The sequence below is a fragment of the Pseudomonas gessardii genome (assembly GCF_001983165.1).
In the GTDB taxonomy this organism is placed as follows: Bacteria; Pseudomonadota; Gammaproteobacteria; order Pseudomonadales; family Pseudomonadaceae; genus Aquipseudomonas; species Aquipseudomonas gessardii.
On record NZ_MNPU01000020.1, the window covers coordinates 1 to 54939 of the forward strand.

Sequence of the window (54939 nt, forward strand, 5' to 3'; positions counted from 1 at the left end):
GGCAAGAGCGCGAAAGTCGCGCTCATTGCCTGCATGCGGATACTGCTTATCAGACTGAATGCCATGCTGCGTGACGGCACCGAATGGAGGTGACGAATGGCATGTTGAAGACAGTTGCTCCCACATTCGAGCGCATTCCCATGCTGGAAATCGGTCGAATGTGGGAGCGGCTTGCCCGCGATAGCGGTCTGCCAAACAACCGAGATCCTATGGCAAAAAAATGGTCGACCCAGTGGTCCGCCGCCCCGACAACTCCACCTGCGCCTTCGCCGCATCCGCCAACGAAAAGCGCTGGTTGATATCAATGTGCACCTTGCCGCTTGCGATCATGCCAAACAGGTCATCGGCCATGGCCTGCAGGTTCTGCGGATTGTTGGCGTAGGTCGCCAGCGTCGGCCGGGTCACGTACAGCGAGCCTTTCGCTGCCAGAATCCCCAGGTTCACCCCGTCCACCGCGCCCGACGCATTGCCGAAACTCACCAGCAGGCCACGGGGCGCGACGCTGTCCAGCGAGGCGAGCCAGGTGTCCTTGCCGACGCCGTCGTACACCACTGGGCATTTCTTGCCGTCGGTCAGTTCCATCACCCGCTGTGGGACATTTTCCCTGCTGTAGTCGATGGTTTCCCAGGCGCCAAGGGATTTGGCCAGGGCGGCTTTTTCCGGCGAGCTGACCGTGCCGATCAGCTTCACACCCAGGGCCTTGGCCCACTGACAGGCCAGGGAACCGACGCCACCGGCAGCGGCGTGGAATAGGATGGTTTCACCGCCTTGCAACTCATAGGTCTGGCGCAGCAGGTACTGCACGGTCAGGCCCTTGAGCATGGCGCCAGCGGCTTGTTCAAAGCTGATTGCGTCCGGCAGATGCACCAGGTTGGCCGCCGGCAACACGTGCAACTCGCTGTAGGCCCCCAGAGGGCCGCTGCCGTAGGCCACGCGGTCGCCGACCTTGAATTGAGTGACTTCGCTGCCCACCGCATCGACCACGCCAGCCCCTTCCGCGCCCAGGCCCGAGGGCAGGGCCGGTGGTGCGTACAAGCCACTGCGAAAATACGTGTCGATAAAATTCAAGCCAATGGCCTTGTTCCGTACCCGAACCTGCTGTGGGCCGGGCTGCGCTGGTGTGTAGTCCACATACTCAAGTACTTCGGGGCCGCCATGGGCGCTGAACTGGATACGTTTGGCCATCTGCACTGTCCTCAAGTCTGTTTCGCGAAAGGCTCCTATCGGACTCCTATGCTTGATCTTCGTCAACTGTGGCAGCGCCCGGTGCGGTGGTATCCTGTGCGCCCCTTTGCCGCCGACGCCCAATGGCCTCGCGTAGCTTTGCCCGATTCAAGGTGATGCCATGACTACCCGCACCGAGGCTGTAAAAGCCTACCTGCTCGACCTGCAAGACCGCATTTGCAGCGCCCTGGAAACCTTCGAGGCGGACACGCGCTTTATCGAAGACGCCTGGACCCGCCCAGCCGGTGGCGGTGGCCGCACGCGGGTGATCGAGAACGGGAGCGTGATCGAAAAAGGCGGCGTCAACTTTTCCCACGTCTTCGGCAGCGGCCTGCCACCGTCCGCCAGTGCCCACCGCCCGGAACTCGCCGGTCGTGGTTTTGAAGCCCTCGGTGTGTCGTTGGTGATCCACCCGCATAACCCCCATGTGCCGACGTCCCACGCCAATGTGCGATTTTTCATCGCCGAGAAAGAAGGCGAAGAGCCGGTGTGGTGGTTTGGTGGCGGCTTTGACCTGACGCCCTACTACGCCAACGAAGAAGATTGCATCCACTGGCACCGCGTGGCCGAGCAGGCCTGCGCGCCGTTTGGCGCGGACGTCTACTCACGCTACAAGGCCTGGTGCGACAGCTACTTCCACATCAAGCATCGCAACGAGCCCCGGGGTATTGGCGGTCTGTTCTTCGATGATTTGAACGAGTGGGACTTCGACACCTGCTTTGCCTTTATCCGCGCTATTGGCGACGCCTACATCGACGCCTACCTGCCGATCGTGCAACGTCGCCAGGCCATGGCCTATACCGAGCAGCAGCGGCAGTTCCAGGAGTTCCGTCGTGGGCGCTACGTGGAATTCAACCTGGTCTACGACCGTGGCACGCTGTTCGGCCTGCAATCGGGCGGGCGTACCGAGTCGATCCTGATGTCGCTGCCCCCGCAAGTGCGCTGGAGCTATGACTGGAAGGCCGCCGCCGGCAGCGAAGAAGCGCGCCTGACCGACTATTTCCTGCAAGACCGTGACTGGCTCGGCCTTGCTGCGCCCCAGGCGGCCAGTTGATGGATCGTTATGTGGTGTTCGGCAACCCCATCGGCCACAGCAAGTCGCCGCTGATTCATCGCCTGTTTGCCGAGCAGACGGGCGAGGCGCTGGACTACAGCACTCTGCTGGCGCCACTTGAGGATTTCACCGGCTGCGCCCGGGAGTTTTTCCTGCATGGGCGCGGTGCCAATGTCACCGTGCCGTTCAAGGAAGAGGCCTATCGCCTGGCCAACGCCCTGACCGAGCGCGCGCAACGCGCAGGCGCGGTGAACACCCTGAGCAAGCTGGCCGATGGCAGCCTGCTGGGCGATAACACCGACGGCGCCGGCCTGGTGCGCGACTTGACTGTCAACGCCGGCTTGCGCCTGGCGGGCAAGCGCATCCTGCTGCTGGGTGCCGGCGGCGCGGTGCGCGGCGCACTGGAGCCACTGCTGGCGCAACAACCTGCCTCGTTGATCATCGCCAACCGCACCGTGGAAAAGGCCGAGCGGCTGGCCGAACTGTTCGATGACCTGGGGCCGGTCTCCGCCAGCGGTTTCGATTGGCTGAGTGAGCCGGTGGACCTGATCATCAACGCCACCTCCGCCAGCCTGTCAGGCGATGTACCGCCGATTGCCGGCAGCCTGGTCGAGCCGGGCAAGACCTTTTGCTACGACATGATGTACGCCAAGGAACCGACCGCCTTCTGCCGCTGGGCCACTGAACACGGCGCGGCACTGGCAATGGATGGCTTGGGCATGCTGGTGGAGCAGGCGGCGGAAGCCTTCTACCTGTGGCGCGGGGTACGGCCGGATTCGGCGCCGGTGCTGGCCGAGCTGCGTAAACAACTGGCGGCTAACTAATTCTAATGTGGGAGCTGGCTTGCCTGCGATAGCGCTGGGTCAGCGCCGGATGTGCCAACTGATACACCGCTCTCGCAGGCAAGCCAGCGCCTACAATTTTTGAGCGTGTTCAGTCTTCAAAAAGGATCGGGCACTTGTCGGCCCCTTCCAGTTTTTTCAATTCTTCGACCACCTGCGGTCGCGCCCGGCGTAACGTCAGGCTGCGTCCCAACCCCTGCAACCGCCGCGCTTCCTGATGCAGCATCTCCACCCCGGAATAGTCGATAAAGTTGATCTGCTGCGCCTCGATCACCACTCGCTGGCCTTGCAGGCGTTGCAAGCGCACCTGCAGGTAGTGGCTGGCGCCAAAGAAGATCGACCCGCCGACCCGCAACACATCGTCTTCCCCATCGCGCCATTGCTGCACCCGTGGCTGCGAGGTGCGCTTGAGGTAGAAAAACAGCGACGCCAGCACCCCGGCATAGATCGCCGTCTGCAGCTCCAGCAGCAAGGTAGCCAGGCAGGTCAGGCCCATTACCACAAATTCTGCACGGCTGACCCGCCACAGCGCGCGGATGCCGCGATGATCCACCAGGCCCCAGCAGATCAGCAGGATGCTGGCGGCCATGCTCGGGATCGGGATGTGCGCAATCAACCCCGCGCCGAACAGCGCAAATAGCGCGACCCACAGCGCAGAAAACACCCCCGCCAGCGGCGAACAGGCACCGGCCTCGTAACTCAGGCCCGAGCGGGTGAAGGAACCGGCCGACAGGTAGCCGGAGAAAAATCCGCCGACGATGTTGGATAAACCCTGGGCGCGCACTTCCTGGTTGGCATCAAGCAGTTGTTGCGAGCGTGCCGACAGCGAGCGGGCAATCGACAGGCTGGTGACCAGCCCCAACATGCCCACCGCCACGGCGCTGGGCAGCAGGCGCAGGATCATGTCCAGGTCCAGCGGCAACGGGCTGAACGGCGGCAGTTGGCCGATAAACGAGCTGACCCGCGCCACTTGCCCGAATATCGCCGGCCATGCCCATGCCATCAGGCTGCCCACGGTCAGGGCAATCAACAGGCTCGGCCAGCGCGGCACCCAGTATTTGAGCAGCGCGCCCACCAGCAAAGTGCCGAGCCCGAGGGCCAGTGACGGGCGATCCCACTCGCCGCCGTGGTCGATCAGCGCCAGCAGGCTGTTGATGGCGGTGGCCTGGCTGGGCAGGTCGAGCCCCAGCAGGTTGGGCAACTGGCCCAGGGCGATGACCACCGCTGCGCCGAGGGTGAAGCCGAGGACCACGGAATGGGAGACGAAATTGACCAGCGCGCCAAAGCGCAGCAGGCCCAACAGCCATTGGAAGACGCCGGCGAGCAAGGTCAGCAACAGGATCAGGGTGATGTAGTCCTGGGAGCCCGGCACTGCCAGCGGGCTGATGCTGGTGTAGAGCACGATGGAAATCGCCGCCGTCGGGCCGCAGATCAAATGCCAGGACGAACCCCACAGGCAGGCAATCAGCACCGGGATGATCGCCGCATACAGGCCGTATTCGGGAGGCAGGCCGGCGATCAGGGCGTAGGCGATGGATTGTGGCAACGCCAGCACCGCGCCGCTGAGGCCCACCAGTGCATCCCGGCCGACACTGGCGCGGGTCTGGCGTGGCAGCCAGCGCAGGAATGGGAAGAGTGTATGGGGCCGGGGCATTGGGCAGCTCAGGTCGAAAGGTTTGAGTCAGGGTATCAGCACAAACACAAGCCAGGTCCCACAGGGTGGCACTATTAAAGCCTGGCCTTGACCGCCGCCAACGCCTCCTGGCCATCCAGGGTTTTGACCTCCTCCAGCCACTGCTCCAGCACCGCTGGGTTGGCCCTGATCCATGCCTTCGCCGCGTCGGCATGGCTGACCTTGTTGTTCACCATCTCGGCCATGATGCTGTTCTCCATGTCCTGGGTAAATTTAAGGTTGGTCAGCAGCCTGGCCACATTCGGGCAGGCCTGTGCATAACCCTTGCGGGTCAGGGTGTACACGCTGCCGGTGTCGCCGAAGTATTTTTCGCCGCCCTTGAGGTAACGCATCTTCAACTGCACGTTCATCGGGTGCGGTGTCCAGCCGAGGAAGGTGACGAAACGCTCGCGCTTCACCGCCCTGGACACTTCGGCGAGCATCGCCTGTTCGCTGGACTCGATAAGCTTCCACTGGCCGAGGTTAAAGTCGTTCTTCTTGATGATCTCGTGCAGCGAAAGGTTGGCCGGCGCGCCGGAGCCGATGCCGTAGATTTTCTTGTCGAACTTGTCGGCAAATTTATCCAGGTCGGCAAAGTCACGCACACCGGCCTCCCACACATAGTCCGGCACCGCGAGGGTGAACTGCGTGCCTTCGAGGTTCCTGGCCAGTTGCACCACGTCGCCATTGGCCACGAACTTGTCATAGAAACCCTGCTGCGCGGGCATCCAGTTGCCCATAAACACATCCACCTGGCCGTCCTTGAGCCCGCCAAAGGTGATCGGCACCGCCAGGGTATCGACCTTGGCCTTGTAACCCATGCCGCTCAGTAGAAAACCGGTAATGGCGTTGGTGGCGGCAATGTCGCTCCAGCCGGGGTCGGCCATCTTTACCGTCTCGCAACGGGCGTCGGCATACACCTGGGTCGCACTCAACAACAGCACGGCACTCACGACTGTGGATAACGTTTGCATGGCCTTCCCCTTACTGGATTTATTGGTTTTGGCAGGGTTGTGGATAACGTGCCTTGCGCTCCAGATCGTCGAGGTCGATATGGTTGCGCATGTACTGCTGGCTGGCGTCTACCAGCGGCTGGTGATCCCAGCTCTTGAGTTTGCCCAGCGCCAGCGCCGCACCTACCAGGCGCCGGCGGCGCTGGCTGGCGAGCACTTGCTGGTGGATCGCGGGCATGTCCCATTTGCCCTGCGCCTCGGCCAGGAACGCGTCGAACAGCGTGCGGTGGGCCGGCGACTGGCTGAGTTCTTGCTGTTCACGGGGGTCGTTATGCACATCGAACAGCAGGCAGGGATCATCCTCGCTGTAGATGAATTTGTAGGCGCCCCGGCGAATCATCATCAGCGGGCCAATGGTGCCTTCGGCCATGTACTCGCCGAACACTTCGTCATGCCCGCCCTGCCCCAGCAAGTGAGGGACCAGTGAGCGGCCATCAAGGGGCAATCGGCGGTCCGGTTCGCCGCCGGCCAACTCCACCAGGGTCGGTAACAGGTCCGCGGTGGACACCGCCGCACTCACCCGCCCAGCCTGGAATTGCCCCGGCGCGCTGACCAGCAGCGGCACCCGCGCGGCCATTTCAAACCAGTGCATTTTGTACCAGAGCCCACGCTCGCCGAGCATGTCGCCGTGGTCGCCGGAGAACACGATGATGGTGTCCTCGGCCAGGCCGGTGTCCTGCAGGGTTTGCAGGAGTTTGCCGACATTGCTGTCGATGTAGCTGCACGCCCCGAAGTAGGCGCGCCGTGCATCGCGGATCTTATCCACAGGCAGTGGCTTGTCCCACAGGTCGTAGACCTTGAGCAGGCGCTGGGAATGGGGGTCCAGGTCGGCCTGGGGCGGGGTTGTAGGCATTGGGATGTCATTATCGTCGTACAGATCCCAGAACGGCTTGGGAATGGTGTACGGGTCGTGGGGGTGGGTCATGGAGACCGTGAGGCAGAACGGCTGGTCACCGTCCTCGCGAATATGGTCGAACAGGTACTGCTGGGCCTTGAACACCACCTCTTCGTCGAAATCCAGCTGGTTGGTGCGCACACACGGGCCGGCTTGCAGCACCGACGACATATTGTGATACCAGGTGGGGCGCACGTCGGGCTCGTCCCAGTTCACCGCCCAGCCATAGTCGGCGGGGTAGATATCGCTGGTGAGGCGCTCTTCATAGCCGTGCAACTGGTCCGGCCCGCAGAAATGCATTTTGCCCGACAGCGCCGTGCGGTAGCCGAGGCGGCGCAGGTAGTGGGCGTAGGTCGGTATATCGGCGGGGAAATCCGCCGCGTTGTCGTAGGCGCCGATCTTGCTCGGCAACTGGCCACTAACCAGGGTGAAACGCGACGGCGCACACAGCGGGCTGTTGCAGTACGCGGCGTCGAACACCACGCCTTGGGCGGCCAGGCGGCTGAGGTTGGGCAGTTTGATCGGCGAAGGACCGTAGAACGGAAGCAACGGTGCGGCCATTTGATCGGCCATGATGAAAAGAATGTTCTTGCGCTTCATGGTCTCTCGGCATTCCATAGTCAATATTTATGCGATTGAGCATGGGGGCCATGGAATACGTGGTAAAGCCCATAGAGAGCAATGTCTAGGATAAGTACTGCTTATGTATAAAGCCCTGGGTAACCTGTCGCTGGACCTGTTGCGCGCCTTTGAAGCCGCCGCCCGTCATCGCAGCTTCACGGCGGCGGCGATGGAGCTGGGCACCACCCAGCCGGCCGTCAGCCAGCAGATCAAGCGCCTGGAAGAGCAGCTGGCCGTACGCCTGTTCGATCGCATCTACCGCGGCATCGAATTGACTGACGCCGGTAGGTTGTTGTTCGAGCACGTCCAGGCCGGGTTGCAGAGCATGGAGGCTGGCCTGGGGCTGATCACGCAACAGGACCAGCACGAAGTGTTGCAAGTGGCGACCGACTTCGCGTTCGCCGCCTACTGGCTGATGCCGCGCCTGCATCGCTTTCATGAAGCCAACCCGCAGGTGGATGTGAGCCTGGTCACCAGTGAGCGTAACCACGCGACCCTGCGCAGTGACATCGATGTGGCCGTGCTGTTTGGCGATGGGCGTTTTCGCCAGGGCCACAGCCAGTGGTTGTTCAACGAGGAAGTGTTCCCGGTGTGCAGCCCGCAACTGCTCAAGGGCCGTACCACGCCACTGTCGCTGCAGAGCCTGCAGGCGTTGCCGTTGCTGCACCTGCGCCAGGAAAGCCACAGCCAGTGGTTCGATTGGAACGGGCTGTTTCGCGAACTGGGGATCACCGCCGCGCCGACCCCGGGGCCGCTGCGGTTTGACAACTACACCCTGCTGATCCAGGCGGCGATTGCCGGCCAGGGCGTGGCCATTGGCTGGCGTCACCTGGTGGATAACCTGCTGGAGCAGCAGTGGCTGTGCCGGCCGATTGACGGCACGGTGATCTCGCGCTTTGGCTATTACGTGGTACTGCCCCAGCGCAAACGGCGTGGGCCGTTGATCGAGCGGTTTGTCGAGTGGCTGATGGCCGAGCAGGCCGGCAGTGTGCAGTCCCTGGCCGGGCTGGCCCTGCCGTCGATTGCGGTCTAGGATCGGCCGATCAACGAGCCCGGAGCCTGTCATGCCATGTATCAAGGGCTATCACGCCCATATCTACTTCGACGCCAGCACGATCGAGCAGGCGCGCAAGCTCTGTGAGGACGCGGCGGCCATCTTCCCGCTGCACAGGGGGCGCATGCATGAGCGGCCGGTGGGGCCCCACCCGGACTGGAGCTGCCAATTGGCGTTCGACCCCCAGTACATTGGTGTGGCACTGCCGTGGCTGGCGCTCAATCGCAATGGCTTGGTGGTGTTCTTGCATCCCGAGACCGGTGATGACCTGAAGGACCACACCGACTACGCGATCTGGATGGGGGCCATGCGTCCGTTGGATCTGTCGATTTTTTAACCGGTTACAGTCAGCTGAATCCTTACGTTTGCGTGCGATAAAAAGCACGATTGCGTAGGGATTTTCTTTTTATTGTTCCAATATATGGGATTGATATTTATATATTGAGATGTTTCAAACCTTGGGTTTATATTCGGCCATCTGCTTTTTCAGCACCCACATTCCAGGTGAAGCGATGCCGGCGCAATTGATCGCGCTCGATTGGGGAACCAGTTCCCTTCGTGCTTATAAACTCGGCCCCGGTGGCCAGGTCCTCGAACAGCGCTCGCTGGCGTCGGGGATCATGCATTTGCCCAGCGAACCGCGGTTGATTGCCGGCGTTCACTGCAGCGATGGTTTTGAACTGGCGTTTGATAGCGCCTGTGGCGACTGGCTGGAGGCCCAGCCCCATCTGCCGGTGATCGCCTGCGGCATGGTCGGCAGCGCCCAGGGTTGGGGCCAGGCGCCTTACCGCAATACGCCGGTCGATGTCGCAGGCCTGGGCCAGGCGCTGCACAAGGTACGCAGCCTGCGCGGTGTCGAGGTGCATATCGTGCCCGGGGTGATCGAGCAGGTCGGCTTGCCCAATGTGATGCGCGGCGAAGAAACCCAGGTGCTCGGCGTACTGCAAAGCCTGCCTGCCGGCGGTGAATTATTGATCGGCCTGCCTGGCAGCCATTCCAAATGGGTCGAGGTGGTCGATGGCTGCATCACCCACTTCGACACCTTCATGACCGGCGAACTGTTTGCAGTGCTGAGCAAGCACAGCCTGCTCGGGCGTACGCAAAAGAGCGCCGGGCAGTTCCAGGCAGAGGCCTTTGACCGGGGCGTGCAAGTGGCACGTTCAGGGGATGGCCGGCGCGGTGTGCTGTCGACGCTGTTCAGTGCGCGCACCCTGGGACTGACCGCCGAGTTGACTGCCGAGCAGCAGCCGGACTACCTGTCCGGCCTGCTGATCGGCCATGAACTGGCCGGCTTGCCCGACCGTGCACGCACCACGCCGATCATCCTGGTGGGTGCCGCTGCCCTCTGTGCCCGCTACCAACGCGCCCTCGCCCGGTGTGGTTTCAGCCACGTCAGCCTTGCGCAAGCAGCGAGCGAACGTGGCCTGTGGCAACTGGCGCTGGCCGCCGGGCTCACTCAACCTGCCATCGAGGCCTGACATGCTCAAGCAAGCACTCACACAAAACGGTTTGATCGCCATCCTGCGCGGCCTGCGCCCGGACGAGGCCGCCGCTGTCGGCCAGGTGTTGTACCAGGCCGGGTTCCGGGTGATCGAAGTGCCGCTCAACTCGCCCGATCCCTACACCAGCATCCGCACCCTGCGTGAGACGTTGCCGGCTGATTGCCTGATCGGTGCCGGCACGGTGTTGACCGCGGCGCAGGTGCAACAGGTGAAGGCGGCCGGTGGCCAGGTCATCGTCATGCCCCACAGCGATGCCAAGGTGCTGCGCGCCGCCAAAGCCGCAGGCCTGTACCTGTCGCCCGGGGTCGCGACGCCCACCGAAGCCTTCGCCGCCCTGGCCGAAGGCGCTGATGTGCTGAAGCTGTTCCCGGCCGAGCAAATGGGCCCGGCGGTGGTCAAGGCCTGGCTGGCGGTGTTGCCGGCCGGCACGGTGTTGCTGCCGGTGGGCGGGATTACCCCGGACAACATGCAGGTGTTCGTCGACGCGGGGGTCAAGGGCTTTGGCCTGGGCTCCGGGCTGTTCAAGCCCGGTATGAGTGTCGAGCAGGTGGCGGGCCGTGCCCAGGCGTATGTCGCTGCCTGGAACGCCTTGAACTGAGTGTGCCTGGCGCCCCGGCGCTGCATCCGACAAGAGAGACAAGCAGATGAAAATCACCAAACTGACCACCTTTATCGTGCCGCCGCGCTGGTGCTTCCTCAAAGTGGAAACCGACGCCGGCGTAACCGGTTGGGGCGAGCCCGTGGTTGAAGGCCGCGCCCATACCGTGGCGGCGGCGGTCGAAGAACTGTCCGACTACTTGATCGGCAAAGACCCACGCAATATCGAAGATATCTGGACCGTGCTCTATCGCGGCGGCTTCTACCGGGGCGGCGCGATCCATATGAGCGCCCTGGCCGGTATCGACCAGGCGTTGTGGGACATCAAGGGCAAGGCCCTCGGCGTGTCGGTCAGCGACCTGCTGGGCGGCCAGGTGCGGGACAAGATCCGCGTGTATTCGTGGATCGGCGGCGACCGCCCGGCCGACACCGCCCGTGCGGCCAAGGAAGCTGTGGCCCGTGGCTTTACGGCGGTGAAGATGAACGGCACCGAGGAGCTGCAATTTCTCGACACCTTTGACAAGGTCGACCAGGCCCTGGCCAATGTCGCCGCCGTGCGCGATGCGGTCGGCCCGAATGTCGGTATCGGCGTGGACTTCCATGGCCGGGTGCACAAGCCCATGGCCAAGGTGCTGATGAAAGAGCTGGACCCGTACAAGCTGATGTTTATCGAAGAGCCGGTGCTGAGCGAAAACTACGAAGCGCTCAAGGAACTGGCGCCCCTGACCAGCACCCCGATTGCCCTGGGCGAGCGGCTGTTTTCGCGCTGGGATTTCAAGCGCGTGCTCAGTGAAGGCTATGTCGACATCATCCAGCCGGATGCGTCCCACGCCGGCGGCATCACCGAAACCCGCAAGATCGCCAACATGGCCGAAGCCTACGACGTGGCCCTGGCCCTGCACTGCCCGCTGGGGCCGATCGCCCTGGCGGCGTGCCTGCAACTGGACGCGGTTTGCTACAACGCGTTTATCCAGGAGCAAAGCCTGGGCATTCACTACAACGAGAGCAACGACCTGCTCGATTACGTGCGCGACCCGGGTGTTTTCGACTACGACCAGGGCTTTGTGAAGATCCCCAACGGGCCGGGCCTGGGGATTGAGATCAACGAGCAATACGTGATCGAGCGCGCGGCCATTGGTCACCGCTGGCGCAACCCGATCTGGCGGCATGCCGATGGCAGTTTTGCCGAGTGGTGATTTTCATCTGATGGAGCGCGGTCAGTGTGGGAGCTGGCTTGCCTGCGATAGCGATAGTGAATGTTCCACCGCCATCGCAGGCAAGCCAGCTCCCACCGTTAGCCCGGTTTCCACAGTCAGATAGCCGTTAACCGACCTCAATAAACATAATAAGAGGCTCCCCCTCATGCATCCTGAAACCCTCACCGGGCAGGCGTCCCTTGTCACGCCCAGCCGCAAGCGTTACTTCATCATGGTCCTGCTGTTTATCACGGTGGTGATCAACTACCTGGACCGCAGCAACCTGTCGATTGCCGCGCCGGCCCTGACCAGTGACCTGGGGATCGACCCGGTGCACGTCGGGCTGATTTTCTCGGCGTTCGGCTGGACCTACGCCGCCATGCAAATCCCCGGCGGCTGGCTGGTGGACCGGGTGCCGCCGCGCATTCTGTACACCGCGGCCCTGCTGCTGTGGTCGATTGCCACGGTAATGCTGGGGTTTGCCGCAAGCTTTATTGCCCTGTTCGTGTTGCGCATGGCCGTAGGCGCCCTGGAAGCGCCGGCCTATCCGATCAACAGCCGGGTGGTCACCAGTTGGTTTCCCGAGCGTGAGCGCGCCACGGCCATTGGCTTCTACACGTCCGGGCAGTTCGTCGGGCTGGCGTTCCTGACCCCGGTGCTGGCCTGGTTGCAGCACCATTATGGCTGGCACATGGTGTTTATCAGCACCGGTGCGGTGGGCATTCTCTGGGCGGTGGTCTGGTACGCGGTGTACCGCGAGCCACGGGATTTCAAAGGGGTCAACAGCGCAGAAATCGAGCTGATCCGCGCCGGCGGCGGGCTGGTAGACCTGGAGGCGCAAACCGCCAAGCGCAAGGCCCCCTTCAGTTGGGTCGACCTGGGCATCGTCTTGAGCAAACGCAAGCTGTGGGGCATCTACCTGGGCCAGTTCTGCCTGAACTCGACCCTGTGGTTTTTCCTGACATGGTTCCCGACCTACCTGGTGAAATATCGCGGCATGGACTTCATCAAGTCCGGCCTGCTCGCCTCGCTGCCGTTCCTCGCCGCCTTTGTCGGGGTGTTGTGTTCCGGGCTGTTTTCCGATTGGCTGATCCGCCGTGGCGCCTCGGTAGGCTTTGCCCGTAAGTTGCCGATCATCAGCGGCCTGCTGATCTCCACGGCGATCATCGGCGCCAACTTCGTCGACTCGACGCCGTGGGTGATTGCGTTCCTGGCCGTGGCGTTTTTCGGCAACGGCCTGGCCTCGATCACCTGGTCGCTGGTGTCGACCCTGGCCCCGGCCCGGCTGTTGGGGCTGACCGGCGGGGTGTTCAATTTCATCGGCAATTTGGCGGCGATCACCACGCCGATCGTCATCGGCTTTCTGGCCACCGGCGATTCGTTTGCGCCGGCGATCACCTATATTGCCGTTCTGGCGTTGCTCGGTGCGCTGTCCTACATATTGCTGGTGGGCAAGGTCGAGCGCATCGAACTCAAGGAGTGACGAGCGACCCGGGGTCGCCCGTTCTACCCCGGCTACGGCGTGGTCGGCACCGACATCTCGTTACGGAAGATATTCAACGGGTCCCAGCGCTTTTTGGTACGGCGCAGGCGGCTTTCGATAATGGTGTTCGGGAAAAAGATCCGGTACCACTGGGTATTTTTCCCATTGGCCGGGTTCCCGCCCAGGTAGGTCATGTCCAGGTCCGGGTAGTTGATGTAGCACCCCTCGAACTGATCATTGAGCGGCACGCCCTGGCTGTCAGCGAAGGCCTGGAAATACAGGCCTTGAATCCAGTCGGCATGGGCCTGGTCGGCCTCGGCACTGGCATCGCGCCAGTAGCATTGCGGCTGCCACTTGAGATACGACGAGCGCTGGGCCACCGAGCTTTGTGCCCGTGTGGGTCCATCGGGCTGATTGATACACCCGCCAAACGACTGGATCTGGATCAGGCTTTGGGTCAGGTATTTATCCGGGTCTGGCCGGGTGAGGGTTGCCCAGATGGCCGACAGCACCTGGGGGGTGAACACGCCCTTTTGATAGGCCGACTTGTAACGACCCCGCTGGTTATCGCCGGAACCGTTGACCGATTGACTGAACGGTAGCCAATCCATGCGCCTGGCGGCCTGGTGCGCGCTGGACAGTGAGTCGATCGTGCGCCCGGCCTGGCTGCCGCGCGGCAGGTGGACCACATAAAACGGCGGGATCGACTCGGTGGCGCGCACGGCGACGGCGGCGAGCATCGTGGCGACAAAATCCTCGAAAGGCGCCAGGTCATCGAGCAAGCCATCCTTGTCCACGTAATGAATACCCAGGGTCACGTTGCCGGTGTTCTGATGGCGCATTTCCAGTTTTGTCGCCAGGCCCCAGGTGTTGGTATTCGCCTGATTGTTCGCAAACCAGGCCTGGTAGGTCTCAAGCAGACGCTCCAGGGCCGGTTGCGTGAGGTCGGCCCAATCCCATTCCAGCACCAGCCAATACACCTCCTTTGGCGCTTGTGGCAGTGCCTTGAAGTAATAGCTGGTAATGATGCCGAACTGCCCACCCCCGCCGCCACAGCAGGCGGCGAACAGGTCCAGTTCATCGGCGTCGCTGCTTTCACGGGACACATGGGTGGCCAGCAGCCCCGTGCCCTGGGGGTTGGGCACCAGGATATCGACGCCGGACAACCAGTCGCAGGTCAGGCCGTACTTGCGTGACAGCAAGCCATAGCCGCCACCGCAGATATGCCCCCCGGCGCCCACGGAATAACAGGAGCCACCGGGCAGGGTCTTGCTGGCGGCCGTGTACAGCGCCACATAGGTGTCCCAGTTCTGGCAGCCGGCCGCCACGCGGAATTGGTAGCCATAGGGCGCCTCGGGCACCAGCACCGAGCGCAGTTGCCCGTCGGCTTGATACGCCAGGGTCTTGAGTCGGCCTATATCGAGGATCGACAGGGTTTCGTTGGGGTGGCCGGGCATTCGGTTGGAGACAAAACCTTCATAGCAATGGCCGCCGCTGCGTACCGTAATGCGCCCATCGGCGAGCGCCAGGGCCTGGGCGGCGGCGTCGATAATGTCTTGTTCGCTGTAGCAGATATAGATCCGGCTGGCGCCATTGGGCGACGACTCACCCTGCACATTGCCCAACGGCCAACGCAGGTTGAAACCCTTTTGCAGCGTGGAATGACGGCGGTCCGAGGAGGTGACGAGATCAAATGCCATGTTGTGCTCCAAAGAGACAGAATGACTTCTGATGCGGCTAACTTAACGACCGGGAAGGCAAGAACTGCAGAGTGCCGAGGCGGTTAGACGGCAATAGGCATGAAGTACGGTGAGTGAAGGCAGGTAGCCTGCCCGCTTCAGCCTAGTCCAAAAATGCAGGTGCCGGCTTGCCTGCGATGGTGTCAGATAAAAAGCCGCAGGGTGTCAGGCATCCTGCGTCATCGTTAACGACCATCGCGAGCAAGCCCGCCCACCGTTACTTACGGGCGTTACGTACACCTTCCGACAGCGCGGCACACAGGCTCAACACCCCATCGATCGCTTGCTGGTCGTGGCTGGCATTGGCGATATGGTCGATCAGCGCCGACCCCACCACCACACCGTCCGCCAGGCGGGCGATGGCGGCGGCCTGTTCCGGGGTGCGGATGCCGAAGCCGATGCTGATTGGCAGGTCGGTATGCCGGCGCAGGCGGCCGACGGCTTCTTCCACGTGTTCCAGGGTGGCGGCACCGGCACCGGTCACACCGGCCACCGACACGTAGTACACAAACCCGGAGCTGCCGTTGAGCACCGTGGGCAGGCGCACATCGTCGGTGGTGGGCGTGGTCAGGCGGATAAAATCGATGCCGGCGGCCTGGGCCGGGTCGCACAGTTCGCTGTTATGTTCCGGCGGCATATCGACCACGATCAGGCCATCGACGCCGGCCTCTTTGGCATCACTGATAAAGCGCGGCACGCCGTACATATGGATCGGGTTGAAGTAGCCCATCAACACCAGTGGCGTGTCGCTATTGCCCTGGCGGAACTCGCGCACCATCTGCAGGGTTTTCGCCAGGTTCTGCTTGGCGCCCAACGCGCGGATATTGGCCAGTTGGATCGCCGGGCCGTCGGCCATCGGATCGGTGAAGGGCATGCCCAACTCGATCACATCGGCACCGGCTGCCGGCAAGCCCTTGAGGATCGCCAGGGAGGTGTCATACCCCGGGTCGCCGGCGGTAATGAAGGTCACCAGGGCGGCGCGGTTTTGTTCCTTGAGTTGCGCAAAGCGGGTTTGCAGGCGGCTCATTTAGTGTTTCTCCTGCTGAGACTGTTCCATATGGTGCATCACGGTCTGCATGTCCTTGTCGCCACGGCCCGACAGGTTGACCACCATCAGGTGATCCTTGGGCAGGCTCGGTGCGCGCTTGAACACTTCGGCCAGGGCGTGGGCGCTTTCCAGTGCAGGAATAATCCCTTCCAGGCGGCAGCATTTGTGAAAGGCGTCGAGGGCTTCGTCGTCAGTTACCGAGGTGTATTGGACGCGGCCGATATCGTGCAACCACGCATGCTCAGGACCGATGCCGGGGTAGTCGAGGCCCGCGGAAATCGAGTGGGCGTCGATGATCTGGCCGTCGTCGTCCTGTAACAGGAAGGTGCGGTTACCGTGCAGCACGCCTGGTACGCCGCCATTGAGGCTGGCCGCGTGCTTGCCGGTCTCGATGCCGTAGCCTGCGGCTTCGACGCCAATGATCTCGACACTGGTGTCATCGAGAAACGGGTGGAACAGGCCCATGGCGTTGGAGCCACCGCCGATGCACGCCACCAGGCTGTCCGGCAGGCGGCCTTCCTGGGCTTGCAACTGGGTGCGGGTTTCCTTGCCGATCACGGCCTGGAAGTCGCGGACCATTGCCGGGTACGGGTGCGGGCCAGCCACGGTGCCGATCAGGTAGAAGGTGCTGTCGACGTTGGTCACCCAGTCGCGCAGGGCTTCGTTCATCGCGTCCTTGAGGGTGCCGGTGCCGGCCACCACCGGGATCACTTCCGCGCCCAAAAGCTTCATGCGGAACACGTTGGCCTGCTGGCGCTCGATATCGGTGGTGCCCATGTAGATCACACATTGCAGGCCAAACCGCGCGGCGACGGTGGCGGTGGCCACGCCGTGCATGCCGGCGCCGGTCTCGGCGATGATGCGTTTCTTGCCCATGCGCCGCGCCAGCAGGATCTGGCCGATGCAGTTGTTGATTTTGTGTGCGCCGGTGTGGTTCAGCTCTTCGCGCTTGAGGTAGATCTTGGCGCCGCCGCAGAACTCGGTCAGGCGTTCGGCGAAATACAGCGGGCTTGGGCGTCCGACGTAATCGCGCTGGAAGTAGGCCAGTTCTTCGTTGAAGGCCGGATCGATCTTGGCCGCTTCGTATTCGCGGGCCAGGTCGAGGATCAACGGCATCAGGGTTTCCGCCACGTAGCGGCCACCGAATGCGCCAAACAGGCCGTTGGCGTCAGGGCCGTTGCGTAAATCGGTCTGGGACTGGGTCATGGTGCGCTCCAGGAAGAAGAGAGGGGAGAGGCAATGACGGCCACTCTACCCCCTGACGCGGTACGGTGAAAACCGATAAGATCGCCGCAACCTGTCAGGAAAACTCACAGATGAGCCGAGACCTTCCCCCGCTTAACGCCTTGCGCGCATTTGAAGCCACCGCCCGCCTCAACAGCGTCAGCCAGGCTGCCGAACAATTGCACGTGACCCACGGTGCCGTCAGCCGACAACTGAAAGTGTTGGAAGAACACCTTGGCGTGAGTCTTTTCGTCAAGGATGGGCGCGGCATTAAACTCACAAATGCCGGCGTGCGGCTGCGCGATGCCAGCGTCGAGGCGTTCGAGCGCCTGCGGGATGTGTGCGGGGCGTTGACCCAGAGCAGCGCCGACGCGCCCTTTGTGCTTGGCTGTTCCGGAAGTTTGCTGGCGCGCTGGTTTATTCCACGGCTGGGGCGCCTGAATGCCGACTTGCCGGATTTGCGCCTGCATCTGTCGGCGGGCGAAGGCGACCTTGACCCCAGGCGGCCGGGCCTGGATGCACTACTGGTGTTTGCCGAACCGCCATGGCCTGCGGATATGCAGGTGTACGAACTGGCTGGCGAGCGGATCGGCCCGGTGATGAGCCCGCACTTTGCCCACTACCAGGCCCTGCGCGAGGCGCCCGCCCAGGCCCTGCTGGGCGAAGCCCTGTTGCACACCACCTCGCGTCCGCAAGCCTGGCCCAACTGGGCGCAGCACCATGGCATCGAGGCCGGCGCGTTGCAGTACGGCCAGGGTTTTGAGCATTTGTATTATTTGCTGGAGGCGGCCGTGGCTGGCCTGGGGGTGGCGATCGCCCCGCAACCGCTGGTGGCGGAGGACGTGCGCGCCGGTCGCCTGGTGGCGCCGTGGGGCTTTAGCCAAACCCCGGCGCACCTGGCGTTGTGGTTACCCAAGCGCGCCGCAGATGGGCGCGCCCGGCAGCTGGCGCAGTGGCTCAAGGCTGAGCTGGCGCGCCAGCCGGCTTAGTCACCGCGCTTGCACAGCAGGTAGGCCGCCAGCAGGCCCAGGGCGCCAACGGCAACGCCGGCGGTGGTCCAAGGGTGCTCCTGGGCATAGTCACGGGTGGCCGCCCCGGTTTCGCGGATTTTCACTTTGCCTTCTTCGTAGGCGTCGCTGATCAGGTGGCGGGAGTGCTTGAGGGCATTCTCGGCATTGCTTTTGAGGGCCTTGAGGGTTTTGCGCGACTCGTCAGACGCATCGTCCTTGAGGCTCTCAAGGGATTTGAGCAGGCTCGAAATCTCGGCTTCCATGCTTTCCAATGACGCTTTGCGTAAAGAGGTGTTGGCCATGTGGGCTCTCCTGGAGTGATTGAGTGGCATTGTTGGTTCCGACTGCGGGGGGTGCAGAAAGTGCAGTAAATCTGAACTTTCAAGTGAGAAGGGGCGCCAGAAGCAGTACGAAGAATCACTGCTAGGCTTTATTCAACGACCCAGGAGAACGCTCATGTCTGATCATCACACCTACAAGAAAGTCGAACTGGTGGGTTCGTCCCCAACCAGCATCGAGGACGCCATCAACAATGCCCTGGCCGAGGCCAGCAAGAGCATCAAGCATCTGGAGTGGTTCGAGGTGACCGAAACCCGTGGCCACATCAAGGACGGCAAGGCCGCGCACTTCCAGGTAACGCTCAAGGTGGGCTTTCGTATTGCCAATAGTTGATAGGCTTGGTTGAACTTTGCACGCTGGCTGATTGCCATAACCTGCGCGACACCCTTTGGGCGCCGATGCCCTCTGCGTCGGCGCGCACTTTTTGATCAGCGCAAGGAAAGTAACGGATGAAAAAGTTTCTGTTAGCGGTAGGTTTGTTGAGCCTGGCGGGTACGGCCCTGGCGGCGGGCAAGCCGTGTGACGAGCTGAAAAGCGAAATCGACGCCAAGATCCAGGCCAATGGCGCTTCCGGGTACACCCTGGAAATTGTCGATAAAGGCAGCGCAACCAATGGCGACGTCGTCGGCAGTTGCGAAGGTAGTACCAAGGAAATCGTCTACAACCGCGGGTGATCCCGTGCGGCAGACGTAAAAACCGACGCCAGGGCGTCGGTTTTTTTATTTGTGTGGGTCAGCCCTTCATCACCTGGGCCAGCAGCTCGTAGGAATGAATCCGATCAGCATGCTCGTACAGGTCGCAGGTAAAGATCAGCTCATCGGCACCGGTCTGCTCGATCAACACCTCCAGTTTGGCGCGAATCTTCGCCGGGCTCCCCACCATCGCCAGGCCCAGGAAATTGCCGACCGCTTCTTTTTCATGGGGCTGCCACAAGCCGTCCATGCTGTCGACCGGCGGGCGCTGTACCAGGCTCTGCCCGCGCATCAGCGCGAGGATTCGTTGGTAGACCGAGGTGGCCAGGTAATCGGCCTGCTCATCGGTATCCGCGGCCACCAGCGGCACGCCGAGCATCACGTAGGGCTTGTCGAGCACGGCTGAAGGCTTGAAGTGATTGCGATAGACGCGAATCGCCTCATGCATCATGCGCGGTGCGAAATGAGAGGCGAAGGCGTAGGGCAACCCGCGTTCACCGGCCAATTGGGCGCTGAACAGGCTGGAGCCCAGCAGCCACACCGGGACGTTGGTGTCGGTGCCCGGGACGGCGATCACCCGTTGCTCGGGCGTGCGTGGGCCCAGGTAGGCCATCAACTCGGCCACATCCTCGGGGAAGTCGTCGGCACTGCCGGAGCGCTCGCGGCGCAGGGCGCGGGCGGTCATCTGGTCGGAGCCGGGCGCACGGCCCAGGCCCAGGTCGATCCGGCCGGGGTACAGGCTTTCCAGGGTGCCGAACTGCTCGGCGATCACCAGTGGCGCGTGGTTGGGCAGCATCACACCGCCGGATCCGACGCGGATGCTCGAGGTGCCACCGGCCAGGTAGCCCAGCAGCACCGAGGTTGCGGAGCTGGCGATGCCATCCATATTGTGGTGCTCGGCCACCCAGAAACGGGTGTAGCCGAATTTTTCCACATGCTGGGCCAGGTCCAGGGAATTACGCAGCGACTGCGCGGGGCTGCCATTGGCGCGCACCGGCACCAGGTCGAGGGTCGAGAACTTCACATCGGACAGTGGTTTCATAAGCCTGCTTCTCCATAGGGGCGCAGGCTTGTGACGAACCAATACCTGCCGCTGCATGTGCATGTCCTATGCAATGAGGGCATATACCCGAGATTCAATAGCCGCTGTGAAATTTCCTACTTGGTTGCTTGGTTTTTCCAGTGGGGATGAACTTTGCCAGAGCTTCTATCCTCAGAACCTTACTGATGCACCACCACTGCTTGGGAGATTGCCATGAGTATCGTGAAAAAAGCCTCCGCCCACTGGGAAGGCGACCTGAAAACCGGCCTGGGTTCTATCTCGACCGAAACCGGCGTGCTGCGCGAAGCCCCCTACGGCTTCAAGGCACGTTTTGAAGGTGGCAAGGGCACCAACCCTGAAGAACTGATCGGCGCGGCCCATGCCGGCTGTTTCTCCATGGCCTTTTCGATGATCCTGGGCGAGGCCGGGCTCAAGGCCGACAGCATCGACACCCAGGCCGAAGTGACCCTGGATCAGGTGGACGGTGGTTTTGCGATCACCGCAGTCCACCTGATCCTCAAGGCCAAGATCCCCGGCGCGAGCCAGGCGCAGTTCGATGAGCTGAGCAAAAAGGCCAAGGAAGGATGCCCGGTATCCAAGGTCCTGAATGCCACCATCACGCTGGACGGTACGCTGCTGTCTGTTTGATTCCGGGTGAGGTGATGAGGGGGGACTCTCATCACCCTCTTCTTATATGCCCTGCTGTTTAGACTGAAAATGGTTGCGAGATTTGAATTGCTCAATTGTCTTGGAACCGTATTGCCGGTGACGCCACGTATATTATCAAGTCAACTATAACTGCGTACTTTGCGTAAGCATTAACGAATGCGCCAGGTTGGTAGTGATGAGATTAAAGTGAGTCAGAGGCATTATTATGAAATTAACCGATAGATCGCCTGCCAGTTTTTCTCCTGCTGCACAATATTCGGAATCATCCGCTAACGGTTTGTTTGATGAACCTGGAAAGCAGCGTCGGGACTTTTCCAATACGATAACCGTATCTGAAATAAAGAAGCCGGACGCTTCACTGCTTTCTGCCGAAGATGGGTTGTCAAAAAAGTACTCCCTTTTGAGTGATTGCAATGTAACGGTTTCCCGCGAGCTGAAGTGGGTCGAAAAGGAAGATGGGGTTGAAGTCGCAAAAGATAGCTTGGTGATAGAAACTACAAGCCAGGCGGATACTGTTCATGTTAAGCGCGCAAAAAATGGCGGTCTTGATATTGTCGTCAATGATCGGGCTTACCATATAGACAGCCATCAACCTGAGCAGAAAATTCCGCAGATCCATATTAAAACCCTCGGCGGTGACGACCGCGTATGGGTCGATCCTGATGTCGGCGAGCACATGCTGATTGAGACCGGGGACGGTGCGGACCATGTGAGGGCTGGGGCCGGCAATACGCGGGTGTTTGCTGGTGCCGGCAACGATACCGTGGCGCTGGGAAGCGGTTTTGGTTATGTCGAGGGCGGTGAAGGCGATGACGTACTGATTGGCGGCAGCGGTATGAGTGCGATGTACGGTAATAATGGCAACGATAAAATGTTTGCAGGCTACTTTGCCAATACTCAAAAAACCTACATGGATGGCGGCCGTGGTGATGATGAGATGTACGCAATAAGCGGGCGCACTATCATGCACGGCGGTATGGGTGATAATGCGATGACAAGTTATGGCGGTAGCCATATTTATACCGGCAAAGGCAATAATAGGGTTGTCTCACTCAATGATGCAGATACTATATTTGCCAAGAAAGAGGATGTTGTACTGCGCGACCCTGGGTCTAAGTTGGTAGACGTCAGCTATTCCGATGTAGGGCATGAGGGGTTGAAGGTTACGGGGCGCCCTGAATTCAGACAGCGGGTCGAAGATGATCTTGAGTTGCTCCGGCTTTCACCGACCGGGCAACAACTGTTAGCGGAATTGGATGCGGCTTTCCAACGTAACACCATGCCCAAGCTCGATTCGGAGGGGGTTGAAACCAAAAAAGAGAAAAACAGGCGGCAGCCGGAAAATCAGATCATTAAGATCAAGGAGCTAGAGACGGATAACGGGAACTTCTTTTCCCGGGAACTGGGCTTTAATCCTTCCTTTATAGATACCGTGCATCAGTCATTTCCAATCAGTGTTTTACAGCATGAACTGTCGCACGGTTTTAATTGGGTAAACAAAAGTAAGTTAGAAGGCCAAACCAGGGTAAATGATAGCGCCACTGGCCTGGAGGACAATATGGAGCGTCAAGCCGTCGGGTTACAGACAAACGAGTCATTCGATTTCGACAGAGACCCATCTACGCCGCCTACATTCACCAATCCAAAGCCTTTCACGGAGAACGGCCTTCGTGAGGAGATGGGCGAACCCTTGCGTACGGCCTACAAAATCGAAAATGTTGTATGAAAGGCCAATGAGCCTGCACAGGGAAGTCGTGAGCCAAGGGCATTAAATCAGAACTCGCCTTGTGCAAATGTGGTCGAATAGTCGATTGCAACGTGAGCGCACACCCGTGCGCGATGCATTTAGGGAGCGTCACCCATGAAACGTTTTGCCTTGGCGATTATTTGCAGTGCTTTGGCCACATCGGCCCTGGCCGCGCCGAAAGACTGTGAAGAGCTCAGGAAAGAGATTGAAGTCGGCCTGCAGGCCAAGGCAATCCCCTCCTACACCCTGGAAATCATCACCGCCGAAGAAGCCAAGAATCATGACGAAGCCATGATCGTCGGCTCTTGCGAAAACGGCACCAAGCGCATCATCTACCAGCGCAACGATGACTGATCAGGGAATGCAGTTGACGCTGCGTTCCTCGGCCAGCAACTGACGCTGGGCGTTATACAGGCGGATATTAGGGGTGAAGCCCAGCGAGCGCCCTTCCAGGCGGTAGCGCTGGCCGGCCTGGAACTGGTCGTATTGCAGGGTGATAAAACAGGTGCGCTCCTGGGGCTGGTTCAGCCCGCCACCCAGGCCGGCGCCGGCATACACTTCAAAGTCAAAACGCACCATCAACTCATGGCTGCCTGATGGCACCTGGAAGTAGCGCCCATCGTCGAGGGCCTTACCGTCCAGGCGCTGCGCCATGACCAGTTTGGCGCCCGGCGTCGGGGTGGCGAAATCGACCCAGGCCTGTTGCGGGTCTGCCGGCGGGATCGGTGTGGAGGCGCAGGCGCTGAGAAATATCGCCGCGAGGGGAAGCAGGAGCTGACGCATAACGGGTACTCAACCGTAGGAATGGTATGAGCATAACCCCTGCCAGGCAGTTAGTCTGGCAGGCCGATGACGGTGGAGCGGTTTGAAATGATGTGGCGTTTATTGGCGGGGCTGACGTGCCTGTTGCTCGGCGGTTGCTCCAGTGTCAGCTATTACAGCCAACTGGCCAGCGGCCAATGGCAGTTGCTGCGAGCGCGGGAACCGGTGGCCGCAGTGATTGCCGATCCGGCGCGGCCGCAAGTGTTGCGCGATCACCTGGCGCAATCCCAGAAAGCGCGCACCTTCGCCAGTCAACAACTGCACCTGCCCGACAACCAGAGCTATCGCCTGTACGCCGATATTGGCCGGCCATACGTCGTCTGGAATGTCTTCGCTACATCGGAATTTTCCTTGCTGCCCCAGAACCATTGCTTTCCGATCGCCGGGTGCGTGGCCTACCGCGGTTATTACACTCAGGGTGCGGCACGGGGCGAGGCCGCGCTGTTGCAACGGCGTGGCATGGATGTGTCGATTGGCGGGGTCGAGGCTTATTCCACCCTGGGCTGGTTCAATGATCCGATCATGAGTTCGATGATGCGCTGGGGTGAAGAGCGCCTGGCCACGGTGATTTTTCACGAGCTGGCGCACCAGCGTTTTTATGTGAAGGACGACACCGAGTTCAATGAGTCGTTTGCCACCTTTGTCGAACAGGAAGGCACCCGACAATGGCGCGCGGTCCGCGGTCTTGCGCCTGCGAGCGAGTCGACCTTAAAGCAGCGCGACCAATTTATCCAACTGATCCTCGACACCCGCAGCCGCCTGGAGCGCCTGTATGCGCAGCCGTTGGCCGCAGATGCCATGCGCCAGGCCAAGGCGGCCGAGTTCGAGCGCTTGCGCCGTGATTATCGGCACTTGCGTGACAGCCAGTGGGCCGGTGACCCGCGTTATGACGCCTGGATCAATCAGCCGATGAACAATGCGCGCTTGCTGCCATTTGGTTTGTATGACCAGTGGGTGCCGGCGTTTGCGGCATTGTTTCACCGGGAGGGCGGGGACTGGCTGAAGTTCTACGGTGCCGTGGAGCAATTGGGAAGGCTGCCTGTGGAGCAGCGCAAACTGGCGTTGCGGCAGTTGGTCGGTGGCGACCTTTAGGGCCTCATCGCTGGCAAGCCAGCTCCCACATTGGTCGGTGTTTACACATCAAAATGTGGGAGCGGGCTTGCCCGCGATAGCCATCTCAAGCCCGCCGCAAAAACGCCTGATGCATCTCCTCCAGTGTCTCAAAATGCCAGCGCGGCGCTTCGGCACTCAACTCTGCAAAGCTGCCAAACCCATACCCAACCGCCGCCGCATCCAGGCCATTGCTGCGTGCGCCGATCAGGTCGTGCTTGCGGTCGCCGATCATCAAGGTGGTGGCCGGGTCCAGGCCTTCCTCACGTATCAAATGGGCGATCAACTCGACTTTGTTGGTGCGCGTGCCGTCCAGCTCGCTGCCGTAGATCACCTTGAAGTGCTTGGCGAAATCGAAATGCCGGGCGATCTCCCGGGCAAATTCCCACGGCTTGGAGGTGGCCACATACAGCTGGCGACCCTGGCCGTTCAACGCTTCCAGCAAGGGCATGACCCCGTCGAATACCCGGTTTTCATAGAGCCCGGTGACCTTGAAGCGCTCGCGATAGAAGTTCACCGCCTCCCAGGCCCGCGCCTCGTCGAAGTCGTAGAACTGCATAAAGGCCTGTAGCAACGGCGGGCCGATAAAGTGTTCAAGCTTGGTCAGGTCCGGCTCATCGATGCCCAGCTTGGCCAGGGCGTACTGGATCGAGCGGGTGATGCCTTCCCGTGGGTCGGTCAGGGTGCCGTCCAGGTCAAACAGGACCGTCTGGTAATCCAGGGTCATTGGGCGAACCCCTCTGCCAGGTGCAGGTCCTTGAGCTTCACGTAGTTCGCGGCGCTGTAGGTGAAAAAGGCGCGTTCCTTGTCAGAAAGTGCACGAATTTGTTTAACCGGGCTGCCCACATACAAAAAGCCGCTTTCAAGTTTCTTGCCCGGCGGCACCAGGCTGCCGGCACCGATGATCACATCGTCCTCAACCACCGCGCCGTCCATCACAATGCTGCCCATGCCGATCAGGATGCGGTTGCCCACGGTGCAGCCATGCAGCATGACTTTATGGGCGATGGTTACATCGTCGCCGATCAGCAGCGGGAAACCGTCAGGATTGAACGGCCCGGCGTGGGTAATGTGCAGCACGCAGCCGTCCTGCACGCTGGTGCGCGCACCGATGCGGATACGGTGCATGTCGCCGCGAATCACCGTCAGCGGCCAGACCGAGCTGTCGGCGCCGATTTGAACATCGCCGATCACCACCGCCGAAGCATCGACGAAAGCCCCGGCGCCGAGGGTTGGCGTGTGATTCTGATAGGTGCGAAGGGTCACGATAGCCTCTCTCTGTTTGGTTGATAGCTGCGGTGGACGTTGATTGTAATTAAGATGGCCCCATCTTTGTCTTACCTGTTTCTTCAGCCAAGGTGCCAACCGTGAGCGCGAACAACCCTCTTTTGCAGTCCTACGACCTGCCGCCGTTCTCGGCGATCCGTGCCGAGCACGTCCAACCAGCCATCGAACAGATCCTGGCCGACAACCGCGTCGCCATCGAAGGTATCCTGCAAAGCCAGGGAAAAAATCCGACATGGGCCGGCCTGGTCCTGGCCATGGACGAGCTCAACGACCGCCTGGGCGCCGCCTGGAGCCCGGTCAGCCACCTCAATGCCGTGTGCAACAGCGCTGAACTGCGCGAAGCCTACGAGGCCTGCCTGCCGGCATTGAGCGCCTATTCCACCGAGATGGGCCAGAACCGCGAGCTGTTCCAGGCCTTCGAGGCCCTGGCCAACAGCCCGCAAGCGGCCGGTTTCGACGTGGCGCAAAAAACCATTCTGGAGCACGCACTGCGCGATTTCCGTCTGTCGGGCATCGACCTGCCGCCCGAGCAGCAGAAGCGCTATGCCGAAGTGCAGAGCAAACTCTCCGAATTGGGCAGCAAGTTCTCCAACCAACTGCTCGACGCCACCCAGGCCTGGACCAAGCACGTCACCGACGAAGCCGCCCTCGCCGGCCTGACCGACTCGGCCAAGGCGCAAATGGCCGCTGCGGCCCAGGCCAAAGGCCTCGACGGCTGGTTGATCAGCCTGGAATTCCCCAGCTACTACGCGGTGATGACCTACGCCCACGACCGTGCCCTGCGCGAAGAAGTCTACGCGGCCTACTGCACCCGTGCGTCGGACCAGGGCCCGAATGCCGGTCAGAACGATAACGGCCCGGTGATGGAACAGATCCTCGACCTGCGCCAGGAATTGGCCCAACTGCTCGGTTTCGCCTCCTTCTCCGAACTGAGCCTGGCCACCAAAATGGCCGAATCCAGCGACCAGGTACTTGGTTTCCTACGTGACCTGGCCAAGCGCAGCAAACCGTTTGCCGCCCAGGACCTGCAACAGCTCAAGGCCTACGCCGCCGAACAAGGCTGTGCCGACCTGCAAAGCTGGGACAGTGGTTTCTACGGCGAAAAGCTGCGCGAACAGCGCTACAGCGTGTCCCAGGAAGCCCTGCGCGCCTACTTCCCAATCGACAAAGTGCTCGGCGGCCTGTTTGCTATCGTCCAGCGCCTGTACGGCATCGAGATCGCCGAGCAGAAAGGCTTCGACACCTGGCACCCGGATGTTCGCCTGTTTGAAATCAAGGAAAACGGCCAGCACGTCGGCCGCTTCTTCTTCGACCTGTATGCCCGCGCCAACAAGCGTGGCGGCGCCTGGATGGACGGTGCCCGTGACCGCCGGCGCACCGCCGAAGGCGTGCTGCAAAGCCCGGTGGCCAACCTGGTGTGCAACTTCACCCCGGCCGACAGCGGCAAGCCTGCCCTGCTGACCCACGATGAAGTCACCACCCTGTTCCATGAGTTCGGCCACGGCCTGCACCACCTGCTGACCCGCGTCGAACACGCCGGTGTATCCGGCATCAACGGCGTGGCCTGGGATGCGGTGGAGTTGCCGAGCCAGTTCATGGAGAACTGGTGCTGGGAGCCGGAAGGCCTGGCGCTGATTTCCGGTCACTACGAAAGTGGCGAAGCCCTGCCCCAGGACCTGCTGGAAAAAATGCTCGCGGCGAAGAACTTCCAGTCCGGCCTGATGATGGTGCGCCAGCTGGAATTCTCGCTGTTCGACTTTGAGTTGCACGCCACCCACGGCGATGGCCGCAGCGTGGCGCAGGTGCTCGAAGGCGTGCGCGACGAAGTCTCGGTGATGCGCCCGCCGGCCTACAACCGCTTCCCCAACAGCTTCGCGCATATTTTCGCCGGGGGTTACGCGGCGGGGTACTACAGCTACAAGTGGGCTGAAGTACTGTCGGCGGATGCCTTCTCCAAGTTTGAAGAAGACGGCGTGCTCAATGCCCAAACTGGCCGGGCCTTCCGCGAGGCGATCCTGGCCCGTGGCGGTTCCCAGGCACCGATGGTGCTGTTCGTCGACTTCCGCGGACGCGCACCGTCGATTGACGCACTCTTGCGCCACAGCGGCCTGAGTGAGGACGCGGCAGCATGAGTGACGTGCCTGTGATCACCAAAAAACAATTTATCGCCGGCGCCGTGTGCCCGGCGTGCAGCGAGCCGGACAAGCTGAAGATGTGGACCGAAGACAGCGTGCCGCACCGCGAGTGCGTGGCCTGCGGTTATACCGACACGCTTAATGACCAGGGGTTGTCGGTGCCCAAGGAATTGGGCACGCGGGTTAATACCTCGGCGTTGAAAGCACCGGCCGACCCCAAGGTGCAGGCGGTGCAGTTCTTCCCTAATCCGAAGCTGAAAAAAGACTAAAGAAGCGACGCCAACCACTGTAGGAGCGAGCTTGTGTGGGAGCGGGCTTGCTCGCGATAGCGCTGTATCAGTCGACATTTTTGTTAGCTGACACACCGCATTCGCGAGCAAGCCCGCTCCCACACAGGTTCGCTCCTACATTTTTTTGCGCGCATTTCTCGAATTTCCTGGCTGAAACGATTCTCCCATTCCTTAGCCTGCTATCATTTGTAACCATTGATTACATCCACAACGACAAGCCGCTCCATGAAGCGACTGCTCAAGCCCGTGACCACATGATGAGGTGCCACCATGTCTGATCAAGATCGAGACAACCCCCGGCGTGACTTTTTGCGCAAATCCTTGACCTTGATCCCGGTGGTCACGGTTGCCAGCACCGGCCTTGGCGGCTCAATGCTGATGGCCACGCCCGAACCTGCCCAGGCCAGCCCGGCCAAGGCGCCTGCTAGCGAAAAGGCCTACGAGCCCAGTTACTTCACCACTGAGGAGTGGGCTTTTATCAACGCCGCCGTCGCGCGCTTGATCCCCGCCGATGCCCAAGGCCCAGGCGCCCTGGAAGCCGGCGCGCCGGAATATATCGACCGGCAGATGAACACCCCCTACGCCAGTGGCGCCCTGTGGTTTATGCAAGGCCCGTTCAATGCCGACGCTCCGCCCGAGATGGGCTGGCAGAGCAAACTGGTGCCCAAGGAGATCTATCGCCTGGGTATTGCCGCCACGGATGCCTGGTCGAAAGCGTTCAACGGTAAAGCATTTGCTGGGCAAGACAGCGCTACCCAGGATGATCTGCTGCGCCGCCTGGAGGCAGGCGGTGCCGAAACCGGTGAGCATTTCGCGGCGGTTCCGCCGAAGATTTTCTTCAACCTGTTGCTGCAAAACACCAAGGAAGGGTTCTTCTGCGACCCGATCCACGGCGGCAACAAAGGCATGGTTGGCTGGACCATGATCGGCTTCCCCGGCGCCCGCGCCGATTTTATGGATTGGGTGGAACGCAGCGAGCAATACCCCTTCCCGGCTGTTTCCATCCGTGGCGAGAGGGCATAAACGTGGCGACCATCATGAAGAAAGTCGATGCAGTCATCGTTGGCTTTGGCTGGACTGGCGCGATCATGGCCAAAGAGCTGACGGAGGCGGGCTTGCACGTGGTAGCGCTGGAGCGCGGCCCGATGCAGGACACCTACCCGGACGGCAATTACCCACAAGTGATCGATGAACTGACCTACAGCGTGCGCAAAAAGCTGTTCCAGGACATTTCCAAAGAAACCGTGACCATTCGCCATAGCATGAATGACATTGCCTTGCCCAACCGGCAGTTGGGTGCCTTCCTGCCGGGCAATGGCGTGGGCGGCGCGGGCCTGCATTGGTCGGGCGTGCATTTTCGGGTGGACCCCATCGAATTGCGCATGCGCAGCCACTACGAAGAGCGCTACGGCAAACATTTCATTCCCAAGGACATGACCATCCAGGACTTCGGCGTCAGCTACGAAGAACTGGAACCGTTCTTTGACTATGCCGAAAAAGTCTTCGGCACCTCCGGCCAGGCCTGGACCGTAAAGGGTCAGTTGGTGGGTGAAGGCAAGGGCGGCAACCCTTACGCGCCGGATCGCTCCAGCCATTTCCCACTGGAGTCGCAGAAAAATACCTACTCGGCGCAGCTGTTCCAGAAAGCTGCCGCCGATGTGGGCTACAAACCCTACAACCTACCTTCGGCCAATACCTCGGGGCCCTACACCAACCCCTATGGCGCGCAGATGGGCCCGTGCAACTTCTGCGGGTTTTGCAGTGGGTATGTCTGCTACATGTACTCCAAGGCCTCGCCCAACGTGAACATCCTGCCGGCCCTGCGCCAGGTGCCGAACTTTGAGCTGCGGCCAAATTCCCACGTGCTCAAGGTCAATCTCGACAGCAGCAAGCGCAAAGCCACCGGCGTGACCTACATCGACGCCCAGGGCCGCGAGATCGAGCAACCGGCGGACCTGGTGATTCTCGGCGCCTTCCAGTTCCACAACGTGCGCCTGATGCTGCTCTCGGGCATCGGCAAACCCTATGACCCGATCAGCGGCGAAGGGGTGGTGGGCAAGAACTTCGCCTACCAGAACATGGCCACTATCAAGGCCTACTTCGATAAAGACGTGCACACCAACAACTTTATCGGCGCCGGCGGCAATGGCGTGGCGGTGGACGATTTCAACGCCGATAACTTCGACCATGGTCCTCATGGCTTCGTTGGCGGCTCGCCGATGTGGGTCAACCAGGCGGGCAGCCGGCCGATTGCCGGCACCTCCAACCCACCGGGCACGCCGGCCTGGGGCAGTGCGTGGAAGCGCGCCACGGCCGATTACTACACCCACCAGGTGTCGATGGATGCCCACGGTGCCCATCAATCCTACCGGGGCAACTACCTCGACCTGGACCCGGTTTACCGCGATGCCTACGGCTTGCCGCTGCTGCGCATGACCTTCGACTGGCAGGAAAACGACATCAAGATGAACCGCTTCATGGTCGAGAAAATGGGCAAGATCGCCGAAGCGATGAACCCCAAGGCGATTGCCGTGCTCGGCAAAAAAGTCGGCGAGCACTTCAACACCGCGTCCTACCAGACCACCCACCTCAACGGTGGCGCGATCATGGGCACCGACCCGAAGACCAGCGCATTGAACCGCTACCTGCAGTGCTGGGATGTGCACAACGTGTTTGTCCCAGGGGCGTCTGCTTTCCCACAAGGCCTGGGTTACAACCCTACGGGCCTGGTGGCGGCACTGACCTATTGGTCGGCCCGGGCGATTCGCGAGCAGTACCTGAAAAATCCCGGCCCGCTGGTTCAGGCATAAGGAGCGACGACCATGAAAGCATTTGTTATCGCAACCCTGGCCCTGTTCAGCAGTTGCTCGGTGAGCGCCGCGCAAACGGATCTGATCAAACAAGGCCAATACCTGGCCCGCGCCGGTGACTGCGTGGCCTGCCACACCGCCAAGGGCGGCAAGCCGTTTGCCGGTGGCCTGGCGATGGAAACCCCGATTGGCGTGATCTACTCCACCAACATCACCCCGGACAAAACCGGCCTGGGGGACTACAGCTTTGCAGACTTCGATAAGGCCGTGCGCCATGGTGTCGCCAAAAGCGGTAGTACCCTTTACCCGGCGATGCCCTACCCGTCTTACGCACGCGTCAGCGAAACCGATATGCAGGCGCTGTATGCGTACTTTATGAACGGCGTGGAGCCGGTCGCCCAGGCGAACCAGGACAGTGATATTCCCTGGCCCTTGAGCATGCGCTGGCCCCTGGCGGCATGGCGTTGGATGTTTGCGCCCGAGGTGGCGGGCTATCAGGCCCCGGCCGTTGCCGACCCGGTGATCAGCCGGGGTGCCTACCTGGTGGAAGGCCTCGGCCACTGTGGCGCCTGCCACACTCCGCGGGCCCTGACCATGCAGGAAAAGGCCCTGAGCGCGTCGCAAGGTACGGCGTTCCTGTCCGGCAGTGCGCCCCTGGAAGGCTGGATCGCCAAAAGCCTGCGCGGCGACCACAAGGATGGCCTGGGCAGTTGGAGCGAAGAGCAACTGGTGCAGTTTCTCAAGACCGGTCGCAGTGATCGCAGCGCAGTGTTTGGCGGTATGAGCGATGTTGTCGTACACAGCATGCAGTACATGTCTGAAGACGACCTGAACGCTATCGCCCGCTACCTCAAGAGCCTGCCGGCGGTGGACCCCAAGGATCAGCCGCACCAGTACGACAAGCAAGTGGCCGAGGCGCTGTGGAAAGGCGATGACCGCCAGCCGGGCGCGGCGGTGTACATCGATAACTGCGCGGCCTGCCATCGTACCGATGGCCATGGCTACACCCGGGTGTTCCCGGCGCTGGCGGGCAACCCGGTGGTGCAGACGGCGGATGCCACATCGTTGATCAACATTGTGTTGAATGGCGGCACCCTGCCGGCCACTCACGCCGCGCCCTCTACCTTCACCATGCCGGCCTTTGCCTGGCGGCTGTCGGATCAGGAAGTGGCGGATGTGGTCAGTTTCATCCGTGGCAGTTGGGGTAACCAGGGCGCGCCGGTGAAGGCCGGTGATGTGGCCGACCTGCGCAAGCAGGCGCCATAGTCAGGTGGCGGCATTGGTGCCAGGCAGTGCCAATGCCGTCCCGCAGGGCCTGTTTCAGTTGCTCATATCCAGTTTGATTTTTGAGGCGGCAGTAGCAAGTTCGATAAGCAGCGCTTTGTCTTGAGCATCAACGTCGTTGTCTTGATCAATATCGCCATGGGCAGAGACTTTTGTGAACTCCCCTGTTGCAGGGTTCTTCGAGACACGCACGGCATATGAGCTCTGGATTTGCGGTAAGAACGTTTCTGGGTTCATCGTTGTGGTTATGAACTCAATCACGGCCGCATCTTTGTTAATGGTGACCATGATGCTTTTGGTTATTTCATGGGGGGTCATGATGGTTTCACGCCTCGGATGTGGGCTGACGTGATTACCGTACGTTGGCGAGCCAATGGCTTCTACTGTCAGAGATGACAGGTGGATATATATCCAAGGTCGCACGCCAATCGTCTGTTGGCCCTGTACACACTGCGAAATCTCGAATACTGTTTTTATATACAGTATTGGGGCTATCTTCATGTCTATCACCATGCCACCACGCGGGCGAGGCACCGCCACCAACCTGCACAATCGTTTCGCGCCCACGGTCAGTGTGGCCGAGGACGACGGCTGGTATCAGGAAGTACCGCCAACCCAGGGCACCGAAGTGCGTATCGAGACGGCGAAGACCATCATCACCCGCAACACCTCGCCGGACCTGCCATTCGACCGCTCCATCAACCCTTACCGGGGCTGTGAGCACGGTTGCATTTATTGTTATGCGCGGCCCAGCCATGCCTATTGGGACATGTCCCCGGGCCTGGACTTTGAAACCAGACTGATCGCCAAGAGCAACGCCGCCCAGGTGCTGGAGCAACAACTGTCCAAGCCCGGCTATGTGTGCGCGCCGATCAACCTGGGTTCCAACACGGACCCCTACCAACCCATCGAACGTGAATACACGATCACCCGGCAGATCCTGGAAGTGCTGCTGCGCTATCGCCACCCGGTGACCATCGTGACCAAGGGCTCGCTGATCCTGCGTGACCTTGACCTGCTCACGGCGCTGGCCCGCCAGCGGCTGGTGGCGGTGATGATCAGCCTCACCAGCCTGGACGATGAGCTCAAGCGCATCCTGGAGCCCCGGACGGCGGCGCCCAAGGCGCGGCTGCGGGCGATCCGGGTGATGCGCGGGGCGGGTATCCCGGTGGGCGTGCTGTGTTCGCCGATGATTCCGATGATCAACGACAGCGAACTGGAAAGCCTGCTGGCCGAAGCCCATGCTGCCGGGGCGCAGAGCGCGGCCTATATGATGCTGCGCCTGCCCCTTGAAGTGGCGCCGCTGTTCGAGGAGTGGCTGGCGGCCCATTACCCGCAACGGGCGGCCCATGTGATGAGCCTGGTGCGTCAGGTGCGCGGTGGCGAAGTCTATGACAGCCGCTTTGGTGTACGCATGCGCGGTGAGGGGCCGTTTGCCGATTTGCTGGCACAACGATTTGCCAAAGCGATCAAGCGCTTGGGGCTCAAGCATCGGGAGGGGTTCAATCTTGATTGCAGTGCATTCTGCCCGCCCGGCAGGCAACTGGCTTTGTTGTAGACTGACACAAATATATGCGTTGCCTTGTCAGGGTGGTCGCGATTTGACATCACTGAAACCCGCGAAATAGAGCGGTTCATTCAGTTTGAGTTAAGTTTCGGCAGGTACTTTGTTCATCGAGTGACTGATGGGGCGGCGGTGCAGGCGGGACACTTTTTTGTGTGGTTTCCCCTGCTATGCGCGTCGACCTGAACTGCAAAACTCCCCGCGAGGATGAATCATGAGTGACAAGGATAAACAGCCGTTGGCTGCGTCGGCTTCAGCCCCCCACGAGGCGGAGTCCGCCGATGCAGCGCTGCAACACATTGTTGATGGTTTTTTGCATTTCCATAACGAGATCTTTCCCCAGCAGGAAGAACTCTTCAAAAAGCTCGCCACGGCCCAGAGCCCACGGGCGATGTTTATCACCTGTGCCGACTCGCGCATTGTTCCCGAACTGATTACCCAAAGCTCCCCGGGCGATCTGTTTGTCACCCGTAACGTGGGTAACGTCGTGCCGCCCTATGGGCAGATGAACGGTGGTGTGTCCACGGCCATCGAGTACGCGGTGCTGGCCCTGGGCGTGCAGCACATTATTGTCTGTGGCCACTCCGATTGTGGTGCGATGCGGGCGGTGCTCAACCCCCAGAGCCTGGAAAAAATGCCCACGGTCAAAGCCTGGCTGCGCCACGCCGAGGTCGCCAAGACCATGGTCCAGGACAACTGTGATTGCGCCAACGAAGGCGAAAGCATGCAGGTGCTGACCGAAGAAAACGTCATCGCCCAGTTGCAACACTTGCGCACCCACCCTTCTGTGGCTTCGCGCATGGCCAACGGTCAACTGTTTATCCATGGCTGGATCTACAACATCGAGACCAGCGAGATCAAAGCCTACGATGCGGACCAGGCTACGTTCCTGCCGTTGAACGGTTCGCTACCGATCCCTTCGGCGACGCCAAAAGCGCGCTTCTAAAACATTCCCTGCCGGGTAACGCGATGGCTGCCATGGATGCAGCCAGGCCTTGCCACGCCCGGCGAATGCCTCGGGAGAGTCATTATGCGTGCAGCTCAATTAAAAACAGTGCTGCCACGGGAGCTGTTGGCTTCGGTGGTGGTGTTTCTGGTGGCCCTGCCCTTATGCATGGGAATCGCCATTGCCTCGGGCATGCCACCGGCCAAGGGCCTGATCACCGGGATCATTGGTGGCCTGGTGGTGGGCTGGCTGGCCGGCTCGCCCCTGCAAGTCAGCGGCCCGGCGGCCGGCCTGGCGGTGCTGGTGTTCGAGCTGGTGCGCCAGCACGGCATGCAGATGCTTGGGCCGATCCTGCTGTTGGCGGGCTTCCTGCAACTGGTGGCCGGGCGCCTGCGCCTGGGCTGCTGGTTCCGGGTGACGGCGCCGGCGGTGGTCTATGGCATGTTGGCGGGGATTGGGGTGTTGATTGTCCTGTCGCAAGTGCATGTGATGCTCGATGGGGTGCCCAAACCCTCGGGGCTGGATAACCTCGCGGCCTTCCCCGCTGCGCTGGCCCAGGCCATTCCCGGCCTGGGTGGCGGGCTCGGTTGGCAAGCCGGCCTGCTCGGGTTGGCGACGATTCTGGTTATGTGGTTGTGGGACAAATTCCGCCCGCAAACACTGCGCTTTGTCCCGGGCGCGCTGCTGGGCGTGGGCCTGGCGACCGTGACCAGCCTGGTGTTGGCCTTGCAGGTCAAGCGTGTGGAAGTGCCGGAAAACCTGGCCGATGCCATTGATTGGCTGCGTCCCAGCGACCTGCTGAACCTGGCCGATCCCAGCCTGTTGATCGCCGCCTTCGCGGTGGCCTTTATCGCCAGTGCCGAAACGTTGCTCTCGGCGGCGGCGGTGGACCGCATGCACAACGGCCAGCGCTCGGACTTCGACAAGGAATTGTCCGCCCAGGGTGTAGGCAACATGCTCTGCGGCCTGGTGGGGGCGTTGCCCATGACCGGGGTGATCGTACGCAGTTCGGCCAACGTCCAGGCCGGGGCGACCACGCGCTTGTCGGCGATGTTCCATGGCCTCTGGCTGCTGGCCTTTGTGCTGTTGCTGTCGAGCGTGCTGCAAAGCATTCCGGTGGCGAGCCTGGCGGGGGTGCTGGTATACACCGGGATCAAGTTGGTGGACCTCAAGGCATTCCGTGGCCTGGCGCGTTATGGCCGGATGCCGATGTTCACCTACGCGGCCACGGCCCTGGCGATCATCTTGACCGACTTGCTGACGGGCGTACTGGTAGGTTTCGGGCTGACCCTGGTGAAACTGGCGTGGAAGGCTTCACGCTTGAAAGTCAGCCTGATCGACCTGCCCCAGGACGGTGAAATGGAGTTGCGCCTGATCGGTGCCGCGACGTTTCTCAAGGTGCCTGCCTTGACCCAGGTGCTGGCGAGCGTGCCGGCGGGGACCACGGTGCATGTGCCGCTCAATAACCTGAGTTACGTGGACCATTCGTGCCTGGAGTTGCTGGAGGAATGGGGGCGGGCCAATGCGGCCAAGGGCTCGACGCTGGTGATCGAGGCGCGGGGGTTGAAGCGTAGGCTGGAAGGGCGGATACGGACCACGACCCGGATCGGCTCTGCCCCGCAGCTGGCTGACGAAACCGGATAAAAATGTGGGAGCGGGCTTGTGTGGGAGCCGGGCTTGCCCGCGATAGCATCACCGCGGTGTAACTGATACACCACGGTGCCTGCATCGCGGGCAAGCCCGGCTCCCACATTTGTTCTATGCCTGGCAGGAAAACTCAGGCCGGCTGATCCAGCTCCAACTCCACGCCCAATTGGCGCGACAGGCACGGCCAGCGCTTCCACGCGGCTTCCGTTGCCGGGCTCTTGAGCTGGTCGCGATAGGCCTCGACGGACTCCAGGGCGAAGCTTTCTTCATTGAGCATTTCATCCACCGCCAGGTGCACGGCTTCGTCCAACTGATTGGCAAATGCTTCGCCGATCAACTGGTGAGCAATCACGTTGGCAACGGTGGTGTCCGCCGGAATCAACGGCTGGCCGAAATGCTTGATATACAAATCGTTTACTTCTTCCACCAGCCGATGGGCCAGGTAGGCCTCGTCCAGCAGGCCGTTGAGGCCTTCATGGGCGGCCAGGATGGCCGGTGGCTGAAGAAAGAAATGCTCGGCGATTTTCAGTACGGGTTTGATCTGGCTTTCGATCCCGGCTTCCCGGGCCACGTCGTTGGCGGCATCCAGCAGGTCCGGGACCTGATCGATGTAGGCAGTGACGAAGCGCGTCATTACGGCATTACGGTCACCCTCGGCCAGGGAAATGGCCGAGTGCAGGTGCGGTAACTGTGCGTCCAGTTGTTTGGCCAATTGGCCAGTGGACGCTTCGTGTTGATGGGCACGGGAAATCTGCTCGCGCAATGCGGCGGTGTTCATGAAAGCTCCAGGAATACGGGCGTAGGAAAGGGGATTGCATAAGGTAGCTCGTTTATACGAGCCCCTAAGATGCATTTGTCATAATTATTTCATGGTTATGCGCCGTGGTTATATCGAATAGCCATCGTTCGTCGGATAGGCCCTAAATCTGCGGGTCATCCAGCGCCGTTCGTCTCTTTTTACTGATTTGCCCTCATACATTGCGGGGTCGCAGTCGCTGTCTATACTCGGGTTTGTACGCAATTAGCTGATGACGCCCAACTGCATTTAGGCAGGCAAGGCTTGGCGGATGTAAGCAGTTTGGAAGCCGCCCCCTTGGCCGCAGGTGCAAACCGGCGGGATAACAAGAACGATAAGGGGAACCCGCAATGACGCGACATCCACATGTTTGGATGGGCTTACTCTTGTGGTCAGTATTCAGCCAGGCGCAAGCCGCCTGGACGGTGAATATGGCACCAGGGGCCACTGAAGTCAGTCACGCCGTGTTCGACCTGCACATGACCATTTTCTGGATCTGTGTGGTGATCGGCATCATCGTGTTTGGCGCCATGTTCTGGTCGATGATTATGCATCGCCGCTCCACGGGCCAGGTGGCGGCCAAGTTCCACGAAAGTACGACGGTGGAAATTCTCTGGACCGTAGTGCCCTTGCTGATCCTCGTCGCCATGGCTGTTCCGGCGACCAAGACCCTGATCAACATCTACGACAGCAGTGAGTCGGATATCGATATCCAGGTCACCGGCTATCAGTGGAAGTGGCACTACAAATACCTGGGCCAGGACGTCGAGTTCTTCAGCAACCTGGCCACCCCCGCCGAGCAGATCCATAACCAGGCCACCAAGGGCGAACACTACCTGCTGGAAGTCGACCAGCCGCTGGTGCTGCCGGTGGGCGCCAAGGTGCGCTTTTTGGTGACCGCCGCCGACGTGATCCACTCCTGGTGGGTGCCGGCGTTTGCGGTCAAGCGCGATGCCATCCCCGGCTTCGTCAACGAGGCCTGGACCCGGGTCGACAAGCCCGGGATCTACCGTGGCCAGTGTGCGGAGCTGTGCGGCAAGGACCACGGGTTCATGCCCATCGTGGTCGAGGTCAAGTCCAAGGCCGACTACGCAACCTGGCTCGACGAGCGCAAGGTCGAGGCTGCCAAGCTCAAGGAGCTGACCTCCAAAGAGTGGACGCTCGAAGAGCTGGTAGCCCGTGGCGACAAGGTCTACCACACCACCTGCGTGGCCTGTCACCAGGCCGAAGGCCAGGGCCTGCCGCCGATGTTCCCGGCGCTCAAAGGCTCGAAAATCGCCACTGGGCCGGCGGCAGACCACCTGAACATCGTCTACCACGGCAAGCCCGGCACGGCGATGGCGGCCTTCGGCAAGCAACTGTCGGAAGTCGATATTGCAGCGGTGGTGACTTACGAGCGTAACGCCTGGGGCAACAACAAAGGCGACATGGTCACGCCTAAAGACGTGCTGGCCATCAAACAGGCGCAAAGCCAATGAACCTCTTCATTGCGTATGCCCTGAATCGCCCTACCCATCCGCTTGCAGGAGAACGGCCATGAGCACTGTGATCGATGACCACGGTCATGCCGCTGACCACGCCCACGGCCCCGCCAAGGGCCTGATGCGCTGGGTGCTGACCACCAACCACAAAGATATCGGGACCATGTACCTGTGGTTCAGTTTCGCCATGTTCCTGCTCGGCGGCTCGTTCGCCATGGTGATCCGCGCCGAGCTGTTCCAGCCGGGCTTGCAGATCGTCGAGCCGGCGTTCTTCAACCAGATGACCACCATGCATGGCCTGATCATGGTGTTTGGCGCGGTGATGCCGGCGTTTGTCGGCCTGGCCAACTGGATGATCCCGCTGATGATCGGTGCGCCGGACATGGCCCTGCCGCGCATGAACAACTTCAGCTTCTGGCTGCTGCCGGCGGCGTTCCTGCTGCTGGTCTCGACCCTGTTCAGCCCGGGCGGCGGGCCGAACTTTGGCTGGACCTTCTATGCCCCGCTCTCCACCACCTACGCCCCGGAAAGCGTGACGTTCTTTATCTTCGCCATCCACCTGATGGGTATCAGCTCGATCATGGGCGCGATCAACGTGGTCGCCACCATCCTCAACCTGCGTGCCCCGGGCATGACCCTGATGAAGATGCCGCTGTTTGTCTGGACCTGGCTGATCACCGCCTTCCTGCTGATTGCGGTGATGCCGGTGCTGGCCGGTTGCGTGACCATGATGCTGATGGATATCCACTTTGGCACCAGCTTCTTCAGCGCTGCCGGCGGCGGTGACCCGGTGTTGTTCCAGCATGTGTTCTGGTTCTTCGGCCACCCCGAGGTGTACATCATGATCCTGCCGGCCTTCGGCGCCGTCAGCTCGATCATCCCGACCTTTTCGCGCAAGCCGCTGTTTGGCTACACTTCGATGGTCTATGCCACGGCGAGCATCGCGTTCCTGTCGTTTATCGTGTGGGCGCACCATATGTTCGTGGTGGGTATTCCGTTGGTGGGCGAGTTGTTCTTCATGTACGCCACCCTGCTGATCGCGGTGCCCACCGGGGTCAAGGTGTTCAACTGGGTCAGCACCATGTGGCAAGGCTCGCTGACCTTTGAGACGCCGATGCTGTTTGCCGTGGCCTTTGTGATCCTGTTCACCATCGGCGGCTTTTCCGGGCTGATGCTGGCCATCGCCCCGGCGGACTTCCAGTACCACGACACCTACTTTGTAGTGGCGCATTTCCATTACGTACTGGTGCCCGGCGCAATCTTCGGGATCTTCGCCTCGGCCTACTACTGGCTGCCGAAATGGACCGGCCATATGTACGACGAAACCCTGGGCAAGCTGCATTTCTGGCTGTCGTTCGTGGGCATGAACATGGCGTTCTTCCCCATGCACTTTGTGGGGCTGGCCGGTATGCCACGGCGGGTGCCGGACTACAACCTGCAGTTCGCCGACTTCAACATGGTGTCGTCGATTGGTGCCTTTATGTTCGGCGCCACGCAGATCTTCTTCCTGTTTATCGTGATCAAGTGCATCCGTGGCGGCAAGCCGGCGCCGGCCAAGCCGTGGGATGGCGCCGAAGGGCTGGAGTGGAGCGTGCCTTCGCCAGCGCCGTACCACACCTTCACCACACCGCCGGAGGTCAAATGAACCCGGTCATGAAAACACCGCCGCCGCCCTGTGGGAGCGGGCTTGCCCGCGATGACGGCCTCAAGATCCGCCGCGAACTTGAAGCCCTCATCGCAGGCAAGCCCACAGAAAAGCCAAGAGTAGGTGGGCGCCATGGCTGATTCCGTGCCCCTCAACCGCCTGGTCACGCGCCTGTTGATCCTGGTGCTGGCGATGTTCGCCTTCGGCTTTGCCCTGGTGCCGATCTACGACGTGATGTGCAAGGCCTTCGGCATCAATGGCAAGACCGCCGGGCAGTACGAAGGCTCACAGGTGGTCGACCCGTCGCGCCAGATACGGGTGCAGTTCCTGTCGACCAATGCCATCGATATGGTCTGGGAATTCCACTCCAAGGCCGACGAGATTGTGGTCCACCCCGGCGCGGTCAACGAAATGGTGTTCGTGGCCTTCAACCCCACCGACAAGCCGATGACGGCCCAGGCGATCCCGAGTATTTCCCCGGCCGAAGCGGCGATGTACTTCCACAAGACCGAGTGTTTTTGCTTTACCCAGCAAGTGCTGCAACCGGGAGAGCGCATCGAGATGCCGGTGCGCTTCATTGTCGATCGCGACATGCCCAAGGATGTGAAGCATTTGACCCTGGCGTACACGCTGTTCGATATCACTGCGCGCCAACCGCCCGTGGCTGTCCATACCGGCGGCTAGGCGTGCCTGCGGGCTCGATTAGGAGAACGGATACATGTCGACTCATGATACGTACTACGTACCAGCGCAAAGCAAGTGGCCAATAATTGCCACGTTTGGGCTGTTGATCACCGTGTATGGCCTGGGTGTATGGTTCAACGACCTCAAGGCGGCCCGCCCGGAATCCCACGGCCCGCTGATCTTTTTCGTCGGCAGCCTGCTGCTGGCCTACATGATGTTTGGCTGGTTTGGCGCGGTGATCAAGGAAAGCCGCGCCGGGTTGTATAGCGCGCAGATGGACCGCTCGTTCCGCTGGGGCATGACCTGGTTCATCTTTTCCGAGGTGATGTTTTTTATCGCGTTCTTTGGCGCGCTGTTCTATGTGCGGCACATGTCGGCGCCATGGCTGGCCGGCGAAGGGTCCAAGGGCATTGCCCATATGCTGTGGCCCAATTTCGAGTTCGCCTGGCCGCTGCTCAACAACCCGGACCCCAAGCTGTTTCCGGCGCCGGAAGGCACCATCAGCCCGTGGGGCCTGCCGTTGGTCAACACCATCTTGCTGGTGAGTTCCAGCGTGACCATCACCATTGCCCACCACGCCCTGCGCAAGGGCCATCGCGGCGCGCTGAAGATCTGGCTGGCGCTCACCGTGTTGCTGGGGGTGGCGTTCCTGGGGTTCCAGGCCGAGGAATATATCCACGCCTATAAAGAGCTGGGCCTGACCCTGGGCTCGGGAGTGTATGGCGCGACATTCTTCATGCTCACGGGCTTTCACGGCGCCCACGTGACCATCGGCACGATCATTTTGTTCGTGATGCTGATGCGCATCCTCAAGGGGCATTTCAATGCCGAGCATCAGTTCGGTTTCGAGGCGGCCAGTTGGTATTGGCACTTTGTCGACGTGGTGTGGATCGGTTTGTTTTTCTTCGTCTACGTGCTGTAGCGCATTTACCAGGGGGCGTGGGACACCAGTTGGCCGCTGAAGAACCCCCAGGTGATCAGCGCCAGGGTGATCACGGCCAGCACCACACGCACGGTCAAGGCGGTGACGAGGCGATTGGAGTGGCCCTCGTCCTTGACCAGGAAGAACAAGCCACTGAACAGGCTCACAACGGTAGCGATCAGCATCAGGGCGATAGCGGCTTTGAGCATGGTCAGGCTCCAGGGCTCTTATTTTGAGGGGCGGGCAATGAGATTCAGTATAGCCAGCGCAGCATCGACCTTCGTGGTAACGCCATGAAACGCTTTCGCCCCGGGATTGCACCGACGTTGGTGGTGCTGGTGTTGTTGCCGCTGATGGTGTTCCTGGGTTTTTGGCAAGTGTCCCGTGGCCAGGAAAAACAGGCGCTGCTCCAGAGCTACGCCGAGCGTCGGGCGGCGCAGCCCATCAGCGTCGAGCAACTGGAGGCGGTGGCGGATCCGGCCTTTCGCCGGGTGCAGTTGCGCGGGCAGTTCGACGCCGGGCACAGCGTGCTGCTGGATAACCGCATGCGCGACGGCAAGGCGGGCGTCGAGTTGTTGCAACCCTTTCATGACCAGGCCAGCGGCCAGTGGCTGCTGCTCAATCGCGGCTGGCTACCGTGGCCGGATCGGCGCACGCCGCCAGCCTTCACCACCCCCAACCAGCCTTTGAATATCAACGCCTGGGTATATGTCGCCCCGGGCGAGACGTTTCAGTTGCATGCCGACCCGGCAGCCGCGCAATGGCCGCGCCTGTTGACGGTGTTGCACCCGCAGGTGTTGTGGGCCGAGCTGGAGCGTAGCGGGTTTGCCTTTGAGCTGCGGGCCGAAGCGGGCCCCGCGACCTATGAAACCCAGTGGCCGGTAGTGGCCATGGGGCCGGAAAAACACCTGGGGTATGCCGTGCAGTGGTTCGCCATGGCGCTGGCGCTGCTGGGCCTTTACCTCTACCTCGGCTGGCACAACGCAAGGGAGAAGCACCATGGGAGCGGCCATGAATCCACTCAACATGTCTGACACGCCGGCGGCGCCCAATCGCAGCAAGGGGCGCTGGCAACTGATCCTGATCCTGCTGATGGTGATCGGCCCGATGGTGCTGGCGACCCTGATGTACAAGTTGCAGTTCTGGGTGCCGGACAACCGCAGCGATCATGGCGAGATGATCGGTAATGGCCAGACCCGCGCCGATATCGGCGTGCAGGCCGACGAGCAGCGCTGGCAACTGCTGGTCACCGCGCCTGCGGCCTGCGCCGCCGATTGCCGGCAGTTGGTCTACCTTGCGCGCCAGCTGCAGATCGGCCTGGGGCGTGATGCGTCCCGCGCCAGCCATGCCCTGGCCAGTGCGCAGCCGGTCGGCGCCGAGTATGAGGCCAAGTTGCAGGCCGAGTATCCGCAGTTGCAGCGTTTGCCCCTGGACCTGCCGACTTTCAAGCAGAACGCTGCCGCACCGGGTGATGCGCAACTGTGGATCGTCGACCCCCACGGCAACCTGGTGCTGCGCTACGACGCCCGGGTCAAGGGCAAGGACCTGCTCAACGACCTGCGCCACCTGCTGAAACTGTCGAATATCGGATAAGGGCATCGTCATGGCCAAACCTGGATTTCGCCTCGCGCTGTTTGCCACCCTGCTGGCGCTGATTGTGGTGCTTTTGGGCGCCTACACGCGCCTGACCCATGCCGGCCTCGGTTGCCCGGACTGGCCGGGTTGCTATGGCTTTATCAGCGTGCCGAAAAGCGAGGCCCAACTGGCCCATGCCGAGCTGCACTTTCCCGACGCGCCGGTGGAGGCCGACAAGGGCTGGAACGAGATGATCCATCGTTATGCGGCGGGCACCCTGGGGCTGTTGATCGCGCTGTTGGCCACCCGTGCCTGGACCCATCGGCGGCATCCGGGGCAACCCTTGAAGCTGCCGTTGTTCCTGCTGGCGGTGGTGTTTGCCCAGGCGGCCTTTGGCATGTGGACGGTGACCCTCAAGCTGTGGCCGCAGGTGGTCACCGGGCATTTGCTGGGGGGCTTTGCCACCTTGAGCCTGTTGTTTCTACTGACCCTGCGCCTGTCCGGGGTCTTGCCGGCGCTGATCGTGCCCCGGCGCTTGCAGTATTGGGCCACGGCCGGCCTGGTGCTGGTGATCGGGCAGATCGCCCTGGGTGGCTGGGTCAGTTCCAACTATGCGGCGGTGGCCTGTATTGACTTGCCGACCTGCCATGGCGAGTGGTGGCCGGCGGCGGATTTTGCCAATGGCTTCCACCTGACCCAGCATATCGGCCCCAACTACCTGGGCGGGCAACTGGACAGTGATGCGCGCACGGCGATTCACCTGACCCATCGCCTGGGCGCGCTGGTGGTGACTGTGGCGCTGCTGGGCCTGGCCTGGCAGCTCAAGGCGGTGGGCATGACCCGCCTGGCGGGCCTGCTGCTGGTCGCCCTGGCCGTGCAGATCGGCCTGGGCTTGAGCAATGTGTACTTTCATTTGCCGCTGCCGGTGGCGGTCGCCCATAACGCCGGCGGTGCAGCCTTGTTGCTGACCCTGGTGCTGGTCAATTACCACGCCCGTACCAGCCTGGTGCGGGTCCGTCATCAGGTGCCGTTCGGTTGGCGCTTCAGCCCGCGCAAACACGTCTCGGGCCTGATTACCCTTAAAGGAGAGATGCCATGGCGACCTTGATTGGCGCACGTCACAGCCAGGCGATCTGGCGCGACTACCTGGAGCTGACCAAGCCCAAGGTGGTAGTGCTGATGCTGATCACCTCGCTGGTGGGCATGTTTCTCGCCACCCGCGCCGGGGTGCCGTGGCCGGTGCTGATCTTCGGCAACCTGGGGATTGCCCTGTGTGCCGGCGGCGCGGCGGCGGTCAACCATGTGGTGGACCGGCGCATCGACGCACTGATGGCGCGCACCCACAAGCGGCCGCTGGCTGAAGGCCGGGTTTCCCCGGCCGCCGCGCTGATATTTGCCCTGGCGCTGGCAGTGGCCGGGCTGGGCCTGTTGCTGGCGTTTACCAACCCCTTGGCGGCCTGGCTGACCCTGGCCTCGCTGCTGGGCTATGCGGTGATCTACACCGGCTTTCTCAAGCGGGCGACGCCGCAGAACATCGTGATCGGCGGCCTGGCCGGCGCGGCGCCACCGTTGCTCGGCTGGGTGGCGGTCACCGGGCATGTGAGTGCCGAACCGTTGCTGCTGGTGCTGATTATCTTTGCCTGGACCCCGCCACACTTCTGGGCCCTGGCCATCCATCGCAAGGAGGAATATGCCAAGGCCGATATCCCGATGCTGCCGGTAACCCACGGCGAGCACTACACCAAGGTGCATATCCTGCTCTATACCTTCGCGCTGCTGGCGGTGAGCCTGATGCCCTATGTGATCCACATGAGCGGGCTGTTGTACCTGGGTTGTGCGCTGGTTTTGGGCGCACGCTTTCTGCAATGGGCCTGGGTGCTGTACCGTGGCAGTCGGCCGCACGCGGCGATCAATACCTTCAAGTACTCTATCTGGTACCTGTTTTTGCTATTTATCGCCCTGCTCGTAGACCACTACTTATTGTTGAACCTATGACTCGAACTCAAAAAACTGTCTTTATCCTGGTGGCCCTGGTGGCGTTGATCATGGGCCTGACCGTCAACAAAGTCCTGTCTGGCAAAGGCCAGGGCGACCCTACGGCGTTGGTCGATGCAGGGATTATCCTGCTGCCGCAAAGCCGCCAGCTGCCGCCTGTGACCATGACCAACCAGGACGGCCAGCCGGTGCTGGTCAATGAGTTGAAGGGCAAGTGGAGCGTGCTGTTCTTTGGCTACACCTTCTGCCCGGACATCTGCCCGACCACCCTCGCCCAACTGCGGCAGATCAAGAGCGAGCTGCCCAAGGACGTGGTGGATAAGCTGCAGGTGATCCTGGTCAGCGTTGACCCGCACCGCGATACCCCGACGCAGCTCAAGCAGTACCTGAGCTACTTCGATCCGCAATTTGCAGGCCTGACCGGGGCGAATGTGGAGGATGTGCAGAAGGTCTCGAATGCGGTGAGCATTCCGTTTATCCCGGCGGATACCAGCAAGCCGAACTACACCGTCGACCACAGCGGCAACCTGGCGTTGATCGGGCCGGATGGTACCCAGCGTGGGTTTATCCGTGCGCCGTTGAATAACCAGAAGCTGGTGGCGCAGTTGCCGGGGTTGTTGCAGCGCAACTAGCTGACAACACCGATCAAGTGTGGGAGCTGGTTTGCCTGCGATAGCGTCAGGTCAGCCAGCCTCTTGGTTGCTGACCCACCGTTATCGCAGGCAAGCCAGCTCCCACACTTTGCTTTGCTCGGCTTCAGAGAGCGTATTTCAGATCAGAACGCCGGCAGGATTGCGCCTTTGTACTTCTCGTTGATGAACTTCTTCACTTCTGGAGTGTGCAGGGCCTTGACCAGCTTCTGCACCGCGTCCGAATCCTTGTTGTCCTCGCGGGTTACCAGGATGTTGACGTAAGGCGAGTCGTTGCCTTCGATCGCCAGGGCATCCTTGGACGGGTCCAGCTTGGCTTCCAGGGCGTAGTTGGTGTTGATCAGCGCCAGGTCAACCTGGGTCAGCACGCGCGGCAGGGTGGCGGCTTCCAGTTCGCGGAATTTCAGGCCTTTTTCGTTGCCGGTGATGTCCTTGATGGTCGACAGGATATCGGTCGGGTTCTTCAAGCTGATCAGGCCCTTGTTGGCCAGCAGCAGCAACGCACGGCCGCCGTTGGTGGCGTCGTTGGGGATCACCACGTTGGCGCCGTTCGGCAGCTCGGCCAGGGTCTTGTACTTGCTGGAGTAGGCGCCCAGTGGCTCCAGGTGCACGCCGGCCACGCTCACCAGGTGGGTGCCCTTGGCCTTGTTGAACTCATCCAGGTACGGCTGGTGCTGGAAGAAGTTGGCGTCCAGGCGCTTCTCGGCCACTTGTACGTTCGGCTGCACGTAGTCGGTGAACACCTTGACCTTCAAGTCCACGCCTTGCGCGGCCAGGGCCGGCTTCACGAACTCAAGGATCTCAGCGTGCGGCACCGGTGTGGCGGCGACCGTCAGGGTCTCGGCGGCATGGGCGGAAAACGCGGCAACCGCGGCGAAAGCAACCAGTAGTTTTTTCATCCAACAAGCTCCTTGTTCGGGCATTTGCCGGCGGTGGCCGGCCATGGCCGTTATTTTCGAGAATAGTGGGTCACCAGCTTATCGCCGATGGTTTGCAGAATCTGCACCAGCACAATCAACATCACCACGGTGACGACCATCACGTCATCCTGGAAGCGCTGGTACCCATAACGGATCGCCAGGTCACCCAGGCCACCGGCACCCACCACACCCGCCATGGCGGTGTAGCCCACCAGGGCAATGGCGGTCACGGTGATTGCCGCAATGATGCCGGGTTTGGCCTCGGGCAGTAGCGCCTTGGTGATGATCTGCCGCGTGGTCGCGCCCATGGCCTGGGTCGCCTCGATAATGCCGCGATCGACCTCGCGCAGGGCAGTTTCCACCAGCCGTGCGAAGAACGTCGAAGCGCCGACCACCAGCGGTGGAATCGCGCCGGCCACGCCCAGCGAAGTGCCCGTGAGGAACACGGTCGTCGGGATCATCACAATCAGCAGAATGATAAACGGCAGAGAACGGATGGCGTTGACCACGAAGGCCAGGGCGGCATAGGTGGCTTTTTGCTCCAGCAACTGGCGTGGGCTGAACAGAAACAGCAGGATGCCCAATGGCAGGCCCACCAACACGGTGAAAAACAGCGAGGTGCCGAGCATCAGCAGGGTGTCGTTGGTGGCCACCCAGATATCGGCCCAGTCGACGTTGTCGAAATAATGCAGTAGCACGTCCATTAACGCAGGACCTCCATGTGCACATCGGCGGCGGTAAAGCGCGCGAACGCCGCTTCCATGTCACCGCCGGTGATGGCCAGGGTCAGTTGCCCGTAAGGGGTATCTTTGATGTGGTCGATGCGACCGGCGAGGATGCTGTAGTCCACACCCGTTTCGCGGGCGACGGTGCCCAGCAGGGGCGCGTAGGTCGCTTCGCCCTGGAACGTCAGGCGCACGATGCGGCCTGGTACATGGGCGAATACATCGCGCTGCTCGCCTTCATCAACCTGCTCGGCTTCCTGCACAAAACGCTTGGTGGTCGGGTGCGTGGGGTGCAGGAACACCTGGGCCACCGGACCCTGCTCGACAATCACCCCGGCATCCATCACCGCGACCTGGTCGCAGACACGGCGGATCACGTCCATTTCATGGGTGATCAACACGATGGTCAGCTTCAGCTCGCGGTTGATCTCGGCCAGCAATTGCAGGACCGAGGCGGTGGTCTGTGGGTCGAGGGCACTGGTGGCTTCGTCGCACAGCAGGATTTTCGGCTTGGTGGCCAGGGCGCGGGCGATGCCGACGCGCTGTTTCTGGCCGCCGGACAACTGCGCCGGGTACTTCTTGGCGTGGTCGGACAGGCCGACCCGGTCCAGCAGTTCGGCTACGCGCGCATCGATCTCGCGGCGCGACAGTTCACCCGCCAGGGTCAGTGGCAGCGCCACGTTGTCGGCGACGGTCTTGGAGGCCAGCAGGTTGAAGTGCTGGAAGATCATCCCGACCTGCTGCCGGAAACGGCGCAGGCCGTTGGCATCCAGGGCGGTGACGTCTTCGTCATCGACCGTGATCTGGCCGCCCGAAGGCTCTTCCAGGCGATTGATCAGGCGCAGCAGGGTACTTTTTCCTGCACCGGAGTGGCCGATCAGGCCAAACACCTGGCCGTTCTCGACACGCAGGCTGGTGGGGTGCAGTGCGGGGATATCCTTGCCGGCGACCCGGTAGGTTTTATGGACGTTATGAAACTCGATCACGTAGCGAACCTTGTGGGGCGCATTGAAAAGGGATCAGCGGTTAGCCGGGCGCGCATTTTAGCCTGTCCGTATAGTGTTTCTTAGCATTTATTTCGTATTCAACCAGCGATTTGGCAATAACGCGATCAAAGGTCATAAAAAAGGAACGGTAAAAAACCCCATCAGTCACTACATAAGCAACTCGACTTCCCGGGTGCCGTGCCCGGGGTTTTGCTCAAACGGGCCAGGGATCGCCCTGGACTACGCAAACGAGGAGTTTTGACTGATGAGCACCAAGAAACCCGTCGCGCCACCCAAGAGCGCGCTTGCAGGCACCGACACCCTGGACCGTGGCAACACCAATGCCAAGCTGCACAGCCTGGAAAAATTCCGTTCCGACGCCACTGGCCAGGCGCTGCGCACCAACCAGGGGGTGAAAGTCTCCGATAACCAGAACAGCTTGAAGGTCGGCGCTCGCGGCCCTTCGCTGCTGGAAGATTTCATCATGCGTGAAAAGATCACGCACTTTGACCATGAGCGTATCCCGGAGCGCATCGTGCATGCCCGCGGTGTGGGGGGCCATGGTTACTTTCAGTCCTACGAGAACCATTCAGCACTGACCAAGGCTGGCTTCCTACGGGATCCCGGGCATAAAACCCCGGTATTCGTGCGATTTTCCACGGTACAAGGGCCACGCGGCTCAGGTGATACCGTGCGCGATGTACGCGGCTTTGCGGTGAAGTTCTACACCGAAGAGGGCAACTTCGACCTGGTTGGCAACAATATGCCGGTGTTTTTTATCCAGGACGCCATCAAGTTCCCGGACTTCGTGCACGCGGTAAAACCCGAGCCCCATAACGAAATGCCCACGGGCGGTTCGGCCCACGATACGTTCTGGGACTTTGTGTCGCTGGTGCCGGAGTCGGCGCATATGGTGATCTGGGCCATGTCCGATCGGGCGATCCCGAAAAGCCTGCGCAGCATGCAGGGGTTTGGTGTGCACACCTTTCGTTTGATCAATGCCAAAGGGGTGTCCAACTTCGTCAAGTTTCATTGGCGCCCTACGGTGGGCACCTGTTCGCTGGTGTGGGATGAGGCGCAAAAACTGGCAGGCAAGGATACCGACTTCCACCGGCGTGACCTGTGGGAGGCCATCGAGGGTGGTGACTATCCCGAATGGGAGTTGGGGGTGCAGGTCATTCCCGAAGAAAACGAGCATAAGTTCGACTTCGACCTCCTTGACCCGACCAAGCTGATCCCTGAAGAGCTGGTGCCGATCATGCCGCTGGGCAAGATGGTGCTCAATCGCAACCCGGACAACTACTTTGCCGAGACCGAGCAAGTAGCCTTCTGCCCAGGGCATATCGTGCCGGGTATCGACTTTTCCAATGATCCGCTGCTGCAAGGTCGCCTGTTTTCCTACACCGACACGCAGATCAGCCGTCTAGGTGGCCCGAACTTTCATGAGTTGCCGATCAATCGGCCAGTAGTGCCGTTCCATAACGGCCAGCGTGATGCGATGCACCGCTCGACCATCGACAAGGGGCGTGCGTCCTATGAGCCCAACTCGATTGATGGCGGCTGGCCCAAGGAAACCCCGCCGGCAGCGCAGGATGGCGGTTTTGAAAGCTATCCAGAGCGCGTCGATGCGCACAAGGTCCGCCAGCGCAGCGAGTCGTTCGGCGATCACTTTTCCCAGGCGCGCCTGTTCTTCAACAGCATGAGCCCGCACGAGCAGGAGCACATCATCGCGGCCTACAGCTTTGAGCTGGGCAAGGTCGAGCGTGAGTTTATCCGGGCGCGCCAGGTCAATGAGATCCTGGCCAATATCGATCTGGGGCTGGCCAAGCGCGTGGCGCAGAACCTCGGCCTGCCGGCGCCGAAAAAAGGCACCGTGGCAGTGCGCAAGACCGCGCCAGAACGCTCGCCGGCCTTGAGCCAGGCCAATCTGCTGTCGGGGGATATCAAGACGCGCAAGGTGGCGATCCTGGCGGCCAATGGTGTGGATGGGGCAGCCATCGCCGCGTTGCAAAAGGCGCTGGCCAAGGAAGGCGCCCATGCCAAGCTGCTGGGGCCGACCTCGGCGCCAGTAACCACGGCCGATGGCAAGCACTTGGTGGTGGATGCCTCGATGGAAGGCTTGCCGTCGGTGGCGTTCGACGCGGTGTTTGTGCCGGGTGGGGCGAAGTCGATCCAGGCCTTGAGTGGCGATGGCGTGGCGTTGCATTACCTGCTGGAGGCCTACAAGCATTTGAAGGCGATTGCCTTGGCCGGTGAGGCGAAGCAGTTGTTGGCGGTGTTGAAGCTGGAGGCTGATGCGGGCTTGATTGTGGGCGGGGATGCCAAGGCGTTGAAGGCGTTTATTGCGGCGATTGCCCTGCATCGGGTCTGGGAACGGGAGCCTAGGGCCAAGGCGGTTCCGGCTTAAGTCATTGGTTGCTTGATAGGGCGCCATCGCGGGCAAGCCCGCTCCCACATTTGAAATGTATTCCAATGTGGGAGCGGGCTTGCCCGCGATTGGCGTCAGTCGGCTTTACGCGGAATCAGCACAACCTGCGCCGGAATATGCTTGAGGATCTGCCGGTGAATCTTCAGGTCATACCCTGAATCTATCCGCTTCACTCGTTTGCTCAGCAGCGTGTTCAGCCACGGGTAATCCTCGGTGCGCGGCACCTGGAGGCTCACATCACACTGGTAATTCACCACATCGGTGGCGATGGCATCCAGTTGATGGCGCAATTGCTGGATATCCGTGAGGTTCAGCGCAACCGTGGTGCTCTCGGCGGTGGGGTCGATGACCTTGGCCGGTGGCTTGGCTTCGGCGGCTTTGAGGGCGGCCTCGGCTTTATCCAGCTCAGCCTTGCGGGCGTGGGCGATGGCGCTGTTGACCCCGCCGGTCAGCGCCGGAGCCTTGGGCATCAAGGCCCGGGCGCGGCTCAGGGCTGTGGCGGCGGCGTTGACATCACCTTTTTGCAGGACGATCTGGCTACGCTGCAGATAGGCTTCGGCCAGTTGGCGCTGGTAAGACTCCAGCGTTGCATCGTCAGGCGACTGGGCCTGCAACGCAGCGAGTTGGTCTTCGGCGGTGGCCAGCTCACTGCTGGCCAGGTTTTGTTCCAGCTGTGCAATGGCCGCAGCGCGCGCGTCCGGCGCCTCGGGGGCAGCGGGCGGGGTGCTTTGGCAGGCGCCCAGCAGCAGGGAAAATGCGGCAAGGAGCAGATAACGGGAGGTGAACGGCTTCATTCCTGCGACTCTCTAATTGCGCAAAAAGCGAGCAAGTCTACACCCCTCGACGGGGCAGGACAAAACTCAGCAGAAACAGTGCGGCGGCCGTGACCACAATCGACGGCCCGGCCGGGGTGTCCTTGAACCAGGACAGCGCCAGGCCACCACACACGGCGAGCATCCCCAGCAAACTGGCGCCAATCGCCATCTGTTCCGGCGAGCGTGCATGACGCTGGGCGGCGGCAGCGGGGATGATCAATAGCGACGTGATCAACAATACGCCGACAATCTTCATTGCGACAGCAATCACCACCGCGATCAGCAACATCAGGGTCATGCGCAGTGCGGGTACGGGCAAGCCTTCGACGGTGGCCAGTTGTTCGTGGACGGTAATGGCCAGCAGCGGGCGCCATAGGGCCACCAGCAGGATCAATACCGCCGCGCTGCCGCCGAGAATCCAGGCCAGGTCCGTAGGGCTGATCGCCAGCAGGTCGCCGAACAGATAGGCCATCAGGTCGATGCGCACTTCATGCATAAAGCTCAGCACCACCAGGCCCAGGGACAGGGTGCTCGGTGCAAGGATCCCCAGCAGGGTGTCCGAGGCCAGGGGCTGGCGCTGTTGCAGGGTCACCAGCAGCACCGCCAGCAGCAGGCAGCCGACGGTTACCGCGATGGTCGGGCTGACGTCCAGCAAAAAGCCCAGGGCCACGCCGAGCAGGGCCGCGTGGGACAAGGTATCGCCAAAGTAGGCCATGCGCCGCCAGACCACGAACGAACCCAACGGGCCCGCCACCAGCGCCAAAGCCAAGCCTGCAAGCAGGGCGTAGAGCAGAAAGTCAGCCATGCTTGCAGCCATCTCCGTGGACGTGGGTATGAGGGGCGACCGGATCGGCGACTACCGCGCCATGTAGGTCATGGGCGTGGTCGTGATGGTGGTGGTAGATCGCCAGGCTCTGGGCATTCTTGCCGAACAGCTCGACAAAGGCCGGGTCGCCGCTGACCTGCTCCGGGTGGCCGGAACAGCAGACGTGGCGATTGAGGCATACCACCTGGTCGGTGGTGCTCATTACCAGATGCAAGTCGTGGGACACCATCAGCACGCCGCAGCCATGCCGGTCGCGCAGGCGGGTGATCAGGCTGTAGAGCTCGGCCTGGCCGGCCACGTCGACGCCTTGCACCGGCTCATCGAGCACCAGCAACTCGGGTTCGCGCAGCAGGGCGCGGGCCAGCAGCACGCGCTGCATTTCGCCGCCGGAGATGCTTTGTACCGGGCTGTCGATCACCTGCTCGGCGCCGACTTCCTTGAGCGCGGCCAGGGCGCGGGCGCGGTCCACGCCAGGCACCAGGCGCAGGAAGCGCAGCACCGACAGTGGCAAGGTCGGATCGACGTGCAGTTTTTGCGGCATGTAGCCGATGCGCAGCCTGGGCTTGCGCCAGACATTGCCGCTGTCGGGCTTGAGCAGGCCGAGTACGGCACGCACCAGGGTGGTCTTGCCCGCGCCGTTGGGGCCGATCAGGGTGACGATCTGCCCCGGCTCGACGCTCAGGTCAATGTTGTCCAGCACGTTCTGGCCAGCGAACGTGACGCCGACCTGTTCCAGGCGGATTAGCGCAGTGCTCATCAAGCCCCCTGGCAGCCCGAGCAGATGCCGACCACTTCGACGGTCTGCCCTTCGACCTGGAAGCCGACATCGCTGGCACTCTTGATAATCGCGTCGCTGATGCTTTTTTGTTCAAGCTCGATGGCGGCGTGGCATTCGCGGCAGATCAGGAACTGGCCCTGGTGCGCATGTTCCGGGTGGTTGCAGCCGACAAAGGCGTTGAGCGAGGCGATGCGGTGCACCAGGCCGTTTTCCAGCAGGAAGTCCAGCGCACGGTACACCGTGGGCGGCGCGGCGCGGCGGCCGTCCTGCTCGCTGAGCACGCCGAGAATGTCGTAGGCGCCCAGCGGCTTGTGGCTCTGCCACACCAGTTCCAGCACCCGCCGGCGCAGGGCAGTCAGGCGCAGGCCTTGGCGTGCGCACAGGGCGTCGGCCTCTGACAGTGCGTTGTGCACGCAGTGAGAGTGGTCATGGGGGCGGCTGGCAAGCGGTGTTTTAGGCATGAGCGGCGACAGATATTTGTGAGAGACGTTATTATGTTACCCGTTCCTGCTGACTTGAGTGCTCATCGTGTCCCGACTTTTTGCCGTTTTTGTCGTATTTGTCACCAGTTTATTGATGGCCGGGGCTGCCCAGGCCGAGGTTCGGGTGCTCACCAGCATCAAACCGTTACAGCTGATTGCCGCTGCGGTGCAGGACGGCGTGGCGATTCCAGAGGTGCTGTTGCCACCGGGCGCCTCGCCGCATAACTACGCATTGCGCCCATCCGACGTACGGCGTGTGCAATCGGTGGACCTGCTGTATTGGATCGGCCCGGACATGGAAGGCTTCCTGCCACGGGTCCTCAAGGGGCGCGGCTTGCCGACGGTGGCGGTGCAGGAGCTGCCGGGCCTGAAACTGCGGTATTTCGCCGAAGATAAGCACGCCCATGGCGAAGAAGCCGACGACCATGATCACGACCATCGCCCCGGCAGCCTGGATGCCCACCTGTGGCTGTCGCCGCTGAATGCGCGGGTGATCGCCAGCAAAATGGCGGCGGACTTGAGCGCCGCAGACCCCGCCAACGCGGCGCGCTACCAGAGCAACCTGCAAGCCTTCGAGGCGCGCCTGGATGCCTTGGACCTGCGTTTGAAGGCGCGCCTGGCGGGGATCGCCGGCAAGCCTTACTTCGTGTTCCATGAAGCCTTCGACTACTTT

55 protein-coding genes and 1 pseudogene (1 of these 56 only partly in view) are annotated in these 54939 nt (G+C 61.4%); 34 read left to right on the forward strand and 22 right to left on the reverse strand.

From position 1 onward, the window contains the following. Positions 1-207: 207 nt before the first annotated feature. Positions 208-1185 (reverse strand): NADPH:quinone reductase, encoded by a 978-nt coding sequence (locus BLL38_RS15350; protein ID WP_076963321.1) that lies wholly within the window; start codon positions 1183-1185, stop codon positions 208-210. 160 nt (positions 1186-1345) lie between these two features. On the opposite strand from BLL38_RS15350, the gene hemF reads away from it, so the two are divergent. Both hemF and aroE read left to right on the forward strand, forming a co-directional pair. Beyond that, positions 1346-2278, forward strand: coding sequence for an oxygen-dependent coproporphyrinogen oxidase (gene hemF, locus BLL38_RS15355; RefSeq protein ID WP_076963322.1), 933 nt, complete (start codon positions 1346-1348; stop codon positions 2276-2278). After that, positions 2278-3102 (forward strand): shikimate dehydrogenase, encoded by an 825-nt coding sequence (gene aroE / locus BLL38_RS15360; protein ID WP_076963323.1) that lies wholly within the window; start codon positions 2278-2280, stop codon positions 3100-3102. Before hemF ends, aroE begins: the two co-directional genes overlap by 1 nt. Before the next feature lie 109 nt (positions 3103-3211). Here aroE and BLL38_RS15365 read toward each other — a convergent pair whose 3' ends face one another. From BLL38_RS15365 to betC, 3 genes are all read right to left on the reverse strand, one after another. Next, complete coding sequence (locus BLL38_RS15365) at positions 3212-4774, reverse strand: SulP family inorganic anion transporter (protein WP_076963324.1); 1563 nt, start codon at positions 4772-4774, stop codon at positions 3212-3214. A 74-nt stretch (positions 4775-4848) separates the two neighbouring features. Then, complete coding sequence (gene choX, locus BLL38_RS15370; RefSeq protein WP_076963325.1) at positions 4849-5766, reverse strand: choline ABC transporter substrate-binding protein; 918 nt, start codon at positions 5764-5766, stop codon at positions 4849-4851. Positions 5767-5785: 19 nt separating this feature from the next. Beyond that, positions 5786-7300, reverse strand: coding sequence for a choline-sulfatase (betC, locus tag BLL38_RS15375; protein WP_076963326.1), 1515 nt, complete (start codon positions 7298-7300; stop codon positions 5786-5788). Positions 7301-7403: 103 nt separating this feature from the next. Between betC and BLL38_RS15380 the strand changes: the two genes are divergently transcribed. The 6 genes from BLL38_RS15380 to BLL38_RS15405 all read left to right on the forward strand — a co-directional run bounded on the left by BLL38_RS15380 (position 7404) and on the right by BLL38_RS15405 (position 13153). Then, positions 7404-8354, forward strand: coding sequence for a choline sulfate utilization transcriptional regulator (locus tag BLL38_RS15380; RefSeq protein WP_076963327.1), 951 nt, complete (start codon positions 7404-7406; stop codon positions 8352-8354). Between the two features lie 31 nt (positions 8355-8385). Beyond that, positions 8386-8712, forward strand: coding sequence for a DOPA 4,5-dioxygenase family protein (locus BLL38_RS15385; protein ID WP_076963328.1), 327 nt, complete (start codon positions 8386-8388; stop codon positions 8710-8712). A 175-nt stretch (positions 8713-8887) separates the two neighbouring features. Beyond that, positions 8888-9853 (forward strand): 2-dehydro-3-deoxygalactonokinase, encoded by a 966-nt coding sequence (locus tag BLL38_RS15390; RefSeq protein WP_076963403.1) that lies wholly within the window; start codon positions 8888-8890, stop codon positions 9851-9853. Position 9854: 1 nt separating this feature from the next. Next, positions 9855-10475, forward strand: a complete 621-nt coding sequence (locus BLL38_RS15395) for a 2-dehydro-3-deoxy-6-phosphogalactonate aldolase (protein WP_076963329.1) — start codon at positions 9855-9857, stop codon at positions 10473-10475. A gap of 46 nt (positions 10476-10521) precedes the next feature. Then, positions 10522-11670 carry a galactonate dehydratase gene (gene dgoD / locus BLL38_RS15400; protein ID WP_076963330.1) on the forward strand — a complete coding sequence of 383 codons (1149 nt, stop codon included), beginning with the start codon at positions 10522-10524 and terminating at the stop codon, positions 11668-11670. A 166-nt stretch (positions 11671-11836) separates the two neighbouring features. After that, positions 11837-13153, forward strand: a complete 1317-nt coding sequence (locus BLL38_RS15405; protein ID WP_076963331.1) for an MFS transporter — start codon at positions 11837-11839, stop codon at positions 13151-13153. A 32-nt stretch (positions 13154-13185) separates the two neighbouring features. On the opposite strand, the gene BLL38_RS15410 is transcribed toward BLL38_RS15405, so the two are convergent. From BLL38_RS15410 to trpB, 3 genes are all read right to left on the reverse strand, one after another. Beyond that, a complete protein-coding gene (locus BLL38_RS15410; protein WP_076963332.1) occupies positions 13186-14853 on the reverse strand; it encodes a BBE domain-containing protein in 1668 nt (555 codons plus the stop codon). A gap of 256 nt (positions 14854-15109) precedes the next feature. After that, positions 15110-15919 carry a tryptophan synthase subunit alpha gene (gene trpA, locus BLL38_RS15415; protein ID WP_076963333.1) on the reverse strand — a complete coding sequence of 270 codons (810 nt, stop codon included), beginning with the start codon at positions 15917-15919 and terminating at the stop codon, positions 15110-15112. Continuing rightward, positions 15920-17146, reverse strand: coding sequence for a tryptophan synthase subunit beta (gene trpB, locus BLL38_RS15420; RefSeq protein ID WP_076963334.1), 1227 nt, complete (start codon positions 17144-17146; stop codon positions 15920-15922). It lies immediately after the preceding gene. A gap of 110 nt (positions 17147-17256) precedes the next feature. Here trpB and BLL38_RS15425 point away from each other — a divergent pair, with 110 nt between their 5' ends. Continuing rightward, complete coding sequence (locus tag BLL38_RS15425; protein WP_076963335.1) at positions 17257-18153, forward strand: LysR family transcriptional regulator; 897 nt, start codon at positions 17257-17259, stop codon at positions 18151-18153. On the opposite strand, the gene BLL38_RS15430 is transcribed toward BLL38_RS15425, so the two are convergent. Beyond that, a complete protein-coding gene (locus tag BLL38_RS15430) occupies positions 18150-18476 on the reverse strand; it encodes an ElaB/YgaM/YqjD family protein (protein ID WP_076963336.1) in 327 nt (108 codons plus the stop codon). The genes BLL38_RS15425 and BLL38_RS15430 overlap by 4 nt on opposite strands. Before the next feature lie 154 nt (positions 18477-18630). On the opposite strand from BLL38_RS15430, the gene BLL38_RS15435 reads away from it, so the two are divergent. Beyond that, positions 18631-18846 carry a dodecin gene (locus BLL38_RS15435; RefSeq protein ID WP_032857113.1) on the forward strand — a complete coding sequence of 72 codons (216 nt, stop codon included), beginning with the start codon at positions 18631-18633 and terminating at the stop codon, positions 18844-18846. 116 nt (positions 18847-18962) lie between these two features. Further along, entirely contained in the window at positions 18963-19187 is a 225-nt protein-coding gene (locus BLL38_RS15440) for a DUF1161 domain-containing protein (protein ID WP_076963337.1), read from the forward strand. Positions 19188-19245: 58 nt separating this feature from the next. Here BLL38_RS15440 and BLL38_RS15445 read toward each other — a convergent pair whose 3' ends face one another. After that, the gene (locus BLL38_RS15445; RefSeq protein WP_076963338.1) at positions 19246-20247 is read right to left on the reverse strand and encodes an LLM class flavin-dependent oxidoreductase; all 1002 of its coding nucleotides are present in this window, start codon (positions 20245-20247) and stop codon (positions 19246-19248) included. Positions 20248-20460: 213 nt separating this feature from the next. Between BLL38_RS15445 and BLL38_RS15450 the strand changes: the two genes are divergently transcribed. The 3 genes from BLL38_RS15450 (at position 20461) to BLL38_RS15460 (ending at position 23017) form a co-directional block, all read left to right on the forward strand. Next, positions 20461-20895, forward strand: a complete 435-nt coding sequence (locus BLL38_RS15450) for an OsmC family protein (RefSeq protein WP_076963339.1) — start codon at positions 20461-20463, stop codon at positions 20893-20895. A gap of 226 nt (positions 20896-21121) precedes the next feature. After that, positions 21122-22642 carry a M91 family zinc metallopeptidase gene (locus tag BLL38_RS15455; protein ID WP_083743069.1) on the forward strand — a complete coding sequence of 507 codons (1521 nt, stop codon included), beginning with the start codon at positions 21122-21124 and terminating at the stop codon, positions 22640-22642. 135 nt (positions 22643-22777) lie between these two features. Continuing rightward, complete coding sequence (locus BLL38_RS15460; protein ID WP_076963340.1) at positions 22778-23017, forward strand: DUF1161 domain-containing protein; 240 nt, start codon at positions 22778-22780, stop codon at positions 23015-23017. On the opposite strand, the gene BLL38_RS15465 is transcribed toward BLL38_RS15460, so the two are convergent. Beyond that, positions 23018-23446, reverse strand: coding sequence for a PA0061/PA0062 family lipoprotein (locus tag BLL38_RS15465; RefSeq protein ID WP_076963341.1), 429 nt, complete (start codon positions 23444-23446; stop codon positions 23018-23020). Positions 23447-23533: 87 nt separating this feature from the next. On the opposite strand from BLL38_RS15465, the gene BLL38_RS15470 reads away from it, so the two are divergent. Beyond that, complete coding sequence (locus tag BLL38_RS15470) at positions 23534-24577, forward strand: aminopeptidase (RefSeq protein ID WP_076963405.1); 1044 nt, start codon at positions 23534-23536, stop codon at positions 24575-24577. Positions 24578-24662: 85 nt separating this feature from the next. Here BLL38_RS15470 and BLL38_RS15475 read toward each other — a convergent pair whose 3' ends face one another. Both BLL38_RS15475 and BLL38_RS15480 read right to left on the reverse strand, forming a co-directional pair. Then, positions 24663-25322 carry an HAD family hydrolase gene (locus BLL38_RS15475; RefSeq protein WP_076963342.1) on the reverse strand — a complete coding sequence of 220 codons (660 nt, stop codon included), beginning with the start codon at positions 25320-25322 and terminating at the stop codon, positions 24663-24665. Beyond that, positions 25319-25861 (reverse strand): gamma carbonic anhydrase family protein, encoded by a 543-nt coding sequence (locus BLL38_RS15480; protein ID WP_076963343.1) that lies wholly within the window; start codon positions 25859-25861, stop codon positions 25319-25321. The genes BLL38_RS15475 and BLL38_RS15480 overlap by 4 nt, the downstream gene beginning before the upstream one ends. 101 nt (positions 25862-25962) lie before the next feature. Between BLL38_RS15480 and prlC the strand changes: the two genes are divergently transcribed. The 5 genes from prlC to BLL38_RS15505 all read left to right on the forward strand — a co-directional run bounded on the left by prlC (position 25963) and on the right by BLL38_RS15505 (position 32383). Then, on the forward strand, positions 25963-28014 hold the full coding sequence (prlC, locus tag BLL38_RS15485; protein ID WP_076963344.1) for an oligopeptidase A: 2052 nt from the start codon (positions 25963-25965) through the stop codon (positions 28012-28014). After that, complete coding sequence (locus tag BLL38_RS15490) at positions 28011-28286, forward strand: YheV family putative zinc ribbon protein (protein WP_076963345.1); 276 nt, start codon at positions 28011-28013, stop codon at positions 28284-28286. The genes prlC and BLL38_RS15490 overlap by 4 nt, the downstream gene beginning before the upstream one ends. Positions 28287-28577: 291 nt before the next feature. Continuing rightward, positions 28578-29330 (forward strand): gluconate 2-dehydrogenase subunit 3 family protein, encoded by a 753-nt coding sequence (locus tag BLL38_RS15495; protein WP_076963346.1) that lies wholly within the window; start codon positions 28578-28580, stop codon positions 29328-29330. Between the two features lie 2 nt (positions 29331-29332). Then, a complete protein-coding gene (locus BLL38_RS15500; protein ID WP_076963347.1) occupies positions 29333-31117 on the forward strand; it encodes a GMC family oxidoreductase in 1785 nt (594 codons plus the stop codon). Positions 31118-31129: 12 nt separating this feature from the next. Next, a complete protein-coding gene (locus BLL38_RS15505; protein ID WP_076963348.1) occupies positions 31130-32383 on the forward strand; it encodes a c-type cytochrome in 1254 nt (417 codons plus the stop codon). Between the two features lie 54 nt (positions 32384-32437). On the opposite strand, the gene BLL38_RS15510 is transcribed toward BLL38_RS15505, so the two are convergent. Then, positions 32438-32902, reverse strand: a complete 465-nt coding sequence (locus BLL38_RS15510; RefSeq protein WP_076963349.1) for a hypothetical protein — start codon at positions 32900-32902, stop codon at positions 32438-32440. On the opposite strand from BLL38_RS15510, the gene BLL38_RS15515 reads away from it, so the two are divergent. The 3 genes from BLL38_RS15515 to BLL38_RS15525 all read left to right on the forward strand — a co-directional run bounded on the left by BLL38_RS15515 (position 32901) and on the right by BLL38_RS15525 (position 36555). Beyond that, positions 32901-33959, forward strand: a complete 1059-nt coding sequence (locus tag BLL38_RS15515) for a PA0069 family radical SAM protein (protein WP_076963350.1) — start codon at positions 32901-32903, stop codon at positions 33957-33959. The two genes, BLL38_RS15510 and BLL38_RS15515, sit on opposite strands and share 2 nt — an antisense overlap. Before the next feature lie 220 nt (positions 33960-34179). Further along, a complete protein-coding gene (locus tag BLL38_RS15520) occupies positions 34180-34911 on the forward strand; it encodes a carbonic anhydrase (protein WP_076963351.1) in 732 nt (243 codons plus the stop codon). Between the two features lie 84 nt (positions 34912-34995). Beyond that, on the forward strand, positions 34996-36555 hold the full coding sequence (locus BLL38_RS15525) for a SulP family inorganic anion transporter (RefSeq protein WP_076963352.1): 1560 nt from the start codon (positions 34996-34998) through the stop codon (positions 36553-36555). Positions 36556-36688: 133 nt separating this feature from the next. On the opposite strand, the gene BLL38_RS15530 is transcribed toward BLL38_RS15525, so the two are convergent. Then, on the reverse strand, positions 36689-37336 hold the full coding sequence (locus BLL38_RS15530) for a hypothetical protein (protein ID WP_076963353.1): 648 nt from the start codon (positions 37334-37336) through the stop codon (positions 36689-36691). A 368-nt stretch (positions 37337-37704) separates the two neighbouring features. Here BLL38_RS15530 and coxB point away from each other — a divergent pair, with 368 nt between their 5' ends. The 4 genes from coxB to BLL38_RS15550 all read left to right on the forward strand — a co-directional run bounded on the left by coxB (position 37705) and on the right by BLL38_RS15550 (position 42086). Then, a complete protein-coding gene (gene coxB / locus BLL38_RS15535; protein WP_076963354.1) occupies positions 37705-38832 on the forward strand; it encodes a cytochrome c oxidase subunit II in 1128 nt (375 codons plus the stop codon). Positions 38833-38890: 58 nt separating this feature from the next. After that, entirely contained in the window at positions 38891-40480 is a 1590-nt protein-coding gene (gene ctaD / locus BLL38_RS15540) for a cytochrome c oxidase subunit I (protein WP_076963355.1), read from the forward strand. 132 nt (positions 40481-40612) lie between these two features. Further along, a complete protein-coding gene (locus tag BLL38_RS15545) occupies positions 40613-41164 on the forward strand; it encodes a cytochrome c oxidase assembly protein (protein ID WP_076963356.1) in 552 nt (183 codons plus the stop codon). Positions 41165-41198: 34 nt separating this feature from the next. Next, on the forward strand, positions 41199-42086 hold the full coding sequence (locus tag BLL38_RS15550; protein ID WP_029290317.1) for a cytochrome c oxidase subunit 3: 888 nt from the start codon (positions 41199-41201) through the stop codon (positions 42084-42086). A 5-nt stretch (positions 42087-42091) separates the two neighbouring features. Here the strand turns inward: BLL38_RS15550 and BLL38_RS15555 are convergent, their stop codons facing one another. Then, positions 42092-42295 (reverse strand): twin transmembrane helix small protein, encoded by a 204-nt coding sequence (locus BLL38_RS15555; protein WP_017528731.1) that lies wholly within the window; start codon positions 42293-42295, stop codon positions 42092-42094. Between the two features lie 84 nt (positions 42296-42379). Here BLL38_RS15555 and BLL38_RS15560 point away from each other — a divergent pair, with 84 nt between their 5' ends. From BLL38_RS15560 to BLL38_RS15580, 5 genes and pseudogenes are all read left to right on the forward strand, one after another. Continuing rightward, entirely contained in the window at positions 42380-43120 is a 741-nt protein-coding gene (locus BLL38_RS15560) for an SURF1 family protein (protein WP_076963357.1), read from the forward strand. Continuing rightward, complete coding sequence (locus BLL38_RS15565; protein ID WP_076963406.1) at positions 43086-43679, forward strand: hypothetical protein; 594 nt, start codon at positions 43086-43088, stop codon at positions 43677-43679. Before BLL38_RS15560 ends, BLL38_RS15565 begins: the two co-directional genes overlap by 35 nt. A 10-nt stretch (positions 43680-43689) precedes the next feature. Next, a pseudogene (locus BLL38_RS15570) lies at positions 43690-44744 on the forward strand (COX15/CtaA family protein). 12 nt (positions 44745-44756) lie between these two features. Continuing rightward, a complete protein-coding gene (cyoE, locus tag BLL38_RS15575; protein WP_076963359.1) occupies positions 44757-45656 on the forward strand; it encodes a heme o synthase in 900 nt (299 codons plus the stop codon). Continuing rightward, positions 45653-46288 carry an SCO family protein gene (locus BLL38_RS15580; protein ID WP_076963360.1) on the forward strand — a complete coding sequence of 212 codons (636 nt, stop codon included), beginning with the start codon at positions 45653-45655 and terminating at the stop codon, positions 46286-46288. The genes cyoE and BLL38_RS15580 overlap by 4 nt, the downstream gene beginning before the upstream one ends. A gap of 143 nt (positions 46289-46431) precedes the next feature. Here BLL38_RS15580 and BLL38_RS15585 read toward each other — a convergent pair whose 3' ends face one another. From BLL38_RS15585 to BLL38_RS15595, 3 genes are read right to left on the reverse strand one after another with little or no spacing between them, the layout of a single operon-like run. Then, positions 46432-47205 (reverse strand): MetQ/NlpA family ABC transporter substrate-binding protein, encoded by a 774-nt coding sequence (locus BLL38_RS15585; RefSeq protein ID WP_076963361.1) that lies wholly within the window; start codon positions 47203-47205, stop codon positions 46432-46434. A gap of 50 nt (positions 47206-47255) precedes the next feature. Continuing rightward, positions 47256-47930: a methionine ABC transporter permease gene (locus BLL38_RS15590; protein WP_076963362.1), complete on the reverse strand. Its 675-nt coding sequence runs from the start codon at positions 47928-47930 to the stop codon at positions 47256-47258. Then, on the reverse strand, positions 47930-48937 hold the full coding sequence (locus BLL38_RS15595; RefSeq protein ID WP_076963363.1) for a methionine ABC transporter ATP-binding protein: 1008 nt from the start codon (positions 48935-48937) through the stop codon (positions 47930-47932). Before BLL38_RS15595 ends, BLL38_RS15590 begins: the two co-directional genes overlap by 1 nt. 265 nt (positions 48938-49202) lie before the next feature. Between BLL38_RS15595 and katE the strand changes: the two genes are divergently transcribed. Next, entirely contained in the window at positions 49203-51344 is a 2142-nt protein-coding gene (gene katE / locus BLL38_RS15600) for a catalase HPII (protein ID WP_076963364.1), read from the forward strand. Positions 51345-51439: 95 nt separating this feature from the next. Here katE and BLL38_RS15605 read toward each other — a convergent pair whose 3' ends face one another. From BLL38_RS15605 to zur, 4 genes are read right to left on the reverse strand one after another with little or no spacing between them, the layout of a single operon-like run. Continuing rightward, positions 51440-52159 carry a PA5502 family lipoprotein gene (locus BLL38_RS15605; RefSeq protein WP_076963365.1) on the reverse strand — a complete coding sequence of 240 codons (720 nt, stop codon included), beginning with the start codon at positions 52157-52159 and terminating at the stop codon, positions 51440-51442. 37 nt (positions 52160-52196) lie between these two features. Beyond that, complete coding sequence (gene znuB / locus BLL38_RS15610; RefSeq protein WP_076963366.1) at positions 52197-52985, reverse strand: zinc ABC transporter permease subunit ZnuB; 789 nt, start codon at positions 52983-52985, stop codon at positions 52197-52199. After that, positions 52978-53763: a zinc ABC transporter ATP-binding protein ZnuC gene (znuC, locus tag BLL38_RS15615; protein WP_076963367.1), complete on the reverse strand. Its 786-nt coding sequence runs from the start codon at positions 53761-53763 to the stop codon at positions 52978-52980. The genes znuB and znuC overlap by 8 nt, the downstream gene beginning before the upstream one ends. Continuing rightward, positions 53763-54245 carry a zinc uptake transcriptional repressor Zur gene (gene zur, locus BLL38_RS15620; protein WP_076963368.1) on the reverse strand — a complete coding sequence of 161 codons (483 nt, stop codon included), beginning with the start codon at positions 54243-54245 and terminating at the stop codon, positions 53763-53765. The genes znuC and zur overlap by 1 nt, the downstream gene beginning before the upstream one ends. 67 nt (positions 54246-54312) lie before the next feature. Here zur and BLL38_RS15625 point away from each other — a divergent pair, with 67 nt between their 5' ends. Next, positions 54313-54939, forward strand: the 5' portion of a protein-coding gene (locus tag BLL38_RS15625) for a zinc ABC transporter substrate-binding protein (RefSeq protein WP_169897650.1). 294 nt of this gene lie beyond the right edge of the window; only the first 627 of its 921 coding nucleotides appear in the window; it begins with the start codon at positions 54313-54315; its stop codon lies off the right edge, out of view.

What these genes read in the sequence shown, in the direction of transcription:
- BLL38_RS15525 (WP_076963352.1), top strand. Translation starts at nt 34,996, where the DNA reads ATGCGTGCAGCTCAATTAAAAACAGTGCTGCCACGGGAGCTGTTGGCT.
- betC (WP_076963326.1), bottom strand. Translation starts at nt 7,300, where the DNA reads ATGAAGCGCAAGAACATTCTTTTCATCATGGCCGATCAAATGGCCGCA.
- BLL38_RS15585 (WP_076963361.1), bottom strand. Translation starts at nt 47,205, where the DNA reads ATGAAAAAACTACTGGTTGCTTTCGCCGCGGTTGCCGCGTTTTCCGCC.
- zur (WP_076963368.1), bottom strand. Translation starts at nt 54,245, where the DNA reads ATGCCTAAAACACCGCTTGCCAGCCGCCCCCATGACCACTCTCACTGC.
- BLL38_RS15580 (WP_076963360.1), top strand. Translation starts at nt 45,653, where the DNA reads ATGACTCGAACTCAAAAAACTGTCTTTATCCTGGTGGCCCTGGTGGCG.
- BLL38_RS15440 (WP_076963337.1), top strand. Translation starts at nt 18,963, where the DNA reads ATGAAAAAGTTTCTGTTAGCGGTAGGTTTGTTGAGCCTGGCGGGTACG.
- BLL38_RS15430 (WP_076963336.1), bottom strand. Translation starts at nt 18,476, where the DNA reads ATGGCCAACACCTCTTTACGCAAAGCGTCATTGGAAAGCATGGAAGCC.
- BLL38_RS15510 (WP_076963349.1), bottom strand. Translation starts at nt 32,902, where the DNA reads ATGAAGATAGCCCCAATACTGTATATAAAAACAGTATTCGAGATTTCG.
- coxB (WP_076963354.1), top strand. Translation starts at nt 37,705, where the DNA reads ATGACGCGACATCCACATGTTTGGATGGGCTTACTCTTGTGGTCAGTA.
- BLL38_RS15590 (WP_076963362.1), bottom strand. Translation starts at nt 47,930, where the DNA reads ATGGACGTGCTACTGCATTATTTCGACAACGTCGACTGGGCCGATATC.
- hemF (WP_076963322.1), top strand. Translation starts at nt 1,346, where the DNA reads ATGACTACCCGCACCGAGGCTGTAAAAGCCTACCTGCTCGACCTGCAA.
- aroE (WP_076963323.1), top strand. Translation starts at nt 2,278, where the DNA reads ATGGATCGTTATGTGGTGTTCGGCAACCCCATCGGCCACAGCAAGTCG.
- BLL38_RS15560 (WP_076963357.1), top strand. Translation starts at nt 42,380, where the DNA reads ATGAAACGCTTTCGCCCCGGGATTGCACCGACGTTGGTGGTGCTGGTG.
- BLL38_RS15515 (WP_076963350.1), top strand. Translation starts at nt 32,901, where the DNA reads ATGTCTATCACCATGCCACCACGCGGGCGAGGCACCGCCACCAACCTG.
- dgoD (WP_076963330.1), top strand. Translation starts at nt 10,522, where the DNA reads ATGAAAATCACCAAACTGACCACCTTTATCGTGCCGCCGCGCTGGTGC.
- BLL38_RS15450 (WP_076963339.1), top strand. Translation starts at nt 20,461, where the DNA reads ATGAGTATCGTGAAAAAAGCCTCCGCCCACTGGGAAGGCGACCTGAAA.
- znuB (WP_076963366.1), bottom strand. Translation starts at nt 52,985, where the DNA reads ATGGCTGACTTTCTGCTCTACGCCCTGCTTGCAGGCTTGGCTTTGGCG.
- BLL38_RS15410 (WP_076963332.1), bottom strand. Translation starts at nt 14,853, where the DNA reads ATGGCATTTGATCTCGTCACCTCCTCGGACCGCCGTCATTCCACGCTG.
- BLL38_RS15380 (WP_076963327.1), top strand. Translation starts at nt 7,404, where the DNA reads ATGTATAAAGCCCTGGGTAACCTGTCGCTGGACCTGTTGCGCGCCTTT.
- BLL38_RS15445 (WP_076963338.1), bottom strand. Translation starts at nt 20,247, where the DNA reads ATGAAACCACTGTCCGATGTGAAGTTCTCGACCCTCGACCTGGTGCCG.
- katE (WP_076963364.1), top strand. Translation starts at nt 49,203, where the DNA reads ATGAGCACCAAGAAACCCGTCGCGCCACCCAAGAGCGCGCTTGCAGGC.
- trpB (WP_076963334.1), bottom strand. Translation starts at nt 17,146, where the DNA reads ATGACCCAGTCCCAGACCGATTTACGCAACGGCCCTGACGCCAACGGC.
- BLL38_RS15390 (WP_076963403.1), top strand. Translation starts at nt 8,888, where the DNA reads ATGCCGGCGCAATTGATCGCGCTCGATTGGGGAACCAGTTCCCTTCGT.
- BLL38_RS15475 (WP_076963342.1), bottom strand. Translation starts at nt 25,322, where the DNA reads ATGACCCTGGATTACCAGACGGTCCTGTTTGACCTGGACGGCACCCTG.
- BLL38_RS15530 (WP_076963353.1), bottom strand. Translation starts at nt 37,336, where the DNA reads ATGAACACCGCCGCATTGCGCGAGCAGATTTCCCGTGCCCATCAACAC.
- BLL38_RS15385 (WP_076963328.1), top strand. Translation starts at nt 8,386, where the DNA reads ATGCCATGTATCAAGGGCTATCACGCCCATATCTACTTCGACGCCAGC.
- BLL38_RS15520 (WP_076963351.1), top strand. Translation starts at nt 34,180, where the DNA reads ATGAGTGACAAGGATAAACAGCCGTTGGCTGCGTCGGCTTCAGCCCCC.
- znuC (WP_076963367.1), bottom strand. Translation starts at nt 53,763, where the DNA reads ATGAGCACTGCGCTAATCCGCCTGGAACAGGTCGGCGTCACGTTCGCT.
- BLL38_RS15565 (WP_076963406.1), top strand. Translation starts at nt 43,086, where the DNA reads ATGGGAGCGGCCATGAATCCACTCAACATGTCTGACACGCCGGCGGCG.
- BLL38_RS15550 (WP_029290317.1), top strand. Translation starts at nt 41,199, where the DNA reads ATGTCGACTCATGATACGTACTACGTACCAGCGCAAAGCAAGTGGCCA.
- BLL38_RS15435 (WP_032857113.1), top strand. Translation starts at nt 18,631, where the DNA reads ATGTCTGATCATCACACCTACAAGAAAGTCGAACTGGTGGGTTCGTCC.
- BLL38_RS15490 (WP_076963345.1), top strand. Translation starts at nt 28,011, where the DNA reads ATGAGTGACGTGCCTGTGATCACCAAAAAACAATTTATCGCCGGCGCC.
- BLL38_RS15405 (WP_076963331.1), top strand. Translation starts at nt 11,837, where the DNA reads ATGCATCCTGAAACCCTCACCGGGCAGGCGTCCCTTGTCACGCCCAGC.
- BLL38_RS15495 (WP_076963346.1), top strand. Translation starts at nt 28,578, where the DNA reads ATGTCTGATCAAGATCGAGACAACCCCCGGCGTGACTTTTTGCGCAAA.
- BLL38_RS15460 (WP_076963340.1), top strand. Translation starts at nt 22,778, where the DNA reads ATGAAACGTTTTGCCTTGGCGATTATTTGCAGTGCTTTGGCCACATCG.
- BLL38_RS15470 (WP_076963405.1), top strand. Translation starts at nt 23,534, where the DNA reads ATGATGTGGCGTTTATTGGCGGGGCTGACGTGCCTGTTGCTCGGCGGT.
- BLL38_RS15605 (WP_076963365.1), bottom strand. Translation starts at nt 52,159, where the DNA reads ATGAAGCCGTTCACCTCCCGTTATCTGCTCCTTGCCGCATTTTCCCTG.
- BLL38_RS15455 (WP_083743069.1), top strand. Translation starts at nt 21,122, where the DNA reads ATGAAATTAACCGATAGATCGCCTGCCAGTTTTTCTCCTGCTGCACAA.
- BLL38_RS15365 (WP_076963324.1), bottom strand. Translation starts at nt 4,774, where the DNA reads ATGCCCCGGCCCCATACACTCTTCCCATTCCTGCGCTGGCTGCCACGC.
- BLL38_RS15395 (WP_076963329.1), top strand. Translation starts at nt 9,855, where the DNA reads ATGCTCAAGCAAGCACTCACACAAAACGGTTTGATCGCCATCCTGCGC.
- BLL38_RS15555 (WP_017528731.1), bottom strand. Translation starts at nt 42,295, where the DNA reads ATGCTCAAAGCCGCTATCGCCCTGATGCTGATCGCTACCGTTGTGAGC.
- cyoE (WP_076963359.1), top strand. Translation starts at nt 44,757, where the DNA reads ATGGCGACCTTGATTGGCGCACGTCACAGCCAGGCGATCTGGCGCGAC.
- BLL38_RS15545 (WP_076963356.1), top strand. Translation starts at nt 40,613, where the DNA reads ATGGCTGATTCCGTGCCCCTCAACCGCCTGGTCACGCGCCTGTTGATC.
- BLL38_RS15465 (WP_076963341.1), bottom strand. Translation starts at nt 23,446, where the DNA reads ATGCGTCAGCTCCTGCTTCCCCTCGCGGCGATATTTCTCAGCGCCTGC.
- BLL38_RS15350 (WP_076963321.1), bottom strand. Translation starts at nt 1,185, where the DNA reads ATGGCCAAACGTATCCAGTTCAGCGCCCATGGCGGCCCCGAAGTACTT.
- trpA (WP_076963333.1), bottom strand. Translation starts at nt 15,919, where the DNA reads ATGAGCCGCCTGCAAACCCGCTTTGCGCAACTCAAGGAACAAAACCGC.
- choX (WP_076963325.1), bottom strand. Translation starts at nt 5,766, where the DNA reads ATGCAAACGTTATCCACAGTCGTGAGTGCCGTGCTGTTGTTGAGTGCG.
- ctaD (WP_076963355.1), top strand. Translation starts at nt 38,891, where the DNA reads ATGAGCACTGTGATCGATGACCACGGTCATGCCGCTGACCACGCCCAC.
- BLL38_RS15505 (WP_076963348.1), top strand. Translation starts at nt 31,130, where the DNA reads ATGAAAGCATTTGTTATCGCAACCCTGGCCCTGTTCAGCAGTTGCTCG.
- BLL38_RS15425 (WP_076963335.1), top strand. Translation starts at nt 17,257, where the DNA reads ATGAGCCGAGACCTTCCCCCGCTTAACGCCTTGCGCGCATTTGAAGCC.